Genomic DNA, 57,671 nt, shown 5'->3' with positions numbered 1-57,671 from the left:
TGACCGTCAAATCGAAGTCATCGACATCGTCACCCGTAACTTCAACTTGCAAGCCGTCAAGCTGACCGCTGGTCAAGGTCCAGGTGCCGTCACCATTGTCCGTACCGGCCGTCAATGCAGCCCCATCGGGGATGCCGCCAACCGTTATGGACAAGGTTTCAGAACCGTCGGTGTCAACCAAGTTGGAGGTAACGTCCAGATCAAACGTGGTTGTGGCTTCGCCACCGCTGCTTTCAACGCCGTCACCCAACTCAACGGTCAGGGTCGGTGCATCGGCAACAGCCTCAACTTCGACACTGCCCGTCGTGCTGACGGTTTCACCATTAGTACCCGTGACCGAAACGGTCATGGTGGTGTCGCCGCTGTAGTGTTCACCCGGGGTCATGGTCAGACCGTCGAGTTGTTCCGGCGTCAAGGTCCAAGAGCCACCACCATTGTCCGTACCCGCCGACAAGGTCGCGCCGTCCGGCAGGTTGGTGATGGTAATGCTATCAGCATTGGTTGCCGTGATGTCGAGCGCAATGGCCGTGTCTTCGTCACCCGAAGCCACACCGTTGATGGTCACAGTCGGATCCGGAACGTCCGGCACATCCAAGGTATCGGATGCCGAGCTGGAAGCTTGATCTTGGTTGGAACCTTCCGTCGCCGTCGCGGTTGCCGTCAACGTGATGTCGTCAGTGACCGTTTCCGGAACGAACATGGTCAATGCGTCCAGATCGCTGTTCGGATCCAATGTCCAGGAACCGTCACCGTTATCCGTACCGGCCGACAAGGTCACACCATCCGGAATGCCCGTGACAACCAAGCCCAGGGTTTCAGAACCGTCTTGGTCAACCAAGCTGGTGGTGATGTCCACCGGATACTCCGTACCTGCGGTGCCGCTGCCCGCTTCGGTGGTCAAGTTGACATTGACATCGTTAAAGTCATTGTCACCGCCACCCAGCAGATCTTCCCAGTTCATGTTGCCGTCAACGGCATTGTCTGCGGTGTAGTCGAAGTCGCTGGCGTTCAACGACGGATCGTGGAACAACGCAACGTCTCCGGCCGAAGCCGCATCCAGCGTGTTGCCGTCGCTATCGACAACCTGCCACGTGCCGTTGGCGTCCTGTTCAAAGGTGACAGCATCGCCACTGGCCAAGTCCGGGTTCGCCGTCCCGCCGTTCGGCAGCACGAAGAAGCCGATGGTGTCCGGGTCCACATCGTCCATGGTCCAAACATCGCCGATGTCTTGTTTGGTGTCGGCCCAAATGATGCCGCCTTCGGTGGGTTCGCCGTTTTCGCCTTTGACGTACCAACCGATAGTATTTTCATAAGCCGCACTTTCTTGGCCCATGTTTTCCATACTGATGGAGCCCAAGTCGCCACCCGCGTCCGTGCCTTCACCGATATCGATGGTCACCGGCGGAGCGTCAGCCACAGCAATGACCGGAACTTCGGCAGACGTCGAAGACGTACCGCCTTCATCCGTTACAGCCGTCACCGTCAAGGTTGGTGTACCGCTGTAGTGCAGATCCGGCGTCATGGTGAGCCCGTTCAGATCGCCTGGTTCAAGTGTCCAGGTGTCGCTGGTCGCATCATACGTACCCGCAGACAGCGTCGCGCCATCCGGCAAGCCGGTAATGGTCACAGTTTCCAGCGTTTCTCCACCTTCCGGTGTCACGGAGATGCTGATCGGGATGTTCGTATCTTCATCACCCGTACCACCAATCACGATGGTCGGTGCGTCGCCAACCGGAGCAACCGTTACGCCCAGCGTGGTGCTGGTTGATGCTGTGTCCGAAGGCAGACCCGTTGCCGTATCGACGATGTTCGTCGTCACCGTCAGGTCAAACGATCCATTATAATCGTCAGCCGTCGTGATTTGCAGGCCAGTCAAATCGCCTTCATCCAACGTCCAGGTACCGTCACCGTTGTCGGTCCCGGCATTCAGCGTTGCGCCGCTCGGCACGCCACTGATAACGATGGAGGAAATGCTTTCCGAACCATCCGTGTCGGTCACAGCCGTGGAAATCGACAGATCGATCGCCGTATCTTCGTCACCCGAAGCCGCAGAAGCCGTCAAAGTCGGCGCATCCGCATCCGGGTTCACGGCAATGTTGCCGACATCCGTTGCGGTCGAACCATCAGAAGACGTTGCCGTCACACCGATGTCGAACTCTCCGCTCCAATCCGCATCCGGCGTAAAGGTCAGACCTTCAAGCTGCGCAGGCGTCAAGGTCCAAGACCCGTCGCCATTGTCCGTGCCTGCCGACAACGTGCCGTCGGCCACATTGGTGATGGTAACGGTTTCCGTGTTGGTCACCGTGATATCCAAAGTGACCGAGCCATCTTCGTTGCCCGTCACATCGCCAACTTCCACAGTCGGATCCGGGTTAGTGCCCGCACCGCCCACGTCTGCCGTGGCCGAATTGGAAGCACTGTCTTGGTTGGACTGTTCGGTGGACGTCGCCGTTGCGCCCAACGTGAACGCATCCGTGCCCGCCGGAACGTCCATAGTCAAGCCGTCAATGGCATTGACCGGAACATCCCACGTGCCGTCACCGTTATCCGTACCGGCAGACAATGTCACGCCGTCCGGAACGTTAGTCAGTGTCAGGCTCAGAACTTCCGAACCGTCCGTGTCGACCAAGCTGGTGGTGATTTCGACCGGATAGGTCAAACCACCGTCGCTGCCGCCACCGGTCGGTGTCGGATCCAGGCCGTCCAACGTGTTGTTGTAGCTGTGCTCGTCATCTGCTTTAGCAGACACAGGCAAGTCGGACTGGGTCATGCCATCCGCGACATAAACCAGTTCGCCCTCACCTGGACCGAAGCCCGGCGTGTGGTTGTCACCGGCTTTGACCGTCAAGCCAACCAAGTCCGTACCCGGATAGTTGGTTTCGATGTATTCCTGCAAACCCAGGTCGTTGACGTCGTTGAGGCCGCCACCCGGGAAGCCTTCGACTTTGACCTTCTCGATGTCGCCATTATCGTCTTCCAGGTACATGACAATGTTGGACAGGTCATGCGGGAAGGCATCGATATCGGGGATGAAGCCACCTTCTGTGCCCGTCGGCTCACCGATATCCAAAGTGATCGGCGGTGCATCGGCCACGGCAACCACCGTAACCGGAGCGTCCGTCGAAGCTGTGCCACCTTCATCCGTCACAGCCGTCACCGTCAAGGTCGGCGTACCGCTGTAGTGCAGATCCGGCGTCATGGTCAGACCGTTCAGATCGCCCGGTTCAAGCGTCCAGGTGTCACTGGTCGCATCATACGTACCCGCAGACAGCGTCGCGCCATCCGGCAAGCCGCTAATGGTCACAGAAGCCAACTCCTCGCCACCTTCCGGCGTAACTGTAATGCTGATTGGAATTTGGGTATCTTCGTCACCCGTGCCGCCACCAATGACGACCGTCGGTGCATCACCAACCGGCGCGACCGTGATATCCAAGGACGTCGTAGCCGTCGCCGTATCCGAAGGCAGACCCGTCGCCGTATCCGTGACCAACGTGGTCACGTCCAGGCTAAACGTGCCGTTGTAGTCTTCCGGCGGCGTAATCGTCAGGCCAGGCAAATCGTCCGGAGACAACGTCCAGGTGCCGTCGCCATTGTCCGTACCACCGGACAACGTCGCACCGCTTGGAACACCGGAAATGGTAACAGACGTCACAGTTTCAGAACCGTCTGTATCCGTCACACCCGTAGAGATGTTCAGATCGATCGGAGAATCTTCGTCGCCCGTAGACGGACCTGCCGAAACGGTCGGCGTATCCGCATCCGGGTTCACCGTCACACCGATGGTGCCCGTGGCAACACCCGTATCCGAAGGCAGACCCGTGGCTTCGTCGATCACCGTCATGGAGACGCCCAGATCGAACGTACCGGAGTAATCTTGTGGCGGCGTGATGGTCAAACCGTCGATTTGATCCGGCGTCAACGTCCAAGTCCCATCGCCATTGTCCGTACCGGCCGACAAGGTCGCACCGCTTGGAACACCAGAGATGGTGAAGCCGGTGGCACTTTCCGAACCGTCCGTGTCACCGATCGACGTGGTGAGATCGATGGCAATCGCCGTGTCTTCCGTACCCGACGCCGTGCCGGAAACCGTTGCGTCGTCCGCATCCGGGTTCACCGTCACACCGATGGTGCCCGTGGCAACACCCGTATCCGAAGGCAGACCCGTGGCTTCGTCGATCACCGTCATGGAGACGCCCAGATCGAACGTACCGGAGTAATCTTGTGGCGGCGTGATGGTCAAACCGTCGATTTGATCCGGCGTCAATGTCCAAGTGCCGTCGCCATTGTCCGTACCAGCCGACAAGGTCGCACCCGAAGGCACACCAGAGATGGTGAAGCCGGTGGCACTTTCAGAGCCGTCCGTGTCACCAATGGACGTGGTCAGGTCGATGGCAATCGCCGTGTCTTCCGTACCCGACGCCGTGCCGGAAACCGTTGCGTCGTCCGCATCCGGGTTCACCGTCACACCGATGGTGCCCGTGGCAACACCCGTATCCGAAGGCAAGCCCGTGGCTTCGTCGATCACCGTCATGGAGACGCCCAGATCGAACGTGCCCGAGTAATCTTGCGGCGGCGTGATGGTCAAACCGTCGATTTGATCCGGCGTCAACGTCCAAGTCCCGTCGCCATTGTCCGTACCGGCCGACAAGGTCGCACCGCTTGGAACACCAGAGATGGTGAAGCCGGTGGCACTTTCCGAACCGTCCGTGTCACCGATGGACGTGGTCAGGTCGATGGCAATCGCCGTGTCTTCCGTACCCGACGCCGTGCCGGAAACCGTTGCGTCGTCTATATCCACATCTGGGTTCACTTCAACAGTCAACGCCGTCGTTGCACTTGACGTGTCCGAAGGCAAGCCCGTAGCCGTATCAACAACATTCGTCGTCACGGACAGATCAATTGTACCGGAGAAATCCGTCGGTGGCGTAATGGTCAGGTTCGACAAATCGCCCGTGTCCAAGGTCCACGTGCCGTCGCCGTTGTCCGTACCCGCCGACAGGCTGGCACCGCTTGGCACACCGCTGATGACAATGCTCTCAACGCTTTCCGAACCGTCCGTGTCCGTCACCGCCGTGGCGATGTTCAGCGCAATGGCCGTATCTTCGTCGCCGCCCGCACTGGTGGCCGTCAAGGTCGGAATGTCCGCGTCCGGGTTCACCGCAACGTCGAAGGTCGAGGACGACGTGCCGCCGTCCACAGACACCGCCGTCACACCCACTTCGAACGTGCCGGAATAATCCTCCGGCGCCGTCAGTTGCAGACCCGCGTCCACTTGGGCTTCGCTGAGTTCAATGTCGGAGCCGTCAGACGTAATGGTGTCGCCGTTGGCCAAGGTGATGGTCGAACCGCTCGGCACGCCCGTCAACGTCACACTGTCAACCGCAACGCCGTTCGTCGGGTTCACCGTGATGTCCAGACCCATGGCCGTGTCTTCCGTACCGGAAGCCGCACCAACCACAACCGAAGGCGCGTCCGGAACCGGAGACACCGTCACCGCCAAAGGCGTCGTTACACTTTCCGTGTCGCTGGGCAGACCCGTGGCGACGTCGATGATGTTCGACGTCACGTCCAAGTTAATCGTGCCGTTGAAGTTGTCCGCAGGTGTCAGTTCAAGACCCGACAGTTGCGCTTCGCTCAAGGTCCACGTGCCGTCGCCGTTGTCCGTACCCGCCGACAGGCTGGCACCGCTTGGCACACCGCTGATGACAATGCTCTCAACGCTTTCCGAACCGTCCGTGTCCGTCACCGCCGTGGCGATGTTCAGCGCAATGGCCGTATCTTCGTCGCCGCCCGCACTGGTCGCCGTCAAGGTCGGAATGTCCGCGTCCGGGTTCACCGTAATCGTGGTGATGGTGACATCAGTGTCCGATGCGCTTCCGTCGGATGCTTTTGCCGTGACCGTTACGTCAAACGTGCCCGAGTAATCCGCAGGAGCTTGCATTTGCAGACCGGCAAGCTGATCCGACGTCAAGGCGATATCTGAACCGTCTGCATTAATTTGTGTGCCGTTCGCCAGGAACAACGTCGAACCGTCGGGGATACCCGACAACGAAATGCTGTCAATGGTGTCGTCGGATTCAGCGGTTACACTAATGTTGAGGTCGAACTTCTGATCTTCCGTGCCGCTACCGCTGATGGAGGCTTCGACATCTGCTTGGTCAATATGGATGTTGATCGTTTCAGAATCGGAATCCCGATCGGTGGGCAAACCGGTTGCTTCGTCAATGACGGTAAATGTAACCGTAAGATCAATGTCGGTCGCATTACCGGGTGCGGGGGTCAATTGCAAATTATTCAGTTGCGCTTCCGTCAAGGTCCACGTGCCGTCGCCGTTGTCGGCACCCGCAGATAAACTCGCACCCGTCGGAACGCCGGCAATCGTTATGCTGTCAACAGATTCAGATGTATCGCCCGCTTTGTCTTCACCCCAATCCGCAGAAATGTTGAGGTCAATCGGCTGGCCATTAACAGCAGTACCTGCCGATGCGGAAAGATCGATGGCATCGACATCCGGGTTCACATTAATCGTGGTCGTTTTTATGTCCGTGTCTGACGCCGTGCCTTCAGACGATTTTGCTGTGACCGTCAGATCGAAAGAGCCCGAATAATCTTCCGGAGCTTTCATTTGCAGGCCTGCCAGTTGGCCAGATGTCAAGGAGATGGCAGAACCGTCCGCGTTAATTTGTGCGCCGCTGGACAAGACCAACGTTGATCCGTCGGGAACCCCCGTCAAAACAATGCTGTCAATCGTGTCCCCAGTTTGGGCGGTGACAGAAATATTCAGATTAAACAGCTGATCTTCTGTACCGCCACCGCTGAGGGAGACGGAGATATCGGCGTCATCCGTGTTGTTATCATCATCATCATCGTCATCATCGTCATCATCGTCATCGTCATTTCTTCCGGGGGCGCTGGTTTTTTTCGGAGGCACCCCGGCCAAGTTGTTTACGACGTTGTCAACAGCATCCAAAATACCGTCGTCATCTGGAACAATGATCGGGCTCCCAATCGGTGGAGTGACGATCTCTTCCAACTCGTCGTCACCGACAACGTCGAAGTCCGCGAGGCCTTCGGCATCCAAATTCGAAGATACATCCTCGCCAGGGACTTTATCAAAGTCGGCAAGGCCTTCAGCGTTACCCCCGCCATCGCCAGCAGCGGTGTCAAAGTCATTAAAACCGTCAGCTTCTTCATCACCGGAAAGTGCATCCCCTTGCAAACCGAAGTCGTTGACGTTGTCGTTACGCAACGGCAAGTGACGCAAGGATGCGGAGAAGGCGTTGATCATGTCTTGCGTGTCGATGACCGTTGTTTCCGCCGGTGCAGCAAACATGGAGTTCACAACAGTGAATTCGTTCGCGCCGTTCAAAACGGAGACGCCCGCGTTGTTCATCACAACGACTTCACCGACGAAGCCGTCGGCTTCTTCCATCAGCACGATGTCGACGTTTTGACCGTTGGTGATATCAACACCAACTTGGGTGCCGCGGATACCGATGGTGGCGACCGGCGTATGCAAAGTCATGGCGTCCGGATCGGTTTTGGCAACTTAGCCGGAAACGAAGGTGAACACACCTTGCATCACGGACATGGAGACAGAGCCTTCTTGCGTGCCCGGATCGTAAACCATTTCGTCCAGAACCATGCGGCCTTCTTCAGCCATGGAGAACGTGGTTTCGTCCGCCAAGATCACACCGACGGCACTGTCGGGATCTGTTTCGAGAATGTCGCCTTGGAAGACCGGATCACCCGGTTGCAGTTCGACGCGCGTACCATCCACGCGAATAACCGTCACGGTGCCTTCAACTTTGTCGACCGTACCAATGGGCTGTTCTTGAACACCTTCGCTGCCGGCCTGGGCTACCATTCCAGGCGTGTTGGCGTCGGCTAAGTGATCAGCCAGATCGGCGCGCACTTCCGCGCCTTGATCGGATTGAAAGTCTGGTTGAGGGTCAACCGTGTTGAAATCTTTAATCACCACCTCGGAGCCGTCGGGCCACGTGAGGACGAGATCGGGCCCGTCGTGCTGGTAATCCGCTGTCGCCGGGTTTAAGCCTTCGGGCAGGACCAGCGTGTCACTGCTGGATGCGTCGAGGACGAAGCTCTCGCCTTCGGCCGCGCCGGAAGAAAAGATGCCGTTGTTTTGATCATTGGTAGCCATGATTTCAAACCTTCTGAAAACGTGCTGAACACACGAAAAACCAACCAAAAACCAAAACCGTTACAACGGTTGGAAATGAGGTCAGCAGCGAAAAGAACCGAAAAGTGGTGGTTTACTTATGGCTTAGGATATAAGTCGAGCGCGCGCGGGGTCAACAAATCCGCAGTTTCATGACCAAATAAGAAAACTCATTGATCTTGGGTGGACATCGCCACCCCCCCCCTGGAAAACAAAGCCTCGGATGCATGGCGCAAAGACCGTCACGCCAGCATCAACGGATTTGCCTTAGATGAACACAGAGCACGTCTGAAAATGCCATAAGGGGCTGTTTTTTATACAAACTTAGTTTGAGAAAGAAACTTCGTGAGAGATGGTCGACAAGAACGCCTTGGTCGAGCCGGCACGCAGGTAAGCCAGCGCGCAGCCGAGCTCCAGATCTTTGCCTTCTTCACCTGCTTTGGGGCAACTTTCGCGGTCCAAGGAGGCTTCGGGCGGGCGTTCTTCGTGTGAATCCGTATTCAAGGCCCCCGGCAAGTCCGATTCTCTCGGAATTTGCGGGGCATCCTCCCCTTCTGCGGGCTGAATGGTCCGCGTCAGCACAATATCCGGTGCAACACCTTGGGCCTGGATGGTATAGCCCGCCGGGGCATAGTAACGCGCCGTGGTTAATTTCAGCGCGCCTTCCAAGGCCAGGGGTTGGATGGTTTGTACCGAGCCCTTGCCGAACGTGCGCCGCCCCATCAACACCGCGCGGTGATGATCTTTGAGCGCGCTGGCGACGATTTCAGATGCTGAGGCCGAGCCTTCATTGATCAAGACCACCATGGGCACACCGTTTGCAAGATCCCCGCTACCTGCCCGAAAGACCCGGTTGTCGCCAGGTTGGCGTTCGCGCACAGAGACAATGGTGCCGCCCTCTAAGAAGCTGTCAGACACAAACAGGGATTGATCAAGCAAGCCGCCAGGATTATTACGTAAATCCAGCACCACGCCTTTCAAAGTTGCCCCGTATTGGTCTTCGATATCGTCGAACGCGTCCAACAACTTTGGTGAAACTTTTTGCGTAAAGCTTGCAACCCGCACATAGGCAATGTCACCTTCCATGCGCCAACGCACGGAGCGGATTTCAATAATGGCGCGCACCACGCGGACGTCGAAGTTCGCAACCCCTTCGCGCTCGATGGTGAGGACGATGGCTTCGCCCGGACGCCCACGCATGACCTTTACCGCGTCCGACAAGGTCTTATCGCCAATGGGCTCGCCGTCTAAAGCAACGATGCGATCGCCCGCCTGAATGCCTGCACGGTACGCCGGTGTGTCTTCGATGGGAGAAACAACCTTCACAGCCCCCTCTTCCATCGTGACTTCAATGCCCAAGCCGCCAAATTCCCCACTGGTTGCCACACGGCTATCGCGCAGTTCGTCGGGATTGAGGTAGCTGGAGTGGGGATCCAAAGAGGCCATCATGGCGTCCAAGCCCGCTTCGACAAAATCACGCGGCTCGACGCTCCCCGGGCGAAACTTTTGCTCTTCAATCCCTTCCATCGCGGCGTTAATCAGATCGACACTTTCGGTCGAGACCACATAATTTGCGCGGATATGGCGCAAGGCATCGCGAAAATGATCGCGTTGGCGTAGGTTTGAAGGGTTGTTGGTATAGGTGTCGTAGGCGTCATAGACCCGCAGGAGCTGCGTTTCACTTTCTGCATCCAGCGTGGCCATAGAGCCAAACGAGCGCACAACCTGATCAATGGGACTGCGACCATCGGAACAAGCGCTCAGCGTTTGTAAAAGGCCGAAGGTCAGGGCCCCACCAATAAGGAAGGCCATAAACTGCGTTAAGCGGTTCATCCGTCTGAGGTGATTTGAGCGACCAACTCACCCAGGACGCGTTCGGAATCATCGTTGTCGATCTGACACGTGCCGGCATTTTCGTGGCCGCCACCACCGTACTTCAACATCAACTCACCAATGTTGGTGTTCGAAGAGCGATTGACGATGGATTTACCCGTCGCATACACGGTGTTGAGCTTGTTCAAGCCCCAAATCGCGTGAATCGAGATGTTGGTGTCCGGATACATGGCGTAGATCATGAAACGGTTGGTGGCGAAGATGGTGTCTTCGCCGCGCAAATCCAAAACCACCAGGTTGTCATGAATGGTCGAGCAGCGCTCCAACTGGTCTTTGGCTTTGACGGCGTGGTCTGCATATAGGTCGGTGCGTTCTTTGACGTCCGGCAGAGCGAGAATCTCTTCGATGGTGTGATCGCGGCAATAGTCGATCAGTTCCATCATCAGCTGATAGTTGGAAATACGGAAATCTTTGAAACGGCCCAGGCCGGTGCGCGAATCCATGATGTAGTTCAACAACACCCAACCGTCCGGGGTCAGAATTTCATCGGTGGTGAACTGAGCACTGTCGGCTTTATCGACGGCGTCCATCATTTCGTCGGAAACGCGTTTGAATTCCATCTTACCGCCATAGTAATCATAGACCACGCGGGCCGCAGACGGTGCCTCGGAGTCGATCACATGGTTGGGAGGATTTTCATCCAGACGGGTCATTTCCGATGAATGGTGGTCAAACGCGATATGCACGCCCGGCACGTAAGGTAAGTTGGTAGTAATATCATCTTCGGAGATCAAGATGGTGCCATCTTGCATATCCTTCGGGTGAACGAATTTGATATCATCAATCAAATCCATTTCCTTGAGCAAAACAGCGCAGACCAGACCGTCAAAGTCGCTCCGCGTCACCAAACGAAATTTTTTGTGATCGCTCATTCAGTTCATCCCTTAACTGACATTTACCTCGAAAGCATCCCACCCCCAGGTGGGGCGCTTCTTTTGAATATAGAGAAGCCTTCGCCGAATGGAAGGCTCAAGGTGCATTCTATCGGAAAACTTTCAACATTCACAAGGCGTTCTTCCGTCAAAGTCCCAAAATGGTCCATTTGTCTTATATATAGCACCCATATCCGCGCGCACGGCCCGTGGACACCAAATATTTGGACGAGAATCGTAAAGGTCGGCTTAACGAACGGCATTTTCCCTTTAATCATCCGGTTACGCCCGGTTTAGCCTGGCTGATTTAAAGGGTGAGGACGACCAGGGCTAGCGGGCTGTGCGCAATTCGTGCAGCACCCAAACGCCCAAGGAAAACAGCGCCACAGCACCCAACTGATGCAAGCTTGCCAGGGCAACCGGCACCCCCAACAACAGTGTGGAAATGCCCAAGCCCACTTGCAACAACGCCATCAGGCCAAATAGATGAATGGCGTAACGTGTGCACGGGGCCAAATGCTTGTCAGCGGTGCTCATCCAAAACAGCAACACCCAAACGATGGTGATCTCCGCCAAGGTGCGGTGGATAAACTGAACCGTGGTGATGTCTTCGAACGGTGCCAGCCAAACAGGGTCGTAAGCAAACACCCCGTCCGGAATGATTTGGCCATCCATCAAGGGGAACGTGTTGTAGGCAAACCCCGCATCCGTACCCGCGACAAATCCACCCGCCATGGCCGTGACAAAAATCAAAGTCACCAACCAATGCGCAGAACGTTTCAGACCACCTGTGTCTTGATGGTGTTGATCGTAGGGCTTGGGATGAAGAAGGCTCAACGCCACCCAAATCAGCAGCCCAATGATGACAACCGCCAGCGCAAAGTGCGCGACCAAGCGGTATTGGCTGACGTCGGGACGATCCACCAAGCCGCTCATGACCATGAACCAGCCCATCACGCCTTGACTTGCCCCCAACAACAACAGACCGAACAGCTTCCAAAACAAACCGTCGGACACCTTCACCCAGCGCATCACCAAGAACGCCGCAAACGGCAAGAAAAACGCAAAGCCCAACAAGCGGCCCCAGACGCGATGAATAAACTCCAGCCAAAAAATGCCCTTAAAGCCGTCCAGGGTCATCTCGGCGTTGACCTTCATGAACTCGGGGAATTGGCGATACTTGTCAAACAGTTCGGCCCAGTCGGCCTCATTTAAGGGCGGTATCCAGCCCGTAAAGACATTCCACTCGACCATGGACAGGCCCGAATGCGTCAAACGCGTCAGCCCCCCCAAGGCAATCATCACCAAAACCATCCCGGCGACCGAGAACAACCACGCGGCCATCCACTTGGCACGATGTTCGTCTTTGGGCGGGCGTTCAGGAAAAACGATCTGGCTCACGGGGCGTCCCCTGGTTTTTTGGGATTGGGAGGGTTGGTTATACGGTAGGACTATGTGTGTGGCAATCATAGCAGAGTTAAATGCACCACAATGTATCTACTTTTGGCTGATTTTTATGGAACTAAACACCCATTATTTGTAACGTGAACCCCACCTTTTATTTCTATAATAGTGAGAGTGGGCAACATGTCTGGACGAATTTCCTTCTATTCCTCTAATCTCGGTGACATCCAAGCTGGCGACGTGCGTGCGAAATATAACGCCGCTGGAACCAAAATACTTCGTTACTACATTGATTTCCGTCACCTGTCCCTCGATCTCCATAAAGAACTCAGCGCACCTCAAATATCGATACTGCAAAATAAGGTCGATACGCTGATGGCCCAATGGGACAAGAAATATGATGCTTATGTCAAAAAACAAAACACTGCCGCAGGAAAAGAACTTGCGGAAGATTTGACGGTTGAAGCTGAACAAAGACGTGATCGGCTAAAAAACACACTCCACCACACACTTTCGATTGATGATGCTGTCGACTGGAATGTGCTCAAAGATCATTCGAAATTCCAACGTAAAAACTATCCCCATAAGCCAGCCCAACACCAAGTTCGTGCTAACAAACCAGGGCCACTTAAAGTTGGTTTCTTCCAAGCTCTTTTTGGACAGCGCAAGAAATTGGAAAAGCAACATGAAGATAGCGTCCAGGCATTTCATAATGAGGTTGAACGCGTTAAGAAGTCGAATGCCGACGCACTTGCTGAATGGACCCTAAAACGCGATGCATGGAATGTAGAACAAGATGAAGCCGAGAAGGCATTTTTACAAAAACAAGAAACTGAAAACGCCAAAGTCGAGGCTCTGAAATCAGCTTGGCAAAATGGAGAACCCGAAGCAATCGAAGAGCATGCCTCAATAGTCTTAGAGGCCTCTGAACATGACGATGTCGTTCCAAAACAATGGGAAATCAACTACGATCCGGAAAATAAACTGCTCGTCGTTCAGTACACGTTACCGACGCCAGACGGGTTGCCATTGACCAAAACAGTGAAGTATGTGGCATCTACAGGAGAACTTCGCGAGACGAACATCAGTGAACGCGACAAAAAATCCCTATTTGACGACCTATGTTATCAAATCTGTTTAAGAACCATTCACGAACTGTTTGAAGCCGATATCCACGATCACCTTGAGAGTATCGTTTTCAATGGCTGGACAGACTCAATTGACCCCGCCACAGGCCAACAAGCCAATGCCACCATTATTTCTTTGATGGCAAAGAAAGCTGAATTTCTAGAGATCAACCTAGAACAAGTAGAACCGAAAGCATGCTTCAAGTCTCTCAAAGGCGTTTCAGCAGCATCTTTGGTTGGCCTGACGCCCATAGCCCCTATTATTGAGTTTGAAAAAACCGACAAGCGTTTTGTTGACGCAAAGTCAGTTGATGTTGCCGATGATGGCACCACCAATCTTGCTGCAATGGATTGGGAAGAATTTGAACACTTAGTCAGAGAATTGTTCGAAAAAGAATTTGCAGATAGAGGTGGAGAAGTCCGTGTAACCCAATCAAGCAATGACGGTGGAGTAGATGCCGTTGCCTTTGATCCTGACCCAATTAGTGGCGGTAAAATTGTCATTCAGGCAAAGAGGTATACTCGCACTGTGGGCGTCAGCGCTGTTCGCGATTTGTATGGAACGACTATGAACGAAGGTGCGATCAAGGGCATCCTTGTCACAACCGCAGATTATGGTCCTGATGCTCACAAATTTGCATCAGATAAACCGCTTACTCTCATGTCTGGCTCTCACTTGCTACATTTACTGGAAAAGCATGGGGTTAAGGCAAAAATTGATATCAAAGAAGCTCGTACCGAGATGGGGTTAAGCTCTTGATGGTGAGAAATTGATTTCGAATCTGACTCCTCGAAATGAGCCGCACTCACATATTTTACTATTTACGTAACCCGTAACAAATGATACTCTTTCCATGATCAAAAGCTTTCGAGACAAGCATACTCAGGCCCTTTTCCGCTTGGAGAAATGTCATCGCAAATGGAAAGCGTTTGAGCGGGTGGCTTTGCGAAAGCTGACGATGGTTCATGCGGCAGGACACCTGCATGATTTAAACTGCCCGCCCGGCAACAAGCTTGAAGCTTTGCACGGGGACCGTTCCGGCCAGCATTCCATTCGGATCAACGGCCAGTACAGGATTTGTTTTGTTTGGAAAGACGGTCATGCTTATGACGTCGAGATTGTCGATTACCACGACTGAGGAACACAAAAATGCTTGCCCCCGTTCACCCCGGTGAAATCCTCAAAGAAGACTTCATGGTTCCCTATGGCTTGAGTGCGCGAAAGCTTGCGGATGCCTTATCCGTTCCCACCAACCGCATCACGTCCATCGTCAATGGCCAGCGCGGCATTACGGCAGAAACGGCTTTGCGCCTGTCCGATGCCTTCGGCACCACTGCGGAGTTTTGGACCAACTTGCAAGACCACTACGAGCTGACCAAAGCCCGTCAGTCCGAGCGGCCCAAAATCAAACGCTTAAAAGTGCCTGCGGCTCAATAACTTTTAGTTGCTTACTCAGACGGCTTCGTCTCCGCCGCCCACTTTCCCATCAACTCTGCCAGATGCCCGGCCGTTTCAAAGTCCAGCTCCAGGTCGGTGAACCGTTTGCCTTCTTTGATGCGGATGCGCAGCATTTTGAAGCCGCCTTCGTAGGTGGCTTCGGAAATCTTCAGCTCTTTGTTCCAAGGGGCCATGACGATTTCGAGATCGGTCATGCTTTCGTGCTGGGGCATGTCTTCTTCCTTCTTATTGTTGAGTATAGGTGTCCGCAACGCGCTCTATATAGCGCGCGCGCAGCATCATGCGCAGGCCGGTGTCCTCAGTCGTGTCTTCAAATGCAGTGCGGGTGTGAAGCACGTTGTTGCAGATCAGCCCCTGCCCCGGCTCCATGCGGTGGCGGAAGATATAGGGCTCACCAGGGCCGCCGTCGGCCAAAATCTCTTGCATAAAGGCCACAGCCTTCTGTGTCGCCTCGTCATCGGGCCAAACAATATTTCGTTTGCGCGCGGTATAGCGCATGTAAAGCGAGCCGTCGGCTTTGTTCAGCGAAAACACCGGGCCGGAGACATCCCCGCGCTCCACATCCGCATCGACGTCGTTACCCGGAATCGTCATGGCGTTTGCTTCTGACAAAGCCCGGACCATCTCCGGATCTTGTTCGCGCATCAGCAAATACGCCATTTCGGGATCAAACAGCGCATTTTCACCGCCCGCCGCCCCCGCTTGACGCACACAATGTAAAATCATGCCCCGGATTCTGCGCGCCGTGGTGTTGTAATAGCCGTCCGTATGCCAACTGATGGGCCGCGAAGTGTATGGGATGTACATCTTGCGGCCTTGTTCCAGGCGCTCTTCGCCCGCAGCGACATGCAACGGCGTAATATCGTCCTCATCCGCGTAAGGATTGTGGTCGAGGGTTTTCAGCCCAAAATGCTGGCCAAAAGCCTTCACCAAAGCCTTGGAGTTTTCCACATCATCCACAGCGGGCCCCGCATACACGGCCATGCCACAGCGGCGTATGCGGTCTCGAATCGCCAAAATCTCAGCATTTGTGGGATGAACGGGATCAGAGACCTCGACTACCAATTCGTTCACTTTTTTGGGATAACCCGCCAACTTAGCATCACGCCAACGGGCGTAATCAATTGAATTTGAAAGAAAAAAAGGACCAGAGCCACCTTCGGACGCAAGCAGGGAAAGCGCGCCATGCGAAAATTCTTGTTCTTGGTTTGGTTCGACATACATATCGTTCATCCCTGTTTTCTACACATTTTTTAAATTTATGAACAGCTTCAGTACCCTAAACCCTAGTTTTGGGCCATTCCACAGATACTTAACGTATATCTAATTTATTGAAATACAAAGAAAATTGAGAATTGATGCAATGCAGCACATTTCGTGTTGGACATATTAGATTGACGTAATATAAAATCTGGCGAAAATAAGAACCAGATGTATGGCGACATACACACGAACATACAGACAAGAAAACTGTGTGACGTGATTAACAAAATTACAGGCGCTGGCTGAAACAGGGAACACCCTTTCACACGTTCAGACAGCTCTGGTGTGTCTCAAGGCACACAGTTTTTTTGCTGGGTTTCCAGCTTGGAAACGCGGGGGACTCTTAAGAATGCTCCAGGTGGTTCTGGGGCGGGGACCCTTTTTGTGTCCTTTTTGGGATCAAAATAAACTCTGCGGAGGAAGAAAGACAAATGGCGACCAACAAACCTGATACTCCTCTTCTTGACCAGCTGGAAGACGGCCCCTGGCCGAGCTTCGTCACGGGCTTGAAACGTTTGGCCGATGACGAAGGCAAACAATACGCTCCGGTCATGAAGAGCCTGCTCGGCCAACTCGAGCACTCCTATGAAACGCGTAAAGGCTATTGGAAAGGTGGCACCATCGGTGTCATCGGTTATGGCGCTGGTGTTATCCCGCGCTTTTCCGAAGTGGCCGACAAGTACTCGGAAAGCAAAGAATTCCACACGCTGCGCATCATGCCGCCAGCGGGTATGCACTACGATACTGATACGCTGCGCAAAATGTGCGACGTCTGGGAAAAATACGGCTCCGGCCTGATTGCTTTCCACGGCCAGTCCGGCGACATCATGTTCCAAGGCTGTTCGTCCGAAAACGTTCAACCGGCTTTTGACGAGCTGAACGAAATGGGCTTCGACCTTGGTGGTGCGGGCGCAGGTGTGCGTACGTCCATGAGCTGTGTCGGTGCTGCACGTTGCGAGCAATCTTGCTACGACGAAGGCAAAGCGATGCGTTTGGTCATCAACAACATGTTGGATGACATGCACCGCCCGTCCCTGCCCTACAAATTCAAAGCGAAGTTCTCCGGCTGCGCCAACGATTGCGTCAACGCATCGCACCGCTCCGACTTCGCCGTTTTGGGCACCTGGGCCGACGACATCAAAGTCGACCAAGACAAGATCAAAGAAAAAGTAGCCGAGCTGGGCCGCAAAGAGTTCAACAACCAAGTTGTGAACATGTGCCCGACCCGTGCTTTGGCTTTGAACGACGACGACACTTTGGACATCGATAACGAAAGCTGCGTGAAATGCATGCACTGCATCAACGTTTGCACCAAAGCCCTGTCGGTCGGCGATGAAAAAGGCGTCACCATCCTAATCGGTGGTAAGCGTACGCTGAAAATCGGTGACTTGATGGGTACCGTCGTTGTTCCGTTCCACAAAATGGAAGACGAAGACGATTACGAATGGCTCGTCGAGCTGTCCGAAAACGTTCTCGACTTCTTCGCTGAAAACGCTCTCGAACACGAGCGCACCGGCGAAATGATCGAACGCATCGGTCTGGTGGACTTCCTCGAAGGCGTTGGTGTCGACGTTGACCCGAACATGGTCACGCACCCGCGCACCAGCTCCTATGTCCGCATGGACGGCTGGGACGAAGAAGTTGACAAGTGGAATGCCCGTAAAGGTGCTGCGGCTGCTGAGTAAGCCCCACTAAATCTGACGTAACCACAGCCCGGCGAGGTTTGGATCGCCAACCTTGCCGGGCGTCGAAAGACAAAAAAAGTATTGGAGAAGGAATATGAGTGGAGCTGAAGCCCCGCGTATGCCAGATGAGTGCGGTGTCCCCAATGGTATGGACTACATGCACCCGCTGCTGAAAGAAAACTACGGCAACTGGGATTGGCACGACCGTCCGCAAACCGGTGTATTGCACCACGTTGCGAAAAACGGCAAAGAAGTTTGGACCATCAAAGCTGGTACCCAGCGTCAAATGGACGTTTACACCATCCGCGAACTCTGCGACATCGCAGACGAAATGGCTGGCGGTCACGTTCGTTTCACGACCCGTTCCAACGTTGAATTCATGGTCGGTTCCGAAGCTGAAGTCGATCCGCTGATCAAGCGTCTCGAAGACGCCGGTTATCCGGTTGGTGGTACGGGTAACTCCGTATCCATGATTTCTCACACCCAGGGTTGGCTGCACTGCGACATCCCCGGCACCGACGCTTCCGGCGTTGTGAAATCTCTGATGGACGAACTCTACACCGAGTTCAAACAAGAAGAGATGCCGAACCGTGTGAAAATCACCACCTCTTGCTGCCAAATCAACTGTGGTGGTCAAGGCGACATCGCCATCAACGTTCAGCACACCAAGCCGCCGGTTATCAACCACGACTTGGTTTCCAACATGTGTGAACGTCCGGCTGTTGTGGCACGCTGCCCCGTTGCAGCTATTCGCCCGGCACTGGTCAACGGCAAGCCAACGCTTGAAGTTGACGAGAAGAAATGCGTCTGCTGTGGCGCTTGCTTCCCGCCGTGCCCGCCGATGCAAATCAACGACCCGGTGAACTCCAAAATTGCCATCTGGGTTGGTGGTAAGCACTCTTCCACGCGTTCCAAGCCGAGCTTCCACAAACTGGTTGCGGCAGGCCTGCCGAACAACGCACCGCGTTGGCCGGAAGCTGCGGACGTCGTGAACCGCATTTTGATGGCGTACAAAGAAGGCGGCAAGCCTTGGGAACGCATGAACGAATGGATCGACCGTATCGGTTGGCCGAAGTTCTTCGAACTGACCGGTCTGCCGTTCACCAAGTACCACATTGAAGACTGGCGCGGTGGCCGCAACGCATTGAACGCGTCCTCCCACGTCCACCTGTAAGGTAAAACTATTTCTTGTTGGGGGACGGTTTTTTGGGCTGTCCCCCTTGCAAGGAAACGAGGAATTGATTGATGAAATTCGGTATTTTGATCAACGAAGGACCGTTTACGCACCAAGCGTCCGACACGGCTTATCATTTCACCAAAGCCGCGCTCGAAGCAGGCCACGATGTGCCACGCGTGTTCTTCTATTACGACGGCGTGAACAACGCCAACAAGTTCTCCGAGCCGCAAGCCGACGACCGCAACTTGGTTAAGCTTTGGGGCGAATTGGCCGCAGAAAAAGACGTTGATTTGGTGGTGTGTGTCGCCGCTGGCATGCGTCGCGGTATTAAAGACGACAGCTTGGCTGACGGCTTCCGTATCTCTGGCCTCGGCCAGTTGGTCGAAGCGGGCATGGGTTGCGATCGCCTGATGATGTTTGGAGACTAATCCCATGGCTGAATATGAATTTGAAACTGAAGGCGTCAAAAAGACCTTCACGTTTATGAACCGCAAAGCTCCTTACGGCACCGTTTACGCCCTGGAAGTTTTGGAAACGGTTTTGATCTCTGCAGCGTTTGAACAGCACGCCAACATCGTCTTTTGTGACGACGGCGTCTATCAGCTCAAAGCTGGTCACGACACCGCAGACATCGGCATGAAAAACTTTTCGCCCACGTTTGGCATCATCGAAATGGAAAAAGAAGATGCCGACGAAGACGAAGATATCGACATGAACTGGCGCATCATCATCGAGAAAGAATCTATGGAAGCCCGTGGCTTGACCGCAGATGATTTCAAAGTCGAAGTTGAAGTGCTCAGCGCTGCTGAACTGGCCGACATCATTGACGCATCCGATTGCGTCATCGGCGGCTAAGGAAGGGAAACTTAAACATGCTTCATACAGTGAACAAGTCGCCCTTCGAACGGAACTCTTTGGACACCTGCTTGCGTTTGTCCAAAGAAGGTTCTGCCATCCTGTTGATCGAAGACGGCGTTATCGCTGCGATCAAAGGCACCGAGCAGTCCGCTAAAATCGAAGGCGCCGTGGCAAATCGCCCCGTCTATGTATTAGGTCCGGACGTCAAAGCCCGCGGCCTTTCCGAAGACCAAGTGATCGATGGCGTGAAGGTCGTTGATTATGCTGGTTTCGTGAGCCTCGCTGAGGAACACGGCACGCATAACGCTTGGCTCTAAGGTCAAACCGAATGCCCCGCTGGTGGGGCTTACACCAAGCCCACCAACGGGCACTTTTTCAGAACCGCCCCCCAGGGGTTCTGAGCTTACATTAGGAGACTAAAAACATGGGTGCATATTCCGTAAACGGTACCGACTACGAACACGACGAAGAAGGCTACATCCTCGACGTGAACACGTGGAACGAAGATCTGGCGAAAGTCATCGCTGTTGACGAAGGTCTGGAAATGACTGACGAGCACTGGGAAGTGGTTTCTTTCCTGCGCGAATACTACAACGAATACCAAATCGCACCGGCTGTGCGCGTTCTGGTTAAAGCTGTGAAGAAAAAATTCGGCGCAGAAAAAGGTTCAAACAAATACCTGTACGAACTGTTCCCGTACGGTCCGGCTAAACAAGCATGTAAAATTGCTGGTCTGCCGAAACCGACCGGTTGCGTCTAAGGCGTATTGATTTTGGGGGCGGACGTCTTCAGCGTCCGCCCCTGAATATCACCTTTTTTTAAAGACTAAATTTAACAAGACAGCACAGGCAATTAGGCCTGAACGCTTGAAGACCATCTGATCGCGTACTTTAGCTGTTTCTAATGACCATTTGTTTTGCAATTTTGCAGTGACTTGAGTTGAGGACCATTACGTGATGTCGACCGTGTCGGTGATCTACGCACTTCTCTTCTACGCAGCGACGGCCCTGCTGGTGTTGGGCTTGCTGTGGCGCATCAAAACCTATGCGACCACGCCGACGCCGTTGAAGATCCCCACCATGCCCGCCCCGCTGACGAAGCCCGGTGCCGCTTTCCGTGTATTCAAAGAAGTCGCCTTCTTCGAAAGCCTGTTCAAATCCAACCGCTGGATTTGGGTCTTCGCGGTTCTTTTTCATGCCGGTCTGGCCTTGGTGCTTTTGCGTCACGTTCGTTATTTCCAAGCCGACGTCTTTTTGATCATCAAGCTGATTCAGCCGTTTGGCATCTATGGCGGCATGGCGATGGTTGCAGGCCTGTTGGGTCTGTGGGGTCGTCGCATCGTGCAAGAACGCATCCGCTACATCTCTGGTCCCTCTGATCACCTGATGCTCGCTTTGTTGACCATCATCGGTGCCACGGGCCTGGGCATGAAATACGTGATGCACACCGACATCATCGCGGTGAAAGCCTATTTCTTAGGGCTCATGCGCTTCTCGATCCAAGAGCTGCCGGCCGACCCGCCGCTGCTGATCCATCTGGGCGCTGTGGCTTTGCTGATGATTATTTTCCCGTTCAGCAAACTGTTGCATGTGCCCGGCGTGTTCTTCAGCCCGTCGCGCAACCAAGTTGATGACGCCCGTGACAAACGTCACCTGGCACCGTGGGCCGCCCCCATGGACGCCAAACGTGAAGCCTAAGGAGTTCGATCGTGGCTGACCAAAAATTCGAAACCCCCGCGTTCCGCGAATTCCGCGACAATCCTGAGATCGCTCCGGATGCCATGGATCACTCGTCCCCGTTCGTGGCCAAGCCCGAACATAACGAGCCGTTGGATTTCCCCGGTGAGCTGGTTGACAACTGGGAAGAAAAAGCCGTCGAAAAACTGGGCGAGCTTTTAGAAAAGAACCGTGCGTTGCGCGTCTATCTCGACAGCTGCGTAAAATGCGGTGCGTGCACGGACAAGTGCCACTATTTCTTGGGCACCGGCGATCCCAAAAACATGCCGGTCGCACGCCAAGACTTGCTGCGGTCCTTGTACCGTCGTCACTTCACCTTGGCTGGCAAAATCGCCCCGGGTTTGGTCGGCGCAAAAGACATGGACAAGGAGATGCTGGACGACTGGTACAAGTACTTCCACCAGTGCTCCCAATGCCGCCGCTGTTCGGTCTTCTGCCCGTACGGCATCGACACGGCCGAGATTTCCATGGCGGCGCGCGACATTATGGACCACATCGGTCTGGGCCAGAAATACTGCAACGAAATCATTTCCAAAGTTCACGTCATCGGCAACAACTTGGGCCTACCCCAAGCGGCCTTGGTCGACACTATGGAAGGTCTTGAAGAAGACGTTCTGGACGACGACGGCGTGGATGTGAAATTCCCGGTCGACGTCGAAGGCGCTGACGTTTTGCTGGTCACCCCGTCTGCTGACTTCTTTGCCGAGCCCCACGTGGACGGCTTGATCGGTTACGGTAAGGTCTTCCACCAAGCCGGTATTGATTGGACCGTGTCGTCTTATGCGTCCGAAGCGGCGAACTTCGGCATGTTCATCGGCTCTTACGAACAAATGCACAAAGTGTCCAACCGCATCCGTAAAGCGGCCTTGGACCTCGGCGTTAAACGCATTGTGTTCGGTGAATGCGGCCACGCTTGGCGTGTTGCGTATTCGTTCCTGAACACCTTGGCGGGCCCGTGGGATTTCTTGGATCCGAACTATCCGGTCCCGCAGCACATCTTGGAAGTCACCAACGACTTGATCAAGACCGGCGGCATCGTTTTGGATGCGGAAGCCAACGACGACAAAGTCTTGACCTTCCATGACAGCTGCAACGTGGCCCGCGGTTCACGCATGGGCGACGTCGAAGGCGGCCAATTCATTATCCCGCGCGAAGTCATCAAGGCATCGTGCAACAACTTCGTCGATATGGATCCGCAAACGATCCATGAAAAGACCTTCTGCTGCGGTGGCGGTGGCGGTCTGCTCACGGACGATTTGATGGAACTGCGCGTGAAAGGCGCACTGCCCCGCATGGAAGCGTTGGACGACGTGGTGAAAAACCACGGCGTGACGCACATGGCGGCAATTTGCGCAATTTGTAAGTCTCAATTCTCCAAGGTGATGCCGTACTACGGCTTCTCCATGGACATGGTAGTCAGTGTGCACCAGTTGGTCGGCGACGCCCTCCAATTGGGCGCGAAGGAATAACGAGCCCAGGCAGCCCACTGCCGGGCGTGACAAGAAACAGGGCATCACAGAGGGGCCAAAGCCCCCTTGCGAGGAAGGAAGAAAAAAATGAATGCGGATCAGGCTTTAAATTATCGTCGTTACGAAGAAGGCGATGAAAAGTACGACGACTTGCAGGAAAAGATTTTCCAAGCGGGTTGGTCTTATAAGTGCCCGACGTACGTGCACCGCACACCGCCGTGCCAAGGCTCTTGCCCGTCGGGTCACGACATCCGGGGTTGGTTGGCCATTGCACGTGGCATGGACAAATCCCCGGTTGAAGGTCAAGCCTGGCAAGAATATGCGTTCAACCGCATGGCTGAAGCCAACCCCTTCCCATCCGTCATGGGCCGCGTTTGCCCCGCTCCGTGCGAAGACGGCTGCAACCGTAACGAAGTCGACGACCAAGTCGGCATCAACGGTGTGGAACAATACGTTGGCGATTACGCCATCGAAAACAACCTGACCCTGCCCAAGCCCGAAACTGAAACCGGCAAGAAAATCGCCGTCATCGGTGGCGGCCCGGGTGGTCTGTCCGCCGCATGGCAAATGCGCCGCAAAGGCCACAGCGTCACGGTTTTCGAAAAGCAAGACAAACTGGGCGGCATGATGGCTTACGGTATCCCGGGCTATCGCGTACCGCGCGACATTCTGGACGCTGAAATCAACCGCATCCTCGACACCGGCGTCGAAGCCAAAACCGGCGTTGTGATCGGCAAAGACATCACCGTCGAGCAGCTGGAAGCCGACTATGACGCGATCTTCTGGGCCGTTGGCGCACAGAAAGGCCGCGGCCTGTTCCTGGACAGCTGGGAAGGCACCGAAAACTGCATCAGCGGTGTGGCCTTCTTGGAAGCGTTTAACCAAGGCAAGCTGCACTACACCACCAAAAAAGTGGTTGTCGTCGGCGGTGGTGATACGTCCATTGACGTTGCATCCGTCGCCCGTCGTTTGGGTCACATCTCCACCATGGCGGAAAAAGACCGTCCGGAATCTGTTGTGTTGGGTCACACCGCGCACGACGTTGCCTCTGCCGCTCAACGCGAAGGTGTTAAATCCGTTCTGACGTCTCTGTTCCCGCTGGAAGAAATGACCGCTTCCGAACGTGAGCGCGACGACGCAACCCGCGAAGGTGTCGAAATCAAAGGCGGCGTGATGCCGGTCGACATCATCAAAGACGACAACGGTCGCGCCACCGCATTGCGCATGTGCGAATGCACCATGGACGGCATGACCCCAGTTCCGGTTGAAGGCACCGAGTTCGATATCGAATGCGACTTGATCGTGTCTGCTATTGGTCAGTTCGGCGACTTGGCTGACGGCCTCGAAGCTTTGGACAACGGCAAAGGCTTCATCGACACCAACAACGTCTATCAAGTCAAAGGCAAAGAGAAGCATTTCGCTGGCGGCGACATCATCCGTCCGCACCTGCTGACCACGGCTATCGGCCACGGCTCTATTGCTGCGGAAAGCATGGACCACATGTTGGCAGGCAGCCCGGACGAACGCCGTCCGAAAGTTGACGTGCACCACTTCAACCTGTTGGAAGAACTGCACCAGCGTGACCGTGACCCGGCTGAATACTCTTTGGAACCGGTCCGCGGCACTGACGATGCAGGCTTCGCAATTCACAACTACGAAGATCGTTCAAAATCTCAAGTCATCCCGCACGACGATCTGTTCTTGGGTCAATTCACCCATGATCCGGTTCAAAAGCGCGATGAGAAGCACATCGGTGCCGACGAAGTTCTGGGCAACTTCGAAGAACGTCTGGTTGCGTTCAACGAAGAACAAGCCCAACACGAAGGCGAACGTTGCATGAGCTGCGGCATGTGCTTCGAATGCGACAACTGCGTGATCTTCTGCCCGCAAGACGCTGTCTTCCGCGTCAAGCGCGACGAAATGACCGTTGGCCGCTACGTCGCGACGGATTACGACAAGTGCATTGGCTGCCACATCTGCCGTGATGTTTGCCCGACGGGTTACATCCAAATGGGTCTTGGTGAATAAGCACCGGGACCGCCTAGACTAAGGAGGAATGTCGAATGCGTTCGGCTTCTCAAATTCTAAGCCTCACAATATTGGGGTTTGCCCTTTTGACCGCTGGACTGGGATTATCGTCCCCAGCCCAAGCGGGCGATGTGCCGCTGCCCAATCCGGCAAAGGCCTTTAAGGGCGAACAGTGTATCGAACCCACCGATGTGATGCGCCGTAACCATTTTGACTTCCTCAAACACCAGCGCGACGAAACGCTGCGGGAAGGCATTCGCGGTCAGAAATACAGCCTGAACGACTGCATCGACTGCCACGCTGTGACGTCCCCGGACGTTGCCGGTGGCAAGTTGCGCACGCTCAAGCCGTTCTGCAAAGAATGCCACGACTACGCTGCCGTTTCGATCGATTGCTTCAGCTGCCACACGGGTGCTGCGGTGCCCGGCATTGGCAAACAATCCGCCCTGCCAGCAGATCATAGCGACAAAGCCATGATCGCCGTGTTGGAGAAACACCTCGATCAAGAGGGGGCGAAGCCATGACGAATAAACTTATGGATACAGTAAACCAAGCGCGCCGTGACATGCTGAAAACCGGTGCAGCGGCGGCTGCGGTGGTCACCTTGGCCCCCGGCATCACGCTACACACGGCACAGGCTGCCGTCTCCGGCCCCGCCACCAACGCCAAACGCTGGGGTATGTTGGTTGACGCCAATGCCCCCGAAGCGGTGTGGGACGTTGCCGTGCAAGCGTGCAAAACCGAACAAGGTTGGGGCGAAGGTTCCAACAAATCCGGTGAAACCAACGACGCAACCGATCCACAATGGATCCGCAAGGTTTCGCTGAAAGATCCCAAAACCGGTGCCAAAGCCACCCTGCCCGTCATGTGTCAGCACTGCGCCAAGCCGCCGTGCGTGGACGTGTGTCCCACTGGGGCTTCCATGAAGCGTGCCGACGGCATCGTTTTGGTGGACAAGCACATCTGTATTGGTTGTCGTTTTTGCATGATGGCCTGCCCGTATTCCTGCCGTTCGTTCGTGCATGAAGACGTTCAGCGCCAACGCCCGCACATGCCGCGTGGCAAAGGCACCGTCGAAGCCTGCACCATGTGTGTACACCGCGTCGACAAGGGCCAACAACCGGCCTGTGTCGAAGCCCTGAACAAAGCTGGGTCCAACGCCATCATGTTTGGCGATTTGAACGATCCGAATTCTGACATCGCCCGTGCCGTTGCCAAATACAAAACGCAACGCATTCGCGCCGACTTAGGTGTCGAGCCAGGCGTTCATTACCGGGGGATTTAAGGACTATGGCTGCAGATCTTACTGTCTATAAAGAAATCGAAGGCAAAAGCGGCAACTACTTCGCTTTGATCGGCTGGCTGGGCATTATGCTTGTCGCCGCGCTCACCGCCTTTTACACCATGGAACACCACGGTCACGTGATTTCCGGCATGTCCAACGCTGTTGTTTGGGGCACGCCGCACGTGTTTGCGATCTTCTTGATTGTGGCCGCTTCGGGTGCGCTGAATGTGGCATCCATTTCATCCGTATTTGGCCGTTACCACTACAAGCCTTTGTCGCGTATTTCCGCGCTGAGCGCTGTCGCCTTGCTGGCCGGTGGCTTGATGGTGTTGGTACTGGACCTTGGCCGTCCCGATCGTTTGATCGTGGCCATGACCTATTACAATTTCAAATCCATCTTTGCCTGGAACATCATTCTCTATAACGGCTTCTTCGTCATCGTCTTGGCCTATCTGTGGATGATGATGGAACGGCGCATGAACCCGTATTCCAAAAAAATCGGCATGCTGGCGTTCTTGTGGCGCTTGGTGCTGACCACAGGTACCGGTTCGATCTTCGGTTTCTTGGTCGCCCGCCCGGGTTACGACGCCGCGATCATGGCACCGCTGTTCATTGCCATGTCGTTTGCCTTTGGTTTGGCCTTTTTCATTATCATGATCTCCATCACGTACCGCTCCACAGGCCGTCCGCTGGGTGATCTGATCTTGTTCAAAATGCGCAACTTGTTGGGTGTCTTTATCGCGGCCGTTCTTTACTTCACCGCCGTGCAGCACGTCACCAACCTGTACGCCGCCGAGCACGCGGGTATCGAAGCCTTCATCTTGTGGGATGGCGGCATCTACACGTTCTTATTCTGGGTCGTGCAAATCGGTTTGGGCAGCTTGATCCCGCTGGCGATTTTGTTCAACCCGGCCACGGGCCGCACCTGCCAAGGCATCATGACCGCAGCCACGCTGGTCATCATCGGCGGCATGGCGCAGCTTTACGTCATTATCATCGGTGGCCAAGCCTTCCCGCTGCAACTGTTCCCGGGCATGGAAGTGTCTTCCAGCTTCTTTGACGGTGTTGTGCACGCTTATGCGCCCAGCCTTCCGGAAGTGACCTTGGGTCTGGGTGGTTTTGCCACGGCAATCTTAATCATTGCCGTTGCCGTAAAATACCTGCCGTTGCTGCCCAGCAGCCTGTCCGACGCGAAAGTCGATCCGCACCACAAAGCGGGCTAAGACAGGCACACGCGATCAGCCGTTCGTTTCCGGGGGGAAGACCGGACGGCGCACCCGGGGGGTCCCAGGCTTTTGGCTTGGGCCCCTTCGTTGTTTAAGGCCCCCACACTGCGAAGATTTAAGGGTCTTCGTTTTTTCCCCAAAGGGAGCTATTGTGCCCCTTTCTTTGAGAGATTTGGACCTAAGAGCATGAGCACCGAACACCCCTTTGCCCAATTCATCCGCATTATCGGCCGTGGCCCCAACCTGTCGCGCGCGCTGGACGAAGACGAAATGTATGAAGCGGCGAAAATGATCGTCGAAGGCACGGTCGAACCGTTGCAGCTGGGTGCATTCCTGTGCATCTTGCGTGTGCGCACCGAAGTCCCCGGCGAAGGTGCCGGATTTGTGCGTGCCATGCGTGACAGCTACCAAGTCCCTGCCGACGCACCGAAGGTGGACGTCGACTGGGCGACCTATTCGGGCAAAAAGCGCCAACTGCACTGGTATCTCTTGGCGGCCCTTTTGCTCAGCCAAAACGGCGTCACCATTTGCATGCAAGGCACCGAAGGCCACACCGACGACCGGATTTTCTCCAGCGAAGCTTTGGCCCAACTGGGCGTTCCCTTGGCAGGGTCTCTGGATGAAGCCGCCGCCCAAATCCGCGCCACCAACTTCGCGTATCTGCCGCTCAAGAACTTCGTACCGCGCCTGCAAGAGATCATCGAGCTCAAACACATCTTGGGCGTTCGCTCCCCAGTCAACACGTTTGCGCGGATGTTGAACCCGTTCAATGCCGAACACGAAATGCAGACCGTGTTCCACCCGAACTACCGCGACATCCACCGCGACACGGCGGAACTGTTGGGCCAAAAGCATATGGCTGTGTTCAAAGGCGAAGGCGGCGAAGCGGAACGTCGTCCGCACAAGCCAGTGACGGTTCAATACCTGCACAACGGTGTGCAAAACGAAGAAATGTGGCCCGCCATGATCGGTGAAGACGCGTTCTACAAGGACGAAAACCTTGACGTCACGCGCCTGCCCAAAATCTGGAACGGCGAAGAAACCGATGAATATGGTGAAGCCGCCGTGATCGGCACTGCGGCTTACGTTTTGCGCCTCATGGGCCGTGCCGACAGCCCCGAAGACGCCGTTTCCCAAGCCACCGACATGTGGACCGCACGCAACCGCGACCAAATGTTCCAAGCGGCCTAAACGAAGGACCAGAGACCTCCCCATGGGACACATCTTCATTTCAGCCACGCATAAATCTTCGGGCAAGACCATGGTCACCACCGGTCTTGCCCGGGCCTTTAAGCTGCGCGGACACAAAGTTCAGACCTTTAAGAAAGGGCCGGACTACATCGACCCCAAATGGCTTGGCGAAGCGTCCGGACAGGCGTGCTATAACGTGGACTTCCATACCCAGTCCGATGACGAAATCCGCACGCTTTTCGCTGCGAAGGCCCAAGGTTCCGACATCGCCATCGTCGAAGGCAACAAGGGCCTGCATGACGGTGTGGACGTTGACGGATCCAACTCTAACGCCGCCATGGCGAAGTTGCTCGGTGCGCCAGTGATTTTGGTGATCGATACATCCGGCATCACCCGTGGTGTCGCCCCGCTGTTGCAAGGCTATGTCAACTTCGATCCGGACCTCAACATCGCCGGCGTGATTTTGAACAAGGTCATGGGCCCGCGCCACGAAGACAAACTGCGCGCCGCCATTGAACGTTACACCGACGTTGAAGTTTTGGGCTGCGTCTATCGCAATCAACGCGCCAGCGTGGATGAGCGTCACATCGGCCTGATCCCCAGCAACGAACATCCCACGGCCAGCACCCGCATCGAAACCTTGGCCGAACAAATCGCAGAACAGGTGGATTTGGACAAAATCGAAGCCATTGCGGCTTCAGCCCCTGCCCCACTGGTCCAGCAGATGGAAACAGAGCGCGTGCGCCCCAACGTGCGCATTGCCGTGGCCAAGGACGCTGCGTTTGGTTTCTATTACCCCGACGACTTGGACGCGCTGAAACAAGCGGGCGCACAGATCGTTTACTTCAACGCCATCAATGACGTCTACTTGCCGACGTGCGACGGCGTCTTTCTGGGCGGCGGATTTCCCGAAACCCAGATGAAGGCCTTAGAAGCCAACAAAACACTGCGCAACCGCATCAAGGCCGCTATCGAAGCCGGCCTGCCGGTCTATGCCGAGTGCGGTGGCTTGATGTATCTGTCGCGCTCCATATCCTGGCATGAAGACAAACACGACATGGTTGGCGCAATCCCAGGCGACACCACCATGCACCCCCGCCCCCAAGGCCGAGGCTATGTGCACTTGGTCCCCGCAAGCGATCATCCGTGGAAAACGGACGAAGCCGACTGTGTCTTTGAAGGGGACCATATCCCCGCGCACGAGTTTCACCACTCCAGCCTTGATAACTTAGACGGCGAGCACACATATGCTTTCCAAGTTAAACGCGGGCATGGGATTAACGGAGCGCACGACGGCATTGTGATCAACAATTTGGTGGCGGGGTATGCGCATCTGCGCTCCACGTCACGCTGCCGGTGGGCCGAAGCTTTCACAGCGTTCGTGCGCCAGAAAAAACAAGACAGAAACGGCGCCCCGTCCCCTGCACAAGTGGCAGGCTAACCGCGCCCCAAAAAGACTTTAAGGAAACGACCTTGAACGAGAACAGCACACAATCCAAAGACGTCAGCGTATTTATTGTCGGCGCAGGCCCAGGCGATCCGGGGCTGCTCACCTTGAAAGCTGCCGCGTGTCTCAAGAAAGCCGACGTGGTGGTTTACGACCGCTTGGTGTCCGACGACATCCTCGCCATGGTCAACCCAGATGCAGAAAAAATCTTCGCCGGCAAAGCCGCGCGCGATCACTTCATGCCCCAGGACGAGATTAATCAGACCTTGGTCGATCTGGCGCGCTTGGACAAAACCGTGGTGCGTCTCAAGGGTGGCGATCCGTTTATCTTTGGGCGTGGTAGCGAAGAAGCCATGTTTTTGGCCGAACACGACATCGATTTTGAAATCGTGCCGGGCATCACCGCGTCTGCGGGCTGCGGCACGTATGCTGGTATTCCGCTGACCCACCGGGGGTTCGTGACGGGCGTGCGGTTCGTCACCGGGCACTGCCAAAAAGGCCAGCATTTGGATCTGAACTGGAAAAGCTTGGCCGATCCGCAAACCACGTTGGTGATCTATATGGGGCTGATCAACGTAGAGAAAATTGCCGAGGAGTTGATCAAAGCAGGCTTGCCCGCCGACACCCCCGCGGCAGGGATCGAGCGCGGCACCACGCCGGACCAGCGCACCATTACGACCACGCTGGAACGTCTCCCCGCCTGCATCGAACGTGCAAACCTGAAAGCTCCGTCCTTGTTGATCATCGGCAAGGTGGTGGAGCTGTCCAAACCCATTGCCTGGCATACCCCCGCACACGAATGCATGTTGGAAGATTCTGAAGAAACCGGAGAGTTGACCCCCATAGATGGCTGATCAGAACAGCACCGTTCTTAATTTTTCCGCTGCGGGATTGATGATCGCGGCACACGGCTCTCCCTCAACGCCGGGGGGGAAGACATCGACCCGGCGACACGCAGAAACCATAAGAAAACTAGGGCTTTTTGCCGAAGTCAAAGAAGCCTTCTTGACCGAAAAACCGTTCGTCAAAGACGTGCTGGACACGTTTGAAACGCCCGAAGTTTTCATCGTGCCGAACTTGGCGTGCGCGGGGTATGTGTCGTCCAACAAGCTGCCCCAGGCCTTAGGCCTTACGGGTCCGGTGACGGAGCGCATCAACGCTAACGGCCATCAGCGCGTATTTCTCTGCGATCCGGTCGGCTCTGACCCGGGCATCGTCAAAATCGTCGCTGGGCGTATTGCTCAGGGCATGGCGGAATTGAATGTGCCGACCGACGGCACCGAAGTGGTGATGATCGGCCACGGCTCGCAAAAAAGCTCGGCCTCGTTCCACTGTACCATCAACTTGATCGAAAGCCTGTCCGAACAAGGCATGGAGCTGCCGCTTACCAGTGCGTTTTTGGAAGAGCCGCCGTTCATTGAAAGCTGGCGCGAGTTGACGGATGCGAAGACGGTCGTGTTTGTGCCGTACTTGATTTCGGACGGCTATCACGGCGCCGACGAAATCCCCCGCGACATCGGCTTCAATCCCAAAGACGAAGGCTTCCAAGAGCGCCTCAAACAAGGCAAGCCCAATGAAATTGAGCTTGAAGGCCGTCGTCTAGTCTATCTGCCGCCCATCGGCGACGCACCGGAGATGGCCGAACTGGTGCTCAATCAGGCGCGCGCGGCGCAGGTTGAGAACGCCTAATTAACCGCCCGTCGATCACCAACAATCCCACCGCAATCAATCCCATACCGATCATGGCATCGGTTTCCAAGCTTTCGCCCAAAAACGCCACGCCCAACAAAATCGCGCTGACGGGGACCAGGAGTGTCACCAGCAACACGTTGGTGGCCCCTGCAGTGGCGAGGACGCGGAAGTAGAGGATGTAGGCCAGCGCGGTCGAAATGACAGCTAAGCCCAGCATCGCCGCCCAGGCTTCCAATCCTGGCATCTCCAGGCCCCAAGGTTGGTCCACAAAGGCGCTCAACGGGATCAACATGACTGTAGACGCCGTGACTTGTCCGGTGGCGGTGTGCAGCGGTTTGACGCCCAGGGTGTGGAACCGTCGTCCATAGGTGCCCGCGAACGCATAAGAGAGCGCTGCGCCCAAAATCGCCAGCTGGGCCCAGACGTTGGTGCCCAGACCGTCCAGAAGTTCCGGCCCAACCATCACCGCTACGCCTATGAAGCCTACAACCACGCCAATGACTTTGCGCGGGCTGAGACGTTCATCGGCCAGTAGGACATGCGCCACCACCACCGTGAAAATGGGCGTCATGGCATTCAAAATCGCAGCCAAGCCCGACGCAATGTGCCCTTGGCCCCACACAATCAGCGTGAACGGGATGAGGTTGTTCAAAAACCCCATGACAAAAAATGCCCGCCAGACAGGCCAACCACCTTTGATGGGATCACCCTGAACCATGAGAATGAGATGCAAAGCTATTGCGGCTAAGCCGACCCGCAAAGCCACGATGGTGAGCGGCGGCAAGTCGTCCACCAACACGCCGACAAAAAAGAACGACCCGCCCCAGAGGATGGATAGCGTGACCAGCATCAGCCATTCTTTGGCGGTCATGGAGGTGTTGATGGTGGGCATGTGGGAGGGTCCTTTTATACCAATTTTCATCCGTCGCTCCTGCGAAGGCAGGAGCCTATGGGCTTCTCAGCGTAAAATCTCTAACGATCACTTCTGAGCAACCGCCCATGGACCCCGGATCAAGTCCGGAGTGACGATTGAGTGTGTGGCTTCGTTGACAGCTTCCTCTGACCCTAGATTAAACGGAAACACACCGCATTCCGGTTCTTGCGCAAAGCTCAAAAAAAGGGGGCGGAAACCGTTTGGTTTCCGCCCCAAGATGGGCCCCCTGACTTGGGGCCCTCCCCCGAAAATCGAAAAATCGATAAATCTATAAACGTAATTATATGTCTCTTCCGAGCGCTTTGGAAAGGATCATATACAATTTACCCATGTCAGACGACAAAAAAGTACTTTCAAGTACGCCATCATGGTCACGTTCGCGAGCTTTGTCCATCATTGAATTGAATTCAGAGACATACCGGCCGACATAATCGCGGAACTCGCCATCTTGTTGGTAAATCGATTTGATGGACGCCAGCGTGTTCTTTTCTTTGAAGCCCAACATTTTGCGCGTGAAGATACCCTTCTCGCCCTTGTTGAAGCGGCGCCAGTCGTCTTCGGAAATCGGCACCTCGACAATGCGCGCCAAGTCGACGGCCAGAGATTGCAGTTTTTCGGTGATAAAAGCGGATCGACGCATGAAGTCTTCCACGTGCGCTTTGTCTAGCGTTGAATCCAAGGTTTCGTTGAGCTTTTGGGCATGCTGCACAGCACCCATGAGATCGCGTGTGCCTTTGTCCACTTTGGCCCCGACTTGAGTGAGCTGCTGAGACACTTCGTTGGAGACTTTGGACAAGTCCTGCACCCGTTCGCGCAAGCTCTGGTCCCACGCCACCACGTTGGCCAGCGATTTTTCGGTCGTTTGGGCCACGCTGGCGCTTTGTTTTTCCAAAGCATCGCCCAACAAGTTTGCCCCTTGTTCGGCACGCGTATACATGCGGTTGAGTTCGCTGAGTTGACCACGAGCACGTTCGTGACTGGTTGAGAGGCTTTCCGATACGCGCTCGACGTCTTTGACACCCTCGCGGGTTTGATGGTCGGCTTGTTCCAAGAAATTGCGGATGGACTGAATGCTCTCTTCGGTGAGCTGATGAACCCCTTCGACGTGGGCGTCGAAAGTCTGCCCAATTTGGCTGAGTTTGCCCAGCGCATCGTCAGAAACCTGGGCCACTTCACGGGCTTGATCACGCAGACTTTCATTGACGTGTTCCGCGCGTTTAGTGGCTTGGTTCGACGCGGTGGACAGTTCGCTCAAACGCTGGCGCAGCATATCACCGGCGCTGTCTAAGTTTTGCACCGTGCTGTCGGACATCTTACTCATTTCGCCGGCAGAGACTTTGATCAAGTCGCTGACGCGCTCCAGCTCACCCGCAGCACGTTCAGACGCGGTTGAAAGGTCCGATGTCTGGTGGTGGAAGGCATTGGTGACCAAGTCAATCAACTTGGCCGCCTTGTCTACCGACTGGTTCACACCGTGGACTTCATCATTCAAGCGCGTGCCCACTTCGCCGAGTTTGCCAGCGGCGCGGTCAGAGGCTTCCATCAAGCTCCCCGCTTGGCGATGCATGTCTTCGGAGAACGTCCGAATGTGATCGGACGCACGGGTGTAAGAGTGCGTCAAATCTTCGGTCCGGCGAGACAACAATCCACCCAAATCTTCCAAGCGGTCCCCGGCCCGGTCAAGCGCACCATCCAAATCCGACGTGTGACGGCGGAAGGTTTCAGAGATGCCCTGCAGACGGTCGCCCGCTTGGTTGGTGGTGCGCGCGGCGTCTTCGGCGCGTTCGCCCAAACGGCGGGAGACACCGTCCAGTTCGCGCTCGGCCGATTCAATGCGTTGAGTAACCGCACGTTCGCTTTCACCCATCACTTCGTTCACGCTGCGCACACGGGTGACGGCATCGTCTGAAACGGTTTGCAGGCTAAACGCACTTTCTTTGAGCTTCTCACCCGTATCCAGCAAACGATCCGTGGCTTGGGTGCCCAAATCGTCCAGCTCACGGGTGTGAGCTTTGATGGTGTCGCCCATCACGTCAATACGTTCCGCAGCTTGTTTGGACGCGTCGGTCAAACCTGCGGTCTGGCGGTGAAGCGCGTCGGACACCAAAGAAATCAAGCGTGCTGCACGGTCCGAGGCCGAGCCCACTTCGCGAGAGCGTTCCAACAATGCCCCGGTCGCTTTGTCGACGTTCTCCACCGCCGAAGACGTTACTCGGGACACGCCTTCGGTTTGGGCTTCGAGGGTTTGGCTCACCGATGACAAACGTTGTGTCGCTTCGTCGGAGTTCACCATCAAATCTTGCAGGTTTTGGCGTACAGCTTCGCCCAGCTCGCGCAGGCGATTTTCGGCGCGCTCGGACGTGTTTTCCATCATCTCCGTGCGGTCTTCCAACTGCTCGCTGGCCGACGTCACCAGTTTGCCTGTGCGTGCGGCCACATGGACCAAATGCTCGGTTTGTTGTTCCAACGTATCGCCTGCACTGTTGAGCTTTTCGTTCGCGCTGTCGGCAATGTTTTCCAAGAACCGCGCGCGGTCTTGCACCGTTTCACCCAGCTCAGAAAAGCCCGCGACGGCTTTATCGGACGCCACTTTGACTTCATCCAGGTTTGTGCGAAACGCGTCTGCCGTTTCCAATGTTTTGGCCGAAGACGCATTGATACCGTCCAAGCTTTCTTTCAGCGTCCGCGTCGCACCCGCAATGGACAAAGCCCCGCCCTGCGCACTGGTGGTCAGACGTTTAGAGCCTTCTTCCATCAAGCGAGTGGCTTCAGACAATGCGTTTTGAGCATCCTTGGAATTTGCACCCAAGTCCGTGTTGACTTCATGCATGCGGGCCGCCACATCGCCCAAACCATGAATCGCCGTTTGGGAAGAGGTCTTGATGTTTTCGGTTTGAATCTTAAGCGTGTCGGCGGCGTCTTTCACGCGCCCTTCGGCCTCGTCACCCGTTGCCAGCAATTCATCTTTGCGCGCCTGAATGGATTTACCGACGGTCTCGACTTGATCCAAGGCTTTGGCGGAAATATGGCTCAAATCCAAAGAGGTCTTGCGCAACAACTCGCGCACTTGCGCGGACTGCTCCGACGTGCTGTCCGCCGTTTCCGCCATGGCTTTGGCTTGGGTTTGGAAGGCATCGCCCGCAGCCTTCATCCGCAACGAAACCAAGTCGGACGCCGCAACCAGTTCGTGGGCATGCTCACCCATGGTTTCAGACATGGACGTGACCCGCGACGTAACTTTGTCCGCCGTTTCGTTGAGCGCCGTGGTTTGGCGTTCCAGACTGCTTTCGACTTCGTTGGCGTGGGCAGCTGCGTCCAAGCTCGCGCGCTCAAGTTCAGATTGTTGACGACGCAAGCTTTCGCCCAAGCGGTTCACTTGGGTTTCCATGCGATCCGCACGCGCGCCCATGTCGGCCCCGGCGCCCGCCAACAGCTCCGACCCCGTTTCGATGTTTTTCATGGCATCTTCGGTGGCAGAATTGATGTTGGTGATGCGGTCATTCAATATCAAACCTGCACTTTCCGCGCGCGCCGCCGTCTCGGCCGAAATGCGGGTCATTTCTTCGGTGCGTTGATGGAACGTGTCGGCCACGTCCAAGGCGTGGCGCGATCCGGTTTCAGAGATCTCGGCCAAGTCCTGAATACGGCGTTCCAAAACTTCCACCAAGTCTTCGGCGCGCGTATTGGCGCGATCCGTTGCGTTGGCGATTTCGTGTCCACGGCGGTGTAACACATCGCTAACGCTTTGCGCGCGGGTCTCGGCTTTTTCCGACACGTCGCGAAGCTCTTCCGTTTCGCGGGACAGGGCATCCGCCACCGCGCGGGCGCGCAAATCAGCGTCTTCGGACACGCGCGACAGTTCCAATGTGCGTTCGCGAACCTGCGTGGTGATGGCTTCGGCGCGCTGATAAGCTTCGTCAGACGCTTTCGAAAGGTCTTTGGCCTGACGGCGCAAGCTGTCGGATATTTCTTTGACCCGGCTTTCGGAACGATCCGTGGGGTACGTCAGTTGGCGAATTTGCCACCGCAGCTGTCCGGTTTCCGAGCGCAAGCTGTGACCCCGCTCAAACAAAGCGATGACCATCCACAACAACGCCAAGGGCGTCAAAACCCCCGCCGCCAAACCGCCGATTTCATGGGGGAGAAGCTCAAACAGCACATCCCAACCGACATACGTGGAGATGTACTCTGCAGACAGCCACAGCCAGCCTGCCGTCAGCATCACACCAAACCCGGTGGCTAACTTGTAGCGCAGATAAAACGGCTCCGCCCAGGTATCGAACTCCTGTGGCGGTTCAAATGCGGGCGCGTCGGCAGCTTCGTCTGGGGTTTCAACACCCAAACCCAGCTTGTCCAACGCACCTTTTTGTTCGGTATTTTCCTGGTTCTCAGAACCCGTGACCATCTCTCACCGCTGGCTTTTTGCCCAATTTCATTCGGAAGAGATCATACACCCCCATATAGAGGCGGTAAATAGTGACGCAGCACTATATATTGTGGAAAACTTGGCAGATCGGTCTACGATTTCAGCCAGATGTGCAAAAGCGGGATGAGAGCCTGTGGATAACCCGGACTCTCACCCTCTTTTGCAATTTAAGCCGACGCGGCGTTTGCGGCTTCGGCTTCGGCCTTTTTCTGGCGTTTGTCTTCGGCGATGCCTTTGATCAAGGCGATGACGATGGCCACGGCACCCGTCAACAAGGCCAAGGCCAGAAAGGCGAAACTGATGTTCGAAAGCCACGTGCTCAAGGTTTCGCCCATCGCCGTGATCAGGCCCATGTCGGACAGATACACCGGAACTTTGAAGAAGCGGCTGACCAGCACGATCAACATGATGGTGGCCATAATCATTTTAACCACCCAGTCTTTGACGTAGGTCGTGCCGATGGCACCGATTTGCACGCCAAACAGCGAGCCCGCCAAGATGATCATCGCCAAGCGAATATCGACGAAGCCGTCCCAGGCATAGAGCATGGAGCCGCCTGCGCCCATGACAAACGCCACCACCAGTTCGGTCGCCGTCGCCATGATGGCCGGAACGCCCAGCACATAGATCATCGCCGGAACGCCGATGAAGCCACCCACAGCGATGGAGGCCGCCAGCAGACCCGTCGCGAAACCCAAAGGTGCGATGAAAATGACGGAGATTTCTTTGTTGCCGATGGATTTGAAGCGCATCATAGTGCCGGGGATGCGCACCGTCTGGACCCACTGGGCCAACTTGGTGACTTGGTGTCCGGCGTCCTCGCTGCCTTCCATGTCATGACGACGCCCGCGCATCGCGTCGCGCATCACAAAACCGCCGACCACGGCCAAAACCACGACAAAAATGCCAGAGACATATAGGTTCGTGCCCGTATCACCAAAAGCATCGCGGATATCGGTCATGAAGCCCTTGCCGACAATCACGCCCGCTTCGGCAAAGATACCCATCATGATGCCGAGCTTCACATCCACTTGGCCGTACTTGGCGCGCTTGATGGAGCCCACCAAGGCCTTGGGGAATTTGTGCGCCATGTTGGACGCCACAGCGACAATGGCGGGCGCGCCTAAGCTCATCATCGCCGGCGTCATCACGAACGCGCCGCCGGAACCAATAAAGCCGCTGACCATGCCGCCGATGAAGCCGACTAGAAACAACAATGTGACCATGGTGGGGGTGAGGTCGAGAAAGGTGATGGCTTCCATAGGGAAACTCCTTGAGGCCGAGCGTGCGGCCCGTTTCTTATTCTTGTTTCACTTTCGAGGGGGGAGGATCCTCAGTTTTCAGTTTTAGCCGCCGCGTGCAATCAACACCGGCGACGAGGTCTGGTTGATCACCCGTTCAGCCTTGGAGCCAAACAGCATGCGACCAATACCCGTGCGACCAAAGTTGCCCAAAACGATCAGGCCCGCTTTGCGGTCAGCAGCCACATCGACGATTGTGTCGTCGGCGGGGCCCTCTTCCACAATGCCACGCGCTTGAACGCCTTGGTCTTCCAAGAACGTCAATACACGATCGACAATGGGCTGAGCTTCGTTCTGACGGCGCTCGGAGTGCACCGGAACTTTGACGGACAAAACCGACAGGGGCACATTCCCAGCTTTCGCCAATTCAGCGGCAAACACAGCCGCCATATCGGAAAAGCGCGAACCGTCCGTCGCCACCAAGATCGATGTCCAAACCGTCGCCTTTTCCGGAACCACCAAAACCGAGCACGGGGCGTAGCCAATGACCTTCGCCGTGGCATCGCCCAACATCAAACGCGCCAAACCACGACGGCCCTTTCGGCCCATAATGATCACGTCGGCAGAAATATCTTTGGAGGTATCGACGATCACTTCGTAAGGGTCGTTGCCGGAACGCACATGTCCTTGGCACTCAACGCCTTCTTTCGAAGCCGTTTCAACGATGCGCTCAATCACCGCATCGGTTTGCTTGCCCGCTTCGATGTCATTGACCTTGCCCATCCACCCGGCTTCACCAGGCGAAGAGATTGCGGAGAGGATATGAAGTTTGGAGCCGTGCTCTTTGCAAACTTGAATGGCAATGCGTTCTGCACCAGCGCTCCATTCGGAGCCGTCCGTTGCCAACAAAACCGTTTCAAACCGCCCAATAGGCGAAAGCTGTGGAGCCACGGCCACATCCCCCTGTGTTGTCATCACCGAGGTCATGTTATCACCGTTTCGCTTTCAAACCCAAGGCATCCCAGAAACGATCCGTGAAAATTCCGTGGACAATCGAAAACACAAACGCAAGAGCAATGGGCAGCAAGAAGAACGTACGATCACCCCGGTTGGTCATTTCAGCCACGTGGCGGATGTCGTCGTTGAAATAATACAGGCCGTAATACAGCGCCGCACTCATCAAACCAAAAGCGATAGCAGCTTTGGCCTGCGGGCGCAGCATCAACAGGTTGCGCAAACGCCATTTGCGCCGTTTGGGGGTCCCGGTCCCGAGGGCGGCACCGTCAATATGCGTGACCATTGTTTCGGTCATCCTTTGCTCCTACTCGTATTGCAGCGCAAAAATTTCATTCCAAAGTGGAATTAATCGTAAGTTCTGAGAGATGACTAATCCCCTGCTTTCAGGCTAGAAAGGCTCCAAAAGCTGCAGAACTACCCGAAAATGCGCGATAAATTCTGACCGGAGTATCTTTCTAAAGTTGCCGCTTGGCTATTTCTTTATTTTCTTCTAATATTCCTAAATGGAATATAAAAATCTCCCAGACATTCGTGGATGGGCGGCGCTGCGCGCAATTGTGGAAAAAGGCAGCGTATCTGCCGCCGCACACGCGCTCAACGTTGGTCAGCCCGCCGTGACCAAGCGGTTGTCCACGCTGGAAGACAGCTATGGCCTCAAGTTGGTGGAGCGCTACGGCGGCAAAATGCGCCTGACCGAGGCTGGAGAGAAGGTCTACTTTCTGGCTGTACAAACCCTGGACCGCCAGCTTTCCCTGCGCCAAGAGTTGGAAGGCCTCAAACAGGGCAAAAGCACCCTACATTTGGACGTGACCATCGCCATCGGCGAGCATTTTTTGCCGAAACTGCTGCTGCGATTCTCTGAACTTTATCCCGAAAACCGCATCAACTCGCGTTTGGTCTATGGCCGCCAAAGTGAAAACAACTTAGCTCGCGGCGTTACCGACTTAGCCCTTTTGGAACGCCCGCCCGAACATCCCGACCTGATGGTGCAAAAATGGATGGACGACGAATTGCTGTTGGTGTGCGGACCCGACCACCCCTTGGTGGATGAAGACATGATCCCCATCACCATGCTGCTGGACATGACCTTCGTCTTGCGTGAGCCGGGGTCTTCGTCACGGCTGGATCTGGACGAAGCGCTGGAGCGCATCGGCATTCACAAGCTGGATGTCGTGTTGGAGGTTGGGGCAACAGATGCTTTGGTGGACGTTCTCGTGCCCGGGCAACACGTGAGCTTCCTGCCCCGCTTCGCCGTGCAAGAGCACATCGACAAGGGACGGCTTCACCACATCAAAGTCAGCAACTTTCGCATCATGCGCACCCTTTGGATCGCGCGTCACAGAAACAACATCGACCATCCGGTGGCTGAGGCCTTAATTGGAATTATGCGTGAAGAGCGTGTGGCCTAGTCTCAGTACATATGCTGGCCGCCGGTGACCCAGATCTCGGTCCCGGTGACGTAGTTGCTGTCTTCTGAACACAGGTAATAGACCGTGCTCGCCACATCCTTGGGCGCGCCCATGCGATCCAGCGGGATGCGCGGAATTAACGCTTCGTATTCCGGTTGGATCATGGAGGTCTCAATCTCACCCGGAGCAACGGCGTTGACCCGCACGTCCAGCGCGGCAAACTCCCCGGCCATTTCACGGGTCATGGCGCTGAGAGCGGCCTTGGAAATCGAATACGCCGAACCCGCAAAGGGATGAATGTAGTGCCCGGCGATGGAGGTGATGTTGACAATCGCACCTTTGGCATTGTGCAGGGCTGAGGCAAAGCCACGCGACAAGCGCAGGCTGGCAAAGAAGTTAATCTCGAACACTTCGCGCCACGCATCCAGATCGCCGTTCAAACAGCCCAAGCGTTCCTTAAATGGCGTTTTGGGCGACAGACCTGCATTGTTGACCAAGGCGTTTAACGGTCGCCCGTCCAAGACCTTGGTAGCCTCGGAAATGAACGCGGCCACGCTGTCGGCATCCGACAAGTCGGTGGGAATATGCGCCAACCAATCGTCATGGCTTTGGAAGTCGTCGGGCGCGTCACCGCGCGCGCACGTGATGACTTGCCAGCCGCGTTCCAGAAACAACTGAGCCGTCGCGTGACCAATGCCACGCGATGCGCCTGTGATGATGACTGTTTTTGTATCTTGAGCCATACTTGAGAAGTTAGTTCAAACAGCTTTGCGATTCCAGTGGTATGTGCGGACGTTTCGAAGTCAAAGAGGCCAACAAGAAGATCAAGAAGCGCTTCGGGCTCAAGCTCGCCCCGCCATCTGTGCGTGGGCCTGAGATGAAACCCACAGATCGCATCCTCACCATTGACGGGGAAAGCGGGCACGCGCGCGGCCGGCTTTTGGGGTGGGGGCTGAAAGTCGATTGGGACGCCAAACCCTTAATCAACGCGCGCGCCGAAAGCTTGCAAGACAAACCCACATTTCGCCCCCTTCTCAACCGCCGCTGTCTGGTGCCCGCCAGCGCGTACTTCGAATGGCAACGCCCCCAAGGCGGGCCAAAACAAAAGATGCGCATTCACCCCGGTGGCCAAGACCTCTTCGCCATGGCCGGGCTGGTGGGTGCGGACGGGGATACGGTCACCATCATCACCACAACACCGTCAACGGACATCGCAGATATCCATGACCGCATGCCGGTTATTCTCAAACCCGAAGACGAGAGTCTTTGGATTGATCCCTCCCTTTCGTTCGACGCGTTGGCAGATAAACTCCAAGCTTACAGCGCCCCCATGGCGTTTGAGAACGCGGATAAAAGCCCTGCCTTGTTGTAGATCATGATTCTTTTTTGAAGCTTTCAATCTTAGGCTGGCTTTGTGCGCAGGACTTGTCATAATCAGCTCAACTTTTGTAACCGAATAGCAGCAGAGAGAGTTTATGAAACATCTTCTTGTCGCAGCCTTCACAACCGCCGCCACGCTGGTGGGTACTGGCGCATCTGCGCAGTATTACGGCCAGCCGTCCTACGGTTATGGTCAGGGCAACATGCCCCCACAAAACCAACAACGCTACGCCCCGCGCAACCCGCGTTATGCACCGGGATGTTGCGTTAAACGTCAAGCCCCACAAGTTGCGCCTCAGGTCGCGCCGCGCACCTACGCACCGCGCGCACCGCAAGTGGACTTTAAGGGTGCACCCGATCCGGCCGTCAACGTCAAACACAACATCGAAGCGTTCCGGAGCTTCGTCGCCAAAGCCCAACAAACGGGAATCGATCGCACGACCGCCATCGGCATCATCGCCGATCAAATCGCCACCGACATCGATTTCAACACCATGACCAAGATGGCTTTGGGCCGTTTGTCCATGCGCATGTCACCGCAGCAAAAAAGCAGCGCGCGCGAAGCTTTGCAAACCAACTTCACGACGAAGCTGGTGGAGCTGGCGGGTGACAACATGAACACCCAGTTCCAAGTGGGCAAAACGCGCATCGGCACATCCAAGGGCGAACGGGTTGTTCCCTTGATGGTCAAGCGTGGCCAAGGCGAACCGATCACGGTGAACCTGCGCTACTATCATACCAACGGCAAATGGAAGGTGTTCGACGCGGAGGCCAGCGGCCAAAGCGTCGTCATGTTTTATCGCGGCTATTTTGCTCGCCAATTCCGTGTTAGGTAACTAAGCCGCCTTTGAATCAAGGCCCCTCATCATTAAAAACACCACCTGAAACGACGCTTCGTTTTGGGTGGTGTTTTTTTAGTGCGAAAACAAAACGGGCAGCCCAGCCTGTTCCATCAACGAGCTCGTCACGCCGCCCATCACCGTTTGCAGCAAACGCGAATGGGAATACGCGCCGCACACCAATATATCAGCACCAATGTCGGCACACCCTTCCATCAAGGCTTGACCGACGTCGTTATGATCTGTGCCGCAGTCCACAACGCTCGACGAGACGCCATGCCAAGCCAGATAGCCTTGCAACTCTAGTGCGCCATCGGGTTCAGTCCTGTCCGTACCACACGTCAGCACCGAAACCTTTTCAGCATTTGCAAGGAAGCCCATTGCGCCTTGCACCGCACGCGTGGCTTGGGGCGTGCCGTTCCAGGCAATGGCGATATGGCTTCCGATATCTTGAATAATCGCTTTGGGCGGCAACACCAGCACCGGGCGCCCACACTCGAACAAGGCCGTTTGCAGGGTTAGCGCGCGCATCGGGGACGCGTTTTCGTCTGGACGCATGGTCACGATCATATCCGCCAAACGACCACGCGCAGCCACTACCTCATCCTCGCGTCCAATGGTTTCTCGCCATTCCACTGTGGGGGCGTTTCCTTGGTCGAGAGGCATGGTCGTGTGTGTATAGTCGCGCGCTGAGTACAAGCGGACAAACAAACGTTCCAGTTCGTTCGCGCGGACAAGCGCGTTTTTATCCGCAGCCTCGACCATCTCTTCAATCATGTCACCGGACATGCCTTCGCCAAACAACGGCACAGCGTCGCGCGGGTCGGCACGCACGTGCAAGACTTCCACATGTGCGCCAAAGGTTCGGGCAATTTCAAATGATGTGTTGAGCAGGCCTTCGTTGTCCGATGCCCCATCGACGGGAACCAAAATCGTGCGCATGACCATATATCCTCTCTGATGACCCTTGTTCTATTTTGAACCGAAAGCGGTTCGAATGAAAGGTCTTAGAGGTCGAGGTAGCTCAGCGCCTGCGCATCCGTTTCTGCGCGAGTACCGGACGAATTGATTTTGTGCCAGCCCACTTCGCCCAGCTCATAACCCAGCTGCATTTGCACCACAGCAGCGTCCGCGTCGGACGGATTGTTGGTGCGCTTGGTCACACGCTCTTTCATGATGTCTGGGGAGGCTTCCAACCAAAAGCCGTCAAACGGAACGTCCATGTCTTGGGCGACTTCGGCAATGGCCGTACGTTCTTCGGGTTTGGAAAAAACACAGTCCGCTATCACCGAATGGCCCGTTTCCAACACATCCGCTGCCATGTCGAAAACAGCTTGATAGGTCCGTTCCGACATTTCCGGCGTGTAGCTTTCGGGTGGTAGTTTGTCCAGAGGATGCACCCCGGCGAGGCGTTTGCGCATGACGTCACTGCGGATCACACGCGCCCCTGGGGCTGCGCCGATGTATTGGGCGAGCTCGCGGCCCAGGCGTGACTTACCACTGCCCGACAATCCCCCCACCGCGATCAAGCGGGGTTCGGGCGGATTTAAGTAACCGCGCGCCATATCCAAATAGCTCTGCGCGTCTTGAGACTGTTGGGCTTTGAGCGCGTCGTCATCCACCGATTTCGCCACCGCGCACGCGACAAACGAACGCACCGCTGCGCGCACGCTCAAGAACAAGGGCAACACCGACAGCCCCACCGTTTCGCCCATGATGTCCAGATAACGGTTCATGGTCACGTTGGCCAAGGTCCTATGCCCCCGATGGTCCAAGTCCATCAGCAAAAACGCCAAGTCGTAGAGCACGTCTATGGTGGAAAACTGCTCGTTAAACTCGATGCAGTCGAACAGCACCGGCTCGCCGTTTTCTAAGAAAATGTTGCGCAGGTGCATATCGCCGTGACAATGGCGCACAAAGCCCGTGAGGCGGCGCTGTTGCAGCAAGATGCCCTGCTCGTCCGCCATGTCCAAGGAGCGGTCCGTGAGCTCCTTCACATGGTTCATGTTCAAGATACCCGGGGCGTTTTCTTGGAACGATTTGTGATTGCTTTCGATGGTCAGCGCAATCCCGGTGCGGCCACCACCGTCTTGACGGGCGTCGGCTGTGGCGTGGAAGCTCGATATTTTGTCAGCCAAGTGTTCCATCAAATGGCGCCCCAGCTTGCCCTCTTCAGCCAAGCGGTCGAACAGCGTGCTTTCGTCAAAGCGCGCCATCTCGATCACCCAATCGACCACCTCACCCGGCTCGTTCAAGAGCAGTTTGCCCGTTTCATCCGAGCGCGTGATGGGCAAAACGCCCCGATACATCCCCGGCGCGGTGCGGCTGTTGAGCCTCACTTCCGCTTCGGCGTTTTTTAAACGCTTTTCTTTGGTGGAATAATCCATGAACGGAAATTCCACCGCACGCTTGAGTTTCAACACACGGGTCTTGCCGATAAACACTTCGGAAGCATGGGTGGTGACGCGACCGACCTCTTCGGTTCCATCACGAAACACCGAAGGATCGGATAACAGCGCCACCTGTTCGGACTGGTCGTCTCTAATCATGTATGCAAATTACAGAATTTACTCAGCTGCGGCTAGTCGTTCATAAGGGGCTTCACGAACGGGCAAGTTGATCAGTGCGGAAAACGCGCCGACGCCCACACCAACCCACCACACCACGTCATAAGAGCCGTACATATCATAGAGCTCCCCGCCCAGCCAAACGCCCAAAAATGAGCCCAGTTGGTGAGAGAAAAACACAATGCCGTAAAGCGTGCCCATATAGCGAAGCCCATAAATGTGCGCCACCAAGCCCGACGTCAACGGCACGGTCGCCAACCACAATGCGCCCATGGTGACGGAAAACACAATCACGGTCGTCGGCGTCATGGGCACCAAAATGAACCAAGCTGCAATCACTGTGCGCCCGGTGTAGATCAAGGCCAGCAAGTATTTTTTGGAATAATATTTGCCCAGCGCCCCAGCCGCCACCGTGCCCACCACGTTGGCCATGCCTATCAAAGCAATGGCAAACGCACCCAGGGCGGCGGTGGAGTCCACACCGATGTTTTTCACCAACGAGCCGTCGGGAATGGCGGAACAGACCTCGGCCACAAACGCCGGAAAGTGAGCAGTCACGAACGCCAGCTGAAAGCCACACGAAAAGAAGCCCAAAAAGATCATGATGTAGGACGGGTCGCGCAAAGCCTTCGCCACCACCTCGCCCATGCTTTCGTGTTGGGCTTCGGACGCCAGCTGGCTGTCATCGGCCTTCACCCACGGTAGCAACACCAGCGCCAAAAGAATGACTGCGGCAAAGATGACGAAGACACTGGACCACGGCATCACCGACAGCAAAGCGTTTGCCACAGGCGGGCCGACGATTTGCCCGGCCGAGCCCATGGCTGTCGCAATACCCAGCGCCAACGAACGGTGCTCTTCTGCCGTTGCGCGGCCAACAACGGCCAAGACCACACCAAATCCCGTGCCTGCGACACCGAAGCCCACCAGGACTTCATAGAGCTGGTGTTCCAACGGGGTGGTCGAAACACTGCTGAGCAACAACCCCAACGCATAAATGACGGCGCCCAAAAAAATGGCTTTGCGGTCGGAAAACTTTTCGGCAATGGCGCTGAAGACGGGCTGCCCAATGCCCCAGGCCAAATTCTGTATGGCGATGGCGAGGGAAAACTCCGCCCGCAGCCAGCCGAATTCATCGGCAATGGGAATTTGAAACACGCCAAAGCTCGCCCGAATAGCAAACCCCACCAGCAAGATCATCGAGCTGGCAATCAACACAGGCGTAAACGGGGAAGTCCTCTGATCGGTCATGGTCAGAGGATGGGGATTGAAACGCCCAAAGTCAAAATGAAAAAAAGCCCGGTGCTCGTCCGTTCACCTGCACGGACACTTCGACAACGTGAATTTGAAGAACAGGTTTTCTTTTAGGATTTCATAGGCCGTTAGGGCGTCGCAGATTTCGACCCACATGTCTTCGACCAGGACTTTCATGCATTCGGCACAGATGTGCAGATTGGCCTTGGTCGAAGAACTCACCAAATAGGCAGCTTCGGTGTGCTCGGTCGCGTGCTCCAAAAAACTGGTAAAGCGGATGACACCACGGGAATTGTGCTCGACCACCATGCGGAACAAGCGCTGTTCTTGTGGCCCGTCGCAGCGGTACAAATAGGAGAGATGTGAGCGTTTTTTGCTGCGAATCTCGCCGATCAAACCTTTGTAAAAGAGCTTCAGCCCCGGATCCGAGACATGATCCCAAAGACTGTCGCCCAGCACATCGGCGAGGTGCTCGCCATCATTTTCATGGGCAAAGGTATACCAATCCCCCTCCGTCAAGACGATGTTGTTTTCAGCATCGACGGCGAAAATAACTGGGGTCTGCGCACCCAAAGAATCCATAACAAAACTTGCCCATTTTTAAATTAGGGCTTTTGCATATAGAAACATCCACGCCAATGACAATAACAATTGCGTGAACCTGTTAGAACGGTCCTATTGTTGTATTATCACACTTAATCGCATACCGCCCCGTATCCCCGGAATTAATGGATTTCCATGTCCCGCCCATCGTCGCGCAGCACCACATAAATGGCTGGGATCACCAACAGCGTTAACGCCGTTGAGCTGGCCAAACCAAACACCATGGAAATGGCGAGACCTTGGAAAATGGGATCCGCCAAGATGAAGGCGGCACCGATCATAGCGGCAATGGCGGTCAGGAAGATCGGCTTAAAGCGAATGGTGCCCGCTTCGATCAAAACGTCGCGCAAAGGTAAGCCGGATGTCTGGCGCGCGCGGATAAAGTCCACCAGCAAGATGGAGTTGCGCACGATAATTCCTGCCAAGGCGATAAAGCCGATCATGGACGTAGCCGAAAACGGCGCGTCGAAAATCCAGTGACCAAACATGATGCCGATCAACGTCAGCGGCACAGGGGTCAAAATCACCAACGGCAGTTTAAAGCTGCCGAACTGGCCGACCACCAACAGGTAAATCCCCAGCAGCGCAAACACAAAGGCCAGCCCCATATCGCGGAAGGTGATGTAGGTGACTTCCCACTCCCCATCCCACAAGACGGTGATGGAACTTTCGTCCTTGGGCTGGCCGTGATAGCTGATGGTCGGTGCGCCGCCAAAGTCGGACCAATCCATTTGGTCGAGCTTGTCTTGCACCGCGAACATGCCATAGATGGGCGCTTCGAATTCGCCCGCCATTTCACCCGTCACCAACACGGCAAAGTGGCCGTCACGGCGAAACAACGGATAGGAAGCTTCTTCGCGCACCACCCGCACCACGTCGCCCAACTCCACCACGCGCCCCGTATCGCCTGCGGGGCCCGGCGCCGGCACAGGCGTAGACAGAATGCGTTCAGACAGGCTGAGGCCTTCTTTGGGCAATCGAATAGCGATCTCAATGGGATTGATGCCTTGGCCGCGCTGGGAATAGCCCACCGACTTACCGCCGACAATGGCTTCAATGGTGTTGTATAAATCACTTTCCTGAACGCCGTGGAATTCCAGGTTTTCCTGATCGATTTCCAAACGAATGCGCGTGGCGGGCTGGCCATAGCTGTCGTCCACGTCCGTGACATAATCGATGCCTTCAAATGCACGCCGCACTTTGGCCGCCGCCGCACGGCGTTGTTCGGGTGTGGGGCCATAGACCTCTGCCATCAAGGTTGCCATCACGGGCGGTCCCGGCGGCACCTCGACGACTTTCACAGAGGTTCCCGACGGCACGTCCAAGCCGTCCAGCAAGCCACGAATATGCAAGGCCACGTCATGGCTTTGGCGATCGCGGTCGTGTTTTTCTTTCAAGTTAATCTGCAGCTCACCCTGCCACGTTTCAGCGCGCAGATAATAATGACGCACCAAGCCGTTAAAGTTGAACGGCATGGCTGTGCCCACATAAGCCTGCATGTGGGTGAGCTCTTCAACGTCTTTGATGCGCTCGGCGATGTCGAGCAAGACGCGCTCGGTTGCTTCTAGGCTTGAGCCTTCGGGAAGATCGATCACAACTTGCATTTCGGACTTGTTGTCGAACGGCAGAAGTTTCACCGTCACGTCTTTGGTCGCGAACAAAACCGTCGACGCCACGGTGGCAATGCCTGTGATCACCAACAACTTGATGGAGTTCGCCCGCCCTTTCAGCAAGTTCGTCGCAATGCGTTTATAGAAGTTGCCCAGCATCCCTGGCCCGTGTGGATCGTGTCCGTCGCCGTCACCAAAATCTGCTTCGGGCTCTGCAATCATGGTTTGGGGCATGGAGCCTTTCCAGCACGTGATCTTACAAAGCAACCACGGCGTAATAATCATGGCGACAAAGAACGAAAACACCATGGCCGAAGACGCGTTGGCGGGAATGGGGCTCATGTACGGCCCCATCAAGCCGGACACAAACATCATCGGCAACAAGGCCGCTACGATGGTCAGCGTCGCGATGATGGTGGGATTGCCCACTTCGGCGACGGCTTCGACGGTGGCCTGCAAAGGGCTGCGTCCGTCTTTCATGTTCCAGTGACGCACGATGTTTTCCACCACCACAATGGCGTCATCGACCAAAATACCGATGGAGAAAATCAGGGCGAACAAGCTCACCCGGTTGATGGTGAAGTCCATCATCCAAGCGGCAAACATGGTCAGCAAAATGGTGGTCGGCACAACGACCATCACCACGATGCCTTCGCGCCAGCCCAAGGCCCAGCCCACCAAAATCACGATGGAAATGGTGGCAAGCCCCAGATGGAACATCAGCTCGTCCGATTTTTCCAAGGCCGTTTCGCCGTAGTTGCGCGTAATGGTCGCTTCCACGTCGGCCGGTAGCAGCGAGCCTTTGACCTTGTCCAAACGCTGCACGATTTCATCGGCAACAAGAACAGCGTTGGCGCCTTTGCGCTTGGCGATGGCGAGGGTGACGGCAGGCGTTGCCTCTGCACCGTTTTCGATGTGCCACACGCGGTGTTCTTCTGGCTTGGCCCCAACCACAACGTTGGCGACGTCTTTGACGTAAACAGGACGGCCATCGCGCGCGGTGATCATCAACAAGCCGATGTCGGGCATGCCCATCAGGGTTTGCCCGGCCATGACGCTCAAAGACTGACCGCCTTCACGCACGGTGCCGACCTTAAACGAACGGTTCGCACTTTCGACTTTGCCGATGAGTTGTTGCAAGGTCACACCATACAGCGACAAACGTTCGGGATCGGGCTCAACGCGGATTTGGTCTTCGCGCCCACCGACGATAAAGGTCAAGCCGACGTCTGCGACCTTGACCAATTCATGCATCAATTCATCAGCAACGTTATAGAGCGCATTGTCGTTCCACCGTTCAGCCTCAGCCCCAGTGGGTGCCAACGTGATGGTAACAATGGGCACATCGTTGATGCCGCGCCCAATCACAAGTGGGTCGGGAATACCGATGGGAATATGGGACATGTTGGCGCGGATTTCATCGTGCACGCGCAAGATGGCGACATCTTCGTCCGTGCCCACGTCAAAGCGCGCGGTGACCATGACGCGGTCGTCTTCGGTCATGGAATAGACGTGTTCGACATTGTTCACACCGTTGATGATGTCTTCCAACGGCTTGGTGACCAGTTCCACCACGTCTTCGGCTTTGAGCCCGTTGGCATCTACCAAGATGTCCACCAGGGGAACGGAGATTTGCGGCTCTTCTTCACGCGGCAACGCCATCATCGCGACCAGCCCTAAGGCGAGCGAGGCCAGCAAGATCAACGGCGTCAAAGGGGAACGCAAAAAGGCTTTGGTCAAGTGACCCGAAAGACCTAACGGCTGATCAGGATTTGTCATGGGACGTTTTCCTTTCCAGCTTTAGGGTTTCACCAATTGATCACCGGCTTTGAGCCCGGTGAGAACTTCCACGCCACCGTTTTGCGGCAGTCCCGGCTGCACCACGACTTCGAGACCGTCGGACAGCTTCACATACGTCAGGCCATAGCGGGTGTAGAGATAGTCTTCCGGCACGACGATTGCCGGGCGGTTTCCGGTGCCGATCCACACACGAATGCGCTCACCCACAAAGAAGTCGCCCAAGTCGGGAACCTCCACGTCAGCAGCCACGCGGCCTTGCTTGATCTCGGGATAGACTTGGCGGATGGAGCCGGATTTTAAATTCTTGCGGCTGTCGGGTTTCAGCGCACCCAGGCCACGTTCGGCGACAAAGACTTTGTCACCTTCTTTGATGAACATGGCATGGCGTTCGGGCAATTGCAGGCGCAGGATGTAAGCCTCAGCCGCCATGTTGGCGATGGCTTCACCCGGCAACACGACAGAGCCTTTGCGCACGTTAACCTTCAAAATGCGCCCCGCTGCGGGAGCCAACACGTCCCCTTCCACGCGGGTTTGTTCCAAAACTTCACGTTCGGCTTCAACTGAAGACAGGGCGCGCGCGGACACTTCGCGTTTGGTGCGCACAGAATCCAAGCGGGCCTTGGGAATGGTGCCGGACTGAAACAGCTTTTCGCTGCGCGAGAGTTCCGTGTCGTCCAGCGCCAATTGAGACTTCAGAGATTGGATTTGCTCATCCACGGATTTGAGCTGCAAGGCCACTTTGTCGTCCACCACGCGGGCGATTTTTTGCCCAGCCGTGACGGCGGAGCCTTCGTCCACCAACATCTCCGTCACTGTGCCGCCGATGCGCGCGCGCGCGGCGACCACATCGACACTCTCCACCGTGGCGAATACGGCCTTTTGATCTTGTACAAACGACACAGCAACTTTGAACGGATCGTCCGCAAAAGCCGTGCTTGCGCTTAAGCTTAAAGCCAAAAGAAAAAACTTAACGATGGTTTTCATGGCGGCACCTCAAATTAGGTCTGCTCTTAGCTATTGATATATCACGATTTTCATTTTATCGCGAATGAACTCTTGATTCTATATATTAGTTTTTGCTAAATTAGCAAGGTCAAAACATTGAATCGTTCTCAAAAGGAGCAGAACATGAGCATCGACCGCATCGTTATGGCATTTGCAGGCGTCGTCATTTGGGCGGGTCTGGGTGTCTTTTACGTCACCCAAGAAATCCTGTGGCTGATCATTCCGGCATTTGTTGGCCTGAACCTGTTCCAAGCCGCCTTCACCAAGTTTTGCCCGTTGGCGATCATCTTGAAAAAGATGGGCGCAGCACCGGGTCAAGCGTTCGACTAAGTCTGAACGCGCCTCCGTATATTCAGAAGACCTTTTTCAAAACTCCCAACGATCCCAAAACGAAAACGGCTCCATTTCAGGAGCCGTTTTTGTGTTTGATGTTGTTTAAAGCGCTCTACAGATTGTCCGTTTCACGGCGACCATTTTGGCGGCGCTGACCGCTAACCCGGCGCAAATGCAGGTCCAGGTCATACATCAACCCACCGTATTCATTGCGACGATCTTTACCGTCACGACGATCCTCACCGATACGCCGTTCAATGCCTTGATAGGGCATGCTGCACGATGGGCTTTCGTTACGCTGATTCATTCCCCCTCCCAGAGAAATATGAAAAAGATACACGAAAATAATAGCTTCTGAGACCTGACAGAAACCTGACATCGTAAATTCTTCAGACGTGAGAAATTGAAGTCTTTAAGGTCAGCACCTTAGACTTGATATTCGAACCGAACCAGGTTGCGGCCATGGTCTTTGGCGGTATACATGGCCAGATCTGCCGATGCGAACACATCGTCCAGCACGCTTTTGTTTTTCGAGGACGCACAGCCGATAGAGGCCGTAATCGGGCCGTTGAGCGGCGTCCAGCCGTCAATGTGCATCATAGAAATACATTTGCGGACTTTTTCCGCCGCATGGATGGCGCCGGCCAGCTCAGTGTCGGTCAAGATGATCACAAACTCTTCCCCGCCCCAACGCCCGACGACATCAAGCGTGCGCACGCACGACTTCAGCTCGTCACTGACACGGGTCAAAACCAGATCCCCCATGGCATGCCCACCGCTATCGTTGATGTTCTTAAAGTGGTCCAAGTCCAGCATCAATAGCCAGAATTCCTTGTTGTAGCGTTTGGCACGCTCCATTTCCCGGTGTCCGGCTTCATAGATTTTGCGACGGTTCGGCAACCGCGTCAAAGGATCGACCATGGCCGAAAAGGACAACCGGCGCTCTGCACCGCGGCGTTTGCAATCAACCCGTTCTTGAAAAACGGCGCTGTAGCTCACCAACGAAATGATGAACCAACTGACCGAGATCACAAACAAGCCGAACATGCTGTCGCCTTTGCCCAAGACCAAGTTGTTGACCAACAAAAAGCCCAAAGCAAACGGCACGACGTAGCCCAAAACCACTTGGAAACGGGCAATTCTGCCGCCAATGAAGGGGCTCAGCAGCGCCCGCATGGCGCCCCGGTGTGCGGTCAAAGAGAGCGTCGCAATGGCGAGTGAAAGGCCAATGAACGCCGTAATTAAAGACATTTGACCGTAAAAATGCTCAATCCCATAGGCATACCCGGTAAATGAGGTCATGGGCAAACCTAACGCGATGAAGGCGAACACCTGCGCGAACATGGGCTTACGCAAAGTGTCGAAGGTCATGGCAAAGGCAATGGAAAAGAGCATCAACGCCGAGTTCATGCCCATGGCGTTTTTCTGACCTGTCGCTAATTCTTGAACAACCGTATTGTGAAACGGCGTGAAGAACCCGGAAAAATCGGTACCTATAATCACATCGGATAAACGCAAGAAAGCCAAAACAGCTGCGATAATGGGCAGAACACGCTGGAGCAGGGTTTGTTTAAAGACGCTGCGAAATCCAAGCCCGCCCGCGATCAAAACAATGCAAAGCGCTGTCAAAGGATTGGTCGCAGGTCCCCCATGAATGGGACGATAGAAGCTTTCGAAGCCGAACACGTAGCCAAAAAACACCACAAAACCGAATACCAAACACGCCAAGCCAATGGGTCGCACAGCCTTGTGTGCCAGACGGATCAAGTCCCAGTTCACGTTTGTGGTCGCAGAAACAGTCCCTGTTAAGCTGCTTTGCGCTGATTTAACAGTGCCTTGCGGTAAGATCGCGTTGTGCATTAAGTGCCTTCATGCCCGGATTAATACGCCCATTTATTGTAGGGATATTAAATCAGGCGCATCAACATATGAAGTGTTATTTTACCCATCCTGACTGTAGTTCAGTTAGCAGCTGATCAACAGTTCAATCAGTCATTGAACCGCCGGTCTTCTTCGATGCCGGCGGGGTCTTGGTGGATGAGGACTTCCGCACGCGGATAGGCGGCTTCGACCTTATGCATAACGTCTTCGGCGACATCGTGGGCTTCCAACAGGGAAATTTCGCCGCGCATCTCTACGTGCATTTGGATGAAGACATCCGGGCCCGATTGGCGTGTCCGCAGATCGTGAATGCTCATCACCATGGGGTGTTTTGAGGCCAACTCACGAATCTTTGATCTGTCCTCTTCCGGCAATTCCCGGTCCATGAGCACCTGATAGGCTTCGATTCCAATCTCATAGGCGCCATGGAAAATGTAGAAGGCAATGGCGATGGCAAACAGCGGATCAGCAAGCTGCCAGCCCATTTCCGAGGCCAAAAACAGCGAGGCAATCACCGAAATGTTGACCAGAATATCCATGGTGTAGTGCGCGCTGTCAGCCGAGATCGCCAAAGACTGCGTGCGCTTGGCGACGTACTTTTGAAAGCCCACCAAAATCAGGGTCGCGACGATGGAAAACACCATGACAGCGTAGCCGATGTGGGTGTTTTCAACGGCGCTCGGCTTATACAGGCGCTCGCCCGCTTCCAGCAGCAAAAACATGGCCGAGCCGGAAATAAACGCGGCCTGAGCCAAACCCGCCAAGCTTTCCGCCTTGCCATAGCCAAAGCGATGCTCTTCATCCGCAGGCTCCAACGCATGGCGCACGGCCAATAGGTTCACGATGGATGCCGCCACGTCCAAAAAGCTGTCGATCAGCGTGGACAGCAAACTGACACTGTCGGTCAGCAGCCAGGCGGCAAACTTCACCACAATTAGGGTCGACGCCACGCCCACAGCGGCATATGTCGCCAGCTTCATCAAGCGTGCGGCGCTGGCGCGGTCCAGTTGTTTGGTTTCAGCTTTGCTCATGGGTACAGGCGCTCCTTATCCCATCCGTCTTCGGTTTGGACATAGGTCACGCGCTCGTGCAGGCGGAACGGTCGGTCGTGCCAGAACTCTATGCGTTCAGCCTTGATGCGAAAACCCGACCAAAAGTCCGGACGCGGAATGTCGCCGATGGCGAACTTCGCCGCATATTTGGCGACACGGGCTTCCAGCTCGAACATGCCCTCTAGGGGCTGAGATTGCTTAGACGCCCAAGCGCCAATACGTGAATCTCTTGGGCGCGAAGCATAGTATTCATCCGCCTCTGCATCCGTCACAGGCTCCACAGCCCCGGTAATGCGAATTTGACGGCGCAAGCTTTTCCAGTGAAACAAAAGCGAGGCTTTGGGGTTTTGCGTTAGCTCGCGCGCCTTTTGCGACCCCAAATTGGTGTAAAACACAAAGCCACGGGCATCATACCCCTTCAGCAGCACCATGCGCACAGACGGCACCCCGTCGCCCCCAACCGTGGCCAGAGCCATGGCATTGGGATCATTGACTTCTTTCGCTTCTGCTTCGCTCATCCAGTCTGCAAAGAGATCCAGCGGGTTCACATCGGTGGGAATTGCGCTCATGTTGGAGGGGCCGTTTTTATCCGAATTTCGTTGTTTTCCACCGATTCCTAGAAAGAATCGGCAGCGATGTTAAGATATTATTTACCACGATCGCGCTGTAATCAAAATTGCCGTGTTTTGCATACGTCTTATCCCTACATATGAAGGGGAGATCGTGAACGTCAAAACCGTACAAGATTCAGTGAGATTAATTGTGACACACCCCGTCTGGACAGGACACAGCCCCAAATATCGCAAAAGCGCCAAACTGGCGGTTTGCGCCCTTTTGATTGCCAGCCTGTCCGGATGCTCGTGGTCCGAAAACAGAACAGAGGAAGTCGGCACCGTCGTCGGTGGTCTTTTGGGCGCCGTGATCGGCTCAAAAATTGGCGGCGGCGTGGGCCGCGATATCGCCATGGTTTTGGGCGGCACGTTGGGGGCCTTTGCCGGACACGATCTTGCTAAAGAGCTCACCAACCTCGACAAGCGTTTCTTAAAGCAAACCACCGCAGACGCCCTGGAGTACGGTAAACCCGGCGAAAACACCACATGGTCCAATCCCAACAGCGGGCACTCGGGAACGGTCAGCGCAAACGACACATACATCAACAAAAACGGCGAAAACTGCCGTGAGTTTGAAACCACCATTCACGTTGATGGCGAAAGCCAGACCTCCACAGCGACGGCTTGTCGTTCTGGGGACGGCGGATGGCGCGTTGTCGACGAACCGGAGGCATCCACCTGATGCAGGCCCACCAAACCGATCCCTATCACGTCTTGGGCGTGAAAAGCTCCGCCAGTGCGGACGACATCAAAAAAGCCTATCGCCGATTGGCGCGTCAGCACCACCCCGACGCCAAGCCGGGCGACACGCGTGCGGAAGACCGCTTTAAAGACATTTCGTCGGCCTATGATCTCTTGTCAGACCCCCGCAAACGCCGCCAGTTCGACGACGGAGAAATCGACGCACACGGCAATCAGCGTGCAGGTTTTGGGGGACATGATAGTTACGGCTATGGCGCTTATAAACGCGGCACTAAAAAATCGGGCAACAACCCGTTCAACAGTTTTTTCAAAGACCGTGCGGCGCGTGCTGGCGGCGGCAAAAAGCACCAATCCATCAAGGCCAATGGTGCGGATGTCAGCTACACGCTTAAGGTTTCGTTCTTAGACGCCGCCAATGGCGCGGACAAAACCGTGCGCATGACGTCGGGTAAAACGCTCAAAGTCCGCATCCCCAAGGGCACCGAGCACGGCCAGAGCCTGCGCCTCAAAGGCCAAGGCATGAACGGCATCGGCGGCGGTCACGCAGGCGATGCGCTGGTGGAAATCCACATTGAAGACGACACACAGTTCACGTCGGAAGCCTTGGACGTGTTCTCTGAAGAAAACGTAACCCTGCAAGAGGCTCTGTTGGGCGGACGCATCGAAGTGCGCACCACCCATGGGCCCGTTTTGGTCACGGTGCCGGAAGGCTCCAACACCGGAACAAAACTGCGGCTCAAAGGCAAAGGCCTGCACAAGCCGGGAACGACAAAGCGCGGCGATCACTACGTCACACTGAAAATCGTGTTGCCGGATGATGAGAATGCGGATTTGAAAAAGCTGGTAAAGAAGTGGGCCGCGAAGCATGAGTATTCCGTGCGCAAGGAAACGCTGAAGCGGAATGCTGCGGAGTAATCCCCTCCCCTTTTAATCGTCGCTCCTGCGACGGCAGGAGCCTATGGGCCTCTCGGATAAGTGTTTCTGACGGTTCCTGCCGAGCAACCGCCCATGGACCC

General features: G+C 55.4%; 48 protein-coding genes (1 of these 48 running past the window's edge). 25 read left to right on the top strand and 23 right to left on the bottom strand.

Annotated elements, in window-relative coordinates; all coding sequences use genetic code 11:
* The 5 genes from V5T82_RS05095 to V5T82_RS05075 all read right to left on the bottom strand — a co-directional run.
* A protein-coding gene (locus tag V5T82_RS05095; protein ID WP_332894527.1) for a hypothetical protein crosses the window boundary here: on the bottom strand, positions 1-7,525 show its 5' portion. The gene continues 1,778 nt to the left of window position 1, outside the view; the window shows 7,525 of its 9,303 coding nt (coding positions 1-7,525); the start codon lies at positions 7,523-7,525; the stop codon falls past the left edge of the window.
* Between the two features lie 24 nt (positions 7,526-7,549).
* Positions 7,550-8,161, bottom strand: coding sequence for a FecR family protein (locus V5T82_RS05090; RefSeq protein ID WP_332894526.1), 612 nt, complete (start codon positions 8,159-8,161; stop codon positions 7,550-7,552).
* Between the two features lie 342 nt (positions 8,162-8,503).
* Complete coding sequence (locus V5T82_RS05085) at positions 8,504-9,991, bottom strand: S41 family peptidase (protein ID WP_332894525.1); 1,488 nt, start codon at positions 9,989-9,991, stop codon at positions 8,504-8,506.
* A gap of 17 nt (positions 9,992-10,008) precedes the next feature.
* Positions 10,009-10,944, bottom strand: a complete 936-nt coding sequence (locus V5T82_RS05080; protein ID WP_332894524.1) for an exopolyphosphatase — start codon at positions 10,942-10,944, stop codon at positions 10,009-10,011.
* Between the two features lie 330 nt (positions 10,945-11,274).
* Positions 11,275-12,345, bottom strand: a complete 1,071-nt coding sequence (locus tag V5T82_RS05075) for a COX15/CtaA family protein (protein WP_332894523.1) — start codon at positions 12,343-12,345, stop codon at positions 11,275-11,277.
* A 186-nt stretch (positions 12,346-12,531) separates the two neighbouring features.
* Between V5T82_RS05075 and V5T82_RS05070 the strand changes: the two genes are divergently transcribed.
* The 3 genes from V5T82_RS05070 to V5T82_RS05060 all read left to right on the top strand — a co-directional run bounded on the left by V5T82_RS05070 (position 12,532) and on the right by V5T82_RS05060 (position 14,913).
* Positions 12,532-14,235 (top strand): restriction endonuclease, encoded by a 1,704-nt coding sequence (locus V5T82_RS05070; RefSeq protein WP_332894522.1) that lies wholly within the window; start codon positions 12,532-12,534, stop codon positions 14,233-14,235.
* A 94-nt stretch (positions 14,236-14,329) separates the two neighbouring features.
* The gene (locus V5T82_RS05065) at positions 14,330-14,614 is read left to right on the top strand and encodes a type II toxin-antitoxin system RelE/ParE family toxin (RefSeq protein WP_332894521.1); all 285 of its coding nucleotides are present in this window, start codon (positions 14,330-14,332) and stop codon (positions 14,612-14,614) included.
* Between the two features lie 11 nt (positions 14,615-14,625).
* Complete coding sequence (locus V5T82_RS05060) at positions 14,626-14,913, top strand: HigA family addiction module antitoxin (protein WP_332894520.1); 288 nt, start codon at positions 14,626-14,628, stop codon at positions 14,911-14,913.
* 11 nt (positions 14,914-14,924) lie between these two features.
* Here the strand turns inward: V5T82_RS05060 and V5T82_RS05055 are convergent, their stop codons facing one another.
* On the bottom strand, positions 14,925-15,146 hold the full coding sequence (locus V5T82_RS05055; protein WP_332894519.1) for a DUF6967 family protein: 222 nt from the start codon (positions 15,144-15,146) through the stop codon (positions 14,925-14,927).
* Between the two features lie 13 nt (positions 15,147-15,159).
* Positions 15,160-16,167: a TauD/TfdA family dioxygenase gene (locus tag V5T82_RS05050; RefSeq protein WP_332894518.1), complete on the bottom strand. Its 1,008-nt coding sequence runs from the start codon at positions 16,165-16,167 to the stop codon at positions 15,160-15,162.
* 461 nt (positions 16,168-16,628) lie between these two features.
* Between V5T82_RS05050 and dsrA the strand changes: the two genes are divergently transcribed.
* The 16 genes from dsrA to V5T82_RS04970 all read left to right on the top strand — a co-directional run bounded on the left by dsrA (position 16,629) and on the right by V5T82_RS04970 (position 31,988).
* A complete protein-coding gene (gene dsrA / locus V5T82_RS05045) occupies positions 16,629-17,882 on the top strand; it encodes a dissimilatory-type sulfite reductase subunit alpha (protein WP_332894517.1) in 1,254 nt (417 codons plus the stop codon).
* A gap of 94 nt (positions 17,883-17,976) precedes the next feature.
* Positions 17,977-19,056, top strand: coding sequence for a dissimilatory-type sulfite reductase subunit beta (gene dsrB / locus V5T82_RS05040; protein ID WP_332894516.1), 1,080 nt, complete (start codon positions 17,977-17,979; stop codon positions 19,054-19,056).
* A 71-nt stretch (positions 19,057-19,127) separates the two neighbouring features.
* Positions 19,128-19,487 carry a sulfurtransferase complex subunit TusD gene (gene tusD / locus V5T82_RS05035; RefSeq protein ID WP_332894515.1) on the top strand — a complete coding sequence of 120 codons (360 nt, stop codon included), beginning with the start codon at positions 19,128-19,130 and terminating at the stop codon, positions 19,485-19,487.
* Between the two features lie 4 nt (positions 19,488-19,491).
* Positions 19,492-19,914: a DsrE family protein gene (locus V5T82_RS05030; protein WP_332894514.1), complete on the top strand. Its 423-nt coding sequence runs from the start codon at positions 19,492-19,494 to the stop codon at positions 19,912-19,914.
* Between the two features lie 17 nt (positions 19,915-19,931).
* Entirely contained in the window at positions 19,932-20,234 is a 303-nt protein-coding gene (gene tusB / locus V5T82_RS05025) for a sulfurtransferase complex subunit TusB (protein WP_332894513.1), read from the top strand.
* Positions 20,235-20,341: 107 nt separating this feature from the next.
* Positions 20,342-20,677 (top strand): TusE/DsrC/DsvC family sulfur relay protein, encoded by a 336-nt coding sequence (locus V5T82_RS05020; RefSeq protein ID WP_332894512.1) that lies wholly within the window; start codon positions 20,342-20,344, stop codon positions 20,675-20,677.
* Between the two features lie 196 nt (positions 20,678-20,873).
* A complete protein-coding gene (locus V5T82_RS05015; RefSeq protein WP_332894511.1) occupies positions 20,874-21,614 on the top strand; it encodes a respiratory nitrate reductase subunit gamma in 741 nt (246 codons plus the stop codon).
* 11 nt (positions 21,615-21,625) lie between these two features.
* Entirely contained in the window at positions 21,626-23,122 is a 1,497-nt protein-coding gene (gene dsrK / locus V5T82_RS05010) for a sulfate reduction electron transfer complex DsrMKJOP subunit DsrK (RefSeq protein ID WP_332894510.1), read from the top strand.
* Positions 23,123-23,209: 87 nt separating this feature from the next.
* Entirely contained in the window at positions 23,210-25,150 is a 1,941-nt protein-coding gene (locus V5T82_RS05005; protein ID WP_332894509.1) for an NAD(P)-binding protein, read from the top strand.
* 35 nt (positions 25,151-25,185) lie between these two features.
* A complete protein-coding gene (locus tag V5T82_RS05000) occupies positions 25,186-25,674 on the top strand; it encodes a hypothetical protein (protein ID WP_332894508.1) in 489 nt (162 codons plus the stop codon).
* On the top strand, positions 25,671-26,435 hold the full coding sequence (gene dsrO, locus V5T82_RS04995) for a sulfate reduction electron transfer complex DsrMKJOP subunit DsrO (RefSeq protein WP_332894507.1): 765 nt from the start codon (positions 25,671-25,673) through the stop codon (positions 26,433-26,435). Before V5T82_RS05000 ends, dsrO begins: the two co-directional genes overlap by 4 nt.
* Before the next feature lie 5 nt (positions 26,436-26,440).
* A complete protein-coding gene (gene nrfD / locus V5T82_RS04990) occupies positions 26,441-27,658 on the top strand; it encodes an NrfD/PsrC family molybdoenzyme membrane anchor subunit (protein WP_332894506.1) in 1,218 nt (405 codons plus the stop codon).
* A 189-nt stretch (positions 27,659-27,847) separates the two neighbouring features.
* The gene (locus tag V5T82_RS04985; protein WP_332894505.1) at positions 27,848-28,852 is read left to right on the top strand and encodes a glycosyl transferase family protein; all 1,005 of its coding nucleotides are present in this window, start codon (positions 27,848-27,850) and stop codon (positions 28,850-28,852) included.
* Between the two features lie 22 nt (positions 28,853-28,874).
* Entirely contained in the window at positions 28,875-30,293 is a 1,419-nt protein-coding gene (locus V5T82_RS04980; RefSeq protein ID WP_332894504.1) for a cobyrinic acid a,c-diamide synthase CobB, read from the top strand.
* 32 nt (positions 30,294-30,325) lie between these two features.
* Positions 30,326-31,153: a uroporphyrinogen-III C-methyltransferase gene (gene cobA / locus V5T82_RS04975; protein ID WP_332894503.1), complete on the top strand. Its 828-nt coding sequence runs from the start codon at positions 30,326-30,328 to the stop codon at positions 31,151-31,153.
* Positions 31,146-31,988 carry a CbiX/SirB N-terminal domain-containing protein gene (locus V5T82_RS04970; protein ID WP_332894502.1) on the top strand — a complete coding sequence of 281 codons (843 nt, stop codon included), beginning with the start codon at positions 31,146-31,148 and terminating at the stop codon, positions 31,986-31,988. The genes cobA and V5T82_RS04970 overlap by 8 nt, the downstream gene beginning before the upstream one ends.
* On the opposite strand, the gene V5T82_RS04965 is transcribed toward V5T82_RS04970, so the two are convergent.
* The 5 genes from V5T82_RS04965 to V5T82_RS04945 all read right to left on the bottom strand — a co-directional run bounded on the left by V5T82_RS04965 (position 31,951) and on the right by V5T82_RS04945 (position 39,904).
* Positions 31,951-32,883, bottom strand: coding sequence for a DMT family transporter (locus V5T82_RS04965; protein WP_332894501.1), 933 nt, complete (start codon positions 32,881-32,883; stop codon positions 31,951-31,953). The two genes, V5T82_RS04970 and V5T82_RS04965, sit on opposite strands and share 38 nt — an antisense overlap.
* A gap of 322 nt (positions 32,884-33,205) precedes the next feature.
* Complete coding sequence (locus V5T82_RS04960) at positions 33,206-37,330, bottom strand: coiled-coil domain-containing protein (protein ID WP_332894500.1); 4,125 nt, start codon at positions 37,328-37,330, stop codon at positions 33,206-33,208.
* Between the two features lie 188 nt (positions 37,331-37,518).
* Positions 37,519-38,613, bottom strand: coding sequence for a sulfite exporter TauE/SafE family protein (locus V5T82_RS04955; protein WP_332894499.1), 1,095 nt, complete (start codon positions 38,611-38,613; stop codon positions 37,519-37,521).
* Positions 38,614-38,697: 84 nt separating this feature from the next.
* A complete protein-coding gene (locus V5T82_RS04950) occupies positions 38,698-39,543 on the bottom strand; it encodes a universal stress protein (protein ID WP_332894498.1) in 846 nt (281 codons plus the stop codon).
* Between the two features lie 40 nt (positions 39,544-39,583).
* Entirely contained in the window at positions 39,584-39,904 is a 321-nt protein-coding gene (locus V5T82_RS04945) for a hypothetical protein (RefSeq protein ID WP_332894497.1), read from the bottom strand.
* A 208-nt stretch (positions 39,905-40,112) separates the two neighbouring features.
* Here V5T82_RS04945 and V5T82_RS04940 point away from each other — a divergent pair, with 208 nt between their 5' ends.
* Complete coding sequence (locus tag V5T82_RS04940) at positions 40,113-41,018, top strand: LysR family transcriptional regulator (protein WP_332894496.1); 906 nt, start codon at positions 40,113-40,115, stop codon at positions 41,016-41,018.
* Between the two features lie 2 nt (positions 41,019-41,020).
* Here V5T82_RS04940 and V5T82_RS04935 read toward each other — a convergent pair whose 3' ends face one another.
* Positions 41,021-41,761 carry an SDR family NAD(P)-dependent oxidoreductase gene (locus tag V5T82_RS04935; RefSeq protein ID WP_332894495.1) on the bottom strand — a complete coding sequence of 247 codons (741 nt, stop codon included), beginning with the start codon at positions 41,759-41,761 and terminating at the stop codon, positions 41,021-41,023.
* Between the two features lie 41 nt (positions 41,762-41,802).
* Here V5T82_RS04935 and V5T82_RS04930 point away from each other — a divergent pair, with 41 nt between their 5' ends.
* A complete protein-coding gene (locus V5T82_RS04930) occupies positions 41,803-42,390 on the top strand; it encodes an SOS response-associated peptidase (protein ID WP_332894494.1) in 588 nt (195 codons plus the stop codon).
* 103 nt (positions 42,391-42,493) lie between these two features.
* Positions 42,494-43,234: an ABC transporter substrate-binding protein gene (locus V5T82_RS04925; RefSeq protein WP_332894493.1), complete on the top strand. Its 741-nt coding sequence runs from the start codon at positions 42,494-42,496 to the stop codon at positions 43,232-43,234.
* A gap of 78 nt (positions 43,235-43,312) precedes the next feature.
* Here the strand turns inward: V5T82_RS04925 and V5T82_RS04920 are convergent, their stop codons facing one another.
* The 6 genes from V5T82_RS04920 to V5T82_RS04895 form a co-directional block, all read right to left on the bottom strand.
* Complete coding sequence (locus V5T82_RS04920; RefSeq protein WP_332894492.1) at positions 43,313-44,179, bottom strand: universal stress protein; 867 nt, start codon at positions 44,177-44,179, stop codon at positions 43,313-43,315.
* Positions 44,180-44,244: 65 nt separating this feature from the next.
* A complete protein-coding gene (locus V5T82_RS04915) occupies positions 44,245-45,786 on the bottom strand; it encodes a bifunctional aminoglycoside phosphotransferase/ATP-binding protein (protein WP_332894491.1) in 1,542 nt (513 codons plus the stop codon).
* Positions 45,787-45,804: 18 nt separating this feature from the next.
* Positions 45,805-47,055, bottom strand: coding sequence for an MFS transporter (locus V5T82_RS04910; RefSeq protein WP_332894490.1), 1,251 nt, complete (start codon positions 47,053-47,055; stop codon positions 45,805-45,807).
* Positions 47,056-47,118: 63 nt separating this feature from the next.
* A complete protein-coding gene (locus V5T82_RS04905; protein ID WP_332894489.1) occupies positions 47,119-47,640 on the bottom strand; it encodes a hypothetical protein in 522 nt (173 codons plus the stop codon).
* Between the two features lie 143 nt (positions 47,641-47,783).
* Positions 47,784-51,050 carry an efflux RND transporter permease subunit gene (locus tag V5T82_RS04900; RefSeq protein WP_332894487.1) on the bottom strand — a complete coding sequence of 1,089 codons (3,267 nt, stop codon included), beginning with the start codon at positions 51,048-51,050 and terminating at the stop codon, positions 47,784-47,786.
* A gap of 21 nt (positions 51,051-51,071) precedes the next feature.
* Positions 51,072-52,055: an efflux RND transporter periplasmic adaptor subunit gene (locus V5T82_RS04895; RefSeq protein WP_332894486.1), complete on the bottom strand. Its 984-nt coding sequence runs from the start codon at positions 52,053-52,055 to the stop codon at positions 51,072-51,074.
* Between the two features lie 144 nt (positions 52,056-52,199).
* On the opposite strand from V5T82_RS04895, the gene V5T82_RS04890 reads away from it, so the two are divergent.
* A complete protein-coding gene (locus V5T82_RS04890; protein ID WP_332894485.1) occupies positions 52,200-52,406 on the top strand; it encodes a YgaP family membrane protein in 207 nt (68 codons plus the stop codon).
* Positions 52,407-52,521: 115 nt separating this feature from the next.
* Here V5T82_RS04890 and V5T82_RS04885 read toward each other — a convergent pair whose 3' ends face one another.
* The 4 genes from V5T82_RS04885 to pdxH all read right to left on the bottom strand — a co-directional run bounded on the left by V5T82_RS04885 (position 52,522) and on the right by pdxH (position 55,911).
* Positions 52,522-52,716, bottom strand: a complete 195-nt coding sequence (locus V5T82_RS04885) for a hypothetical protein (protein ID WP_332894484.1) — start codon at positions 52,714-52,716, stop codon at positions 52,522-52,524.
* Between the two features lie 119 nt (positions 52,717-52,835).
* Positions 52,836-54,269 (bottom strand): GGDEF domain-containing protein, encoded by a 1,434-nt coding sequence (locus V5T82_RS04880; RefSeq protein WP_332894483.1) that lies wholly within the window; start codon positions 54,267-54,269, stop codon positions 52,836-52,838.
* Positions 54,270-54,397: 128 nt separating this feature from the next.
* Positions 54,398-55,321, bottom strand: a complete 924-nt coding sequence (locus tag V5T82_RS04875) for a cation diffusion facilitator family transporter (protein WP_332894482.1) — start codon at positions 55,319-55,321, stop codon at positions 54,398-54,400.
* Positions 55,318-55,911 (bottom strand): pyridoxamine 5'-phosphate oxidase, encoded by a 594-nt coding sequence (gene pdxH, locus V5T82_RS04870; RefSeq protein ID WP_332894481.1) that lies wholly within the window; start codon positions 55,909-55,911, stop codon positions 55,318-55,320. Before pdxH ends, V5T82_RS04875 begins: the two co-directional genes overlap by 4 nt.
* Positions 55,912-56,104: 193 nt before the next feature.
* Here pdxH and V5T82_RS04865 point away from each other — a divergent pair, with 193 nt between their 5' ends.
* Entirely contained in the window at positions 56,105-56,635 is a 531-nt protein-coding gene (locus V5T82_RS04865; protein WP_332894480.1) for an RT0821/Lpp0805 family surface protein, read from the top strand.
* Entirely contained in the window at positions 56,599-57,570 is a 972-nt protein-coding gene (locus V5T82_RS04860; RefSeq protein ID WP_332894479.1) for a DnaJ C-terminal domain-containing protein, read from the top strand. The genes V5T82_RS04865 and V5T82_RS04860 overlap by 37 nt, the downstream gene beginning before the upstream one ends.
* The last annotated feature ends 101 nt before the right edge of the window (positions 57,571-57,671 follow it).

Source organism: Magnetovibrio sp. PR-2 (assembly GCF_036689815.1).
Classification (GTDB): domain Bacteria; phylum Pseudomonadota; class Alphaproteobacteria; order Rhodospirillales; family Magnetovibrionaceae; genus Magnetovibrio.
Note: the sequence above shows the minus strand (reverse complement) of the source record. Positions and strands in the feature narration are given on the sequence as shown.

Excerpts from the sequence above, each read along its gene's own strand:
- V5T82_RS04890 (WP_332894485.1), top strand. The coding sequence starts at position 52,200 with ATGAGCATCGACCGCATCGTTATGGCATTTGCAGGCGTCGTCATTTGG.
- V5T82_RS04875 (WP_332894482.1), bottom strand. The coding sequence starts at position 55,321 with ATGAGCAAAGCTGAAACCAAACAACTGGACCGCGCCAGCGCCGCACGC.
- V5T82_RS05065 (WP_332894521.1), top strand. The coding sequence starts at position 14,330 with ATGATCAAAAGCTTTCGAGACAAGCATACTCAGGCCCTTTTCCGCTTG.
- V5T82_RS04960 (WP_332894500.1), bottom strand. The coding sequence starts at position 37,330 with ATGGTCACGGGTTCTGAGAACCAGGAAAATACCGAACAAAAAGGTGCG.
- V5T82_RS05020 (WP_332894512.1), top strand. The coding sequence starts at position 20,342 with ATGGGTGCATATTCCGTAAACGGTACCGACTACGAACACGACGAAGAA.
- V5T82_RS04930 (WP_332894494.1), top strand. The coding sequence starts at position 41,803 with ATGTGCGGACGTTTCGAAGTCAAAGAGGCCAACAAGAAGATCAAGAAG.
- V5T82_RS05030 (WP_332894514.1), top strand. The coding sequence starts at position 19,492 with ATGGCTGAATATGAATTTGAAACTGAAGGCGTCAAAAAGACCTTCACG.
- V5T82_RS05055 (WP_332894519.1), bottom strand. The coding sequence starts at position 15,146 with ATGCCCCAGCACGAAAGCATGACCGATCTCGAAATCGTCATGGCCCCT.
- V5T82_RS05015 (WP_332894511.1), top strand. The coding sequence starts at position 20,874 with ATGTCGACCGTGTCGGTGATCTACGCACTTCTCTTCTACGCAGCGACG.
- V5T82_RS05070 (WP_332894522.1), top strand. The coding sequence starts at position 12,532 with ATGTCTGGACGAATTTCCTTCTATTCCTCTAATCTCGGTGACATCCAA.
- V5T82_RS05060 (WP_332894520.1), top strand. The coding sequence starts at position 14,626 with ATGCTTGCCCCCGTTCACCCCGGTGAAATCCTCAAAGAAGACTTCATG.
- V5T82_RS05090 (WP_332894526.1), bottom strand. The coding sequence starts at position 8,161 with ATGGCTACCAATGATCAAAACAACGGCATCTTTTCTTCCGGCGCGGCC.
- dsrB (WP_332894516.1), top strand. The coding sequence starts at position 17,977 with ATGAGTGGAGCTGAAGCCCCGCGTATGCCAGATGAGTGCGGTGTCCCC.
- V5T82_RS05000 (WP_332894508.1), top strand. The coding sequence starts at position 25,186 with ATGCGTTCGGCTTCTCAAATTCTAAGCCTCACAATATTGGGGTTTGCC.
- V5T82_RS04885 (WP_332894484.1), bottom strand. The coding sequence starts at position 52,716 with ATGAATCAGCGTAACGAAAGCCCATCGTGCAGCATGCCCTATCAAGGC.
- nrfD (WP_332894506.1), top strand. The coding sequence starts at position 26,441 with ATGGCTGCAGATCTTACTGTCTATAAAGAAATCGAAGGCAAAAGCGGC.
- V5T82_RS04920 (WP_332894492.1), bottom strand. The coding sequence starts at position 44,179 with ATGCGCACGATTTTGGTTCCCGTCGATGGGGCATCGGACAACGAAGGC.
- V5T82_RS04945 (WP_332894497.1), bottom strand. The coding sequence starts at position 39,904 with ATGACCGAAACAATGGTCACGCATATTGACGGTGCCGCCCTCGGGACC.
- V5T82_RS05005 (WP_332894509.1), top strand. The coding sequence starts at position 23,210 with ATGAATGCGGATCAGGCTTTAAATTATCGTCGTTACGAAGAAGGCGAT.
- V5T82_RS04925 (WP_332894493.1), top strand. The coding sequence starts at position 42,494 with ATGAAACATCTTCTTGTCGCAGCCTTCACAACCGCCGCCACGCTGGTG.
- V5T82_RS05085 (WP_332894525.1), bottom strand. The coding sequence starts at position 9,991 with ATGGCCTTCCTTATTGGTGGGGCCCTGACCTTCGGCCTTTTACAAACG.
- V5T82_RS05050 (WP_332894518.1), bottom strand. The coding sequence starts at position 16,167 with ATGAACGATATGTATGTCGAACCAAACCAAGAACAAGAATTTTCGCAT.
- pdxH (WP_332894481.1), bottom strand. The coding sequence starts at position 55,911 with ATGAGCGCAATTCCCACCGATGTGAACCCGCTGGATCTCTTTGCAGAC.
- V5T82_RS04935 (WP_332894495.1), bottom strand. The coding sequence starts at position 41,761 with ATGGCTCAAGATACAAAAACAGTCATCATCACAGGCGCATCGCGTGGC.
- V5T82_RS04860 (WP_332894479.1), top strand. The coding sequence starts at position 56,599 with ATGGCGCGTTGTCGACGAACCGGAGGCATCCACCTGATGCAGGCCCAC.
- V5T82_RS04900 (WP_332894487.1), bottom strand. The coding sequence starts at position 51,050 with ATGACAAATCCTGATCAGCCGTTAGGTCTTTCGGGTCACTTGACCAAA.
- V5T82_RS04940 (WP_332894496.1), top strand. The coding sequence starts at position 40,113 with ATGGAATATAAAAATCTCCCAGACATTCGTGGATGGGCGGCGCTGCGC.
- tusB (WP_332894513.1), top strand. The coding sequence starts at position 19,932 with ATGCTTCATACAGTGAACAAGTCGCCCTTCGAACGGAACTCTTTGGAC.
- V5T82_RS04915 (WP_332894491.1), bottom strand. The coding sequence starts at position 45,786 with ATGATTAGAGACGACCAGTCCGAACAGGTGGCGCTGTTATCCGATCCT.
- tusD (WP_332894515.1), top strand. The coding sequence starts at position 19,128 with ATGAAATTCGGTATTTTGATCAACGAAGGACCGTTTACGCACCAAGCG.
- V5T82_RS04880 (WP_332894483.1), bottom strand. The coding sequence starts at position 54,269 with ATGCACAACGCGATCTTACCGCAAGGCACTGTTAAATCAGCGCAAAGC.
- dsrO (WP_332894507.1), top strand. The coding sequence starts at position 25,671 with ATGACGAATAAACTTATGGATACAGTAAACCAAGCGCGCCGTGACATG.
- V5T82_RS04895 (WP_332894486.1), bottom strand. The coding sequence starts at position 52,055 with ATGAAAACCATCGTTAAGTTTTTTCTTTTGGCTTTAAGCTTAAGCGCA.
- V5T82_RS04905 (WP_332894489.1), bottom strand. The coding sequence starts at position 47,640 with ATGGATTCTTTGGGTGCGCAGACCCCAGTTATTTTCGCCGTCGATGCT.
- V5T82_RS05080 (WP_332894524.1), bottom strand. The coding sequence starts at position 10,944 with ATGAGCGATCACAAAAAATTTCGTTTGGTGACGCGGAGCGACTTTGAC.
- V5T82_RS04980 (WP_332894504.1), top strand. The coding sequence starts at position 28,875 with ATGGGACACATCTTCATTTCAGCCACGCATAAATCTTCGGGCAAGACC.
- V5T82_RS04985 (WP_332894505.1), top strand. The coding sequence starts at position 27,848 with ATGAGCACCGAACACCCCTTTGCCCAATTCATCCGCATTATCGGCCGT.
- V5T82_RS04955 (WP_332894499.1), bottom strand. The coding sequence starts at position 38,613 with ATGGAAGCCATCACCTTTCTCGACCTCACCCCCACCATGGTCACATTG.
- V5T82_RS04970 (WP_332894502.1), top strand. The coding sequence starts at position 31,146 with ATGGCTGATCAGAACAGCACCGTTCTTAATTTTTCCGCTGCGGGATTG.
- V5T82_RS04910 (WP_332894490.1), bottom strand. The coding sequence starts at position 47,055 with ATGACCGATCAGAGGACTTCCCCGTTTACGCCTGTGTTGATTGCCAGC.
- dsrA (WP_332894517.1), top strand. The coding sequence starts at position 16,629 with ATGGCGACCAACAAACCTGATACTCCTCTTCTTGACCAGCTGGAAGAC.
- V5T82_RS04965 (WP_332894501.1), bottom strand. The coding sequence starts at position 32,883 with ATGCCCACCATCAACACCTCCATGACCGCCAAAGAATGGCTGATGCTG.